The sequence below is a fragment of the Xylanibacter ruminicola Ga6B6 genome, from assembly GCF_000687715.1.
In the GTDB taxonomy this organism is placed as follows: domain Bacteria; phylum Bacteroidota; class Bacteroidia; order Bacteroidales; family Bacteroidaceae; genus Prevotella; species Prevotella ruminicola_B.
Window position 1 is genome coordinate 1 of the sequence record NZ_JHXD01000013.1, and the last position, 57671, is coordinate 57671.

Below are 57671 nucleotides of genomic sequence, written 5' to 3' on the forward strand. Positions count from 1 at the left end.
AGCATCGGTATGCAGACTCCAAATACAGCTCACGAGCAGTCTGGTGAACAAAAAAAGATGTGGAAGAATAAAATTTATCGCAAGAATGAACAGAGTTTGCAGAATAATCCCTAACTTTGCAAGCGGAATGTCGAAGGACACTCTTTGGAGGCTTTGCGCCTCCAGCCGCATGGCAAACCACCGCAGTGTTTTTCATAGTTGTCAACTCTTTCAGGAAAAAGACAACCTTTTCAGTAAAGGTGTCAACGATTCCAGTAAAGAGTCAACTTATTCAGTAAAGCGACTGTCAACTATATCAGGAAAAAAGCAATAAACTGTCAACCAAAATCAGGAAAAGACATAGTATTAATACCCGCAAATTTTCGCCCTGCTACGCGCTACAGCGTTACAGTTAGTTTTTATCCCATTCCGCACCAATCAATAATATCTATATTATATAATATAGAAACTTGTTATGGTTTGGCGCCAACTTGTTTTCTAACTGTAGCACTGTAGCGCGTAGCAGTTTGAGCCAAAATCGTCCAGGGAAATTTTTCCCTCGTCTCGTATAAAGAAGCCACATTTGCAGTGAAGCCTAAACGGAATCGGGGCAAGATTCTGTTTATCAATACATAACAAAAATGGGGGCGAAATATTAACCATATTTAATACGGGAGATGTTTGGTGGGCTAGGGGAAATTTAGTAACTTTGCAGGCAAATTATAAACGCTATGACAATAAACGAAATACAAGACGAGATTATCGAAGAGTTCAGTGGTTTCGACGACTGGATGGATAAGTATCAGCTACTCATCGACTTAGGTAATGAGCAGGAGTCGCTCGACGATAAGTACAAAACAGAGCAGAACCTGATTGATGGCTGTCAGAGCCGTGTTTGGTTGCAGGCCGATCTGGTGGATGGTAACATTCACTTCAGTGCCGAGAGCGATGCCTTGATTGTAAAGGGTATCGTGGCTCTGCTGATACGTGTGCTGAGCGACCATACACCACAGGAGATTCTGGATGCCGACCTGTATTTTATTGAGCAGATTGGACTGAAGGAGCATCTGTCGCCCACCCGCAGCAACGGACTGCTGGCCATGGTTAAGCAGATAAAGATGTACGCATTGGCGTTTAACGAGACATTGAAGAATTAACTATAAAATAATTAAGAACCTCATGATACAAACTGTAAAAAAGCGCGATGGGCGCATAGTGGGATTTAACGAACAGAAAGTAATGGCCGCTATCCGTAAGGCCATGTTACATACAGACAAAGGCGAGGACGAGCGACTGCTGTACCAGATTACCGACCGTATTGCCCAGCGTGGCGAGAGTCAGATGACGGTAGAGGAGATTCAGGACCTGGTGGAGATGGAGCTGATGAAGTCGAGTCGTAAGGATGTGGCTCAGAAATACATCGCCTACCGCAATCAGCGCTCGATAGCCCGTAAGGCCAAGACACGCGAGGTGTTCCTGGATATCGTGAATATTAAGAATAACGACGTGACGCGCGAAAACGCCAACATGAACGCCGATACACCTGCGGGCATGATGATGAAGTTTGCCAGCGAAACTACCAAGCCATTCGTAGACGACTATCTGCTGAGCGAGGAGAGTCGCAACGCAGTAGAGCATAACTATTTGCACATTCACGATAAGGATTACTATCCTACCAAGAGTCTTACCTGCGTGCAGCACCCATTGGACAACATCCTGCAGAACGGTTTTACTGCCGGACATGGTGCCTCGCGTGCTGCCAAGCGTATCGAGACGGCCAGCGTACTGGCTTGTATCTCGTTGGAGTGCGCTCAGAACGAGATGCACGGCGGACAGGCTATTCCTGCCTTCGACTTTTATCTGGCACCATTTGTGCGCCTGAGCTATATCGAGGAACTGAAAGCACTCGAAGACCTGTATGGTGAGAGCTTGCAGGACTTGTACGACGAGCCTTTGATGGACTATCTCAAGGCCCCTCTGGATGGCCTGGAGGGTAGAGATCGTGCCCGTCAGCATGCCATCAACAAAACGGTGGCCCGTGTACATCAGGCCATGGAGGCATTTATCCACAATATGAACACAATCCACTCGCGTGGTGGTAACCAGGTGGTGTTCTCGAGTATCAACTACGGTACCGACACCAGTGCCGAGGGCCGTTGCGTGATGCGCGAGATACTGCTGAGTACCTACGAGGGCGTGGGTAACGGCGAAACAGCTATCTTCCCCATTCAGATCTGGAAAAAGAAGCGCGGCGTGAACTACCTGCCCGAGGATCGCAACTTCGATCTGTATCAGTTGGCATGTAAGGTTACAGCCCGCCGATTCTTCCCTAACTTCCTGAACCTGGATGCAAGCTTTAACAAGGACAGCGAGTGGCGTGCCGACGATCCTAAGCGCTTTGTGCACGAAGTGGCTACGATGGGATGCCGCACACGTGTGTTCGAGAACCGATTCGGACCTAAGACCAGTATCGGTCGTGGTAACCTGAGCTTCTCGACCATCAACATTGTAAAGCTGGCCCTGGAGTGCCGCGAGGAGCAGGACGAGCAGAAGCGTATCGACATGTTCTTTGCCAAGCTGGATCAGATGCTGGAGATTACTGCCAAGCAGTTGGACGACCGCTTCCAGTTCCAGAAGACAGCCTTTGCCAAACAGTTCCCCCTGCTGATGCAGTGCCTGTGGATTGGCGCCGACAAGCTGAAGCCTATGGACAGCATTGAGAGCGTGATTAACCAGGGTACACTGGGTATCGGCTTTATCGGACTGGCTGAGTGCTTGGTAGCCCTGATTGGCAAGCACCATGGTGAGAGCGAAGAGGCTCAGGAACTGGGTGTGAAGATTGTGACCTATATGCGCGACCGTGCTAACGAGTTCTGCGAGCGCTACCACCACAACTACTCGGTACTGGCCACACCAGCCGAAGGCTTGAGCGGAAAGTTTACCAAGAAGGACCGTAAGGAGTTTGGTATCGTGCCCGGCGTAACCGATCGCGATTACTATACCAACTCTAACCACGTGCCCGTATATTACAAGTGTAGTGCACGCCACAAGGCCGAGGTGGAGGCACCTTATCACGATCTGACTCGTGGTGGTCACATCTTCTACGTAGAGATTGACGGAGATGCTACCCACAACCCACAGGTAATTATGAGTGTGGTGGATATGATGGACCAGCTGAATATGGGTTACGGCAGTGTGAACCACAACCGCAACCGCTGCATGGATTGCGGCTACGAGAATGCTGACGACCATCTGGAGAAGTGTCCTAAGTGCGGCAGCCAGAACATTGATAAGCTGCAGCGTATTACTGGCTATCTGGTAGGTACTACCGATCGCTGGAACAGTGGCAAGCTGGCCGAGCTGAACGATCGTGTAACCCACATCGACCACTCTGCTCAGGATCAGGAACTGTTTAAGGATTAAAGTGCAGAAGTGATAAGAGTATTAGATATCATAGAAGATACAATGGTGGACGGGCCGGGTTTCCGGACGTCCATCTATTGTGCTGGATGTAAGCATCAGTGCCCTAGCTGCCATAACCCGCAGTCGTGGGATTTTGGCGGTGGGCGCGAGATGAGCACTGAGCAGCTGATGAAGATTATCGAGGCCGATCCATATGCCAACGTAACCTTCTCGGGTGGCGATCCGATGTATCAGTGCGACGGATTTGCCGAACTGGCACGCGCCATACACAGTCGTACCAACAAGGATATATGGTGCTATACGGGATTTACCTACGAAACACTGATTACACGTGCACAGCGCGAACTGCTATACGAGATTGACGTGCTGGTTGACGGACCTTTTATCGAGCGACTGAAAGATCCTGATTTGCTGTTCCGTGGCAGCTCAAACCAACGTATCATAAACGTGCCCGCATCGCTTTACGAGGGGCACGTAGTATTGTGGAAGCCTGATGTTAGCGTTTAGACTTGGCTAACTTCAACTCATAATCGTTTATTTTCTTCATGTAGTGTTCGCGGAAATCGCGATAGTGATAGTAAGGTGCTATATCGGTTGGTATGGGCAGCGTGGCCTCGTTCTCGTTTAGTAACACCTTGAAGATAATGTCAAGATCATTCTCGTCCTTACGGTAGAATACAAACTGGATATTGGCTGCCATGGGGAATACCTCGAAGTTGATCCAACCGTCGATATCCAAACGGTCCAGATTGCGAATCTCGCGACCATAGCCGTTAAGATCCAACAAGCAGGTTAATGGCAGGATAATCGTCTCGTGTCCGAAACGCAACGTAGCACCTGGGTGAGGACGGATAATGCAGCTGTCGGCATCCTCGATGATACGCTGCAGCAGGCGGCGCTGGGTAAACGGCTGTTTACCTCCGTTGTAAGGATTACTGCCAAAGCTGAGGTACCAGAAGGCATTGGCCTGTAGCCAGTTGTTATACAGCTCGTCGGGGGTGTAGATGTCGAACAGGCTGAACAGTTCGCGCATCTCGGTACCCTGAACACTCGACGCTATCTTGAAAATGGCCTTGTTAAGCTCGTAGGCGTCCACTTCGCTGTTAAAGTAAACCGAATCGTTGAACATCTTGCCCATGGCTGGCTTGTGAATAGCGTATTTGGCGCAGAAATCCTTGTAGGCCTGCTGGGTCTTCCTTGAATAGCGCTGCTTGTAAAGTACCGAATCCTGCATGTTCATGTAGTACATGTCGTGCTGCGAGGCATCGGTGTTAAATATCAGTTTGGGATTATTCTTGGCCAGCTGCAGTAGCTCGTGCTGCATCGACAGGATACAACGGATAACCACCGTGCTCTTGGCCTCGATAACCGAGCGTCCCTCGAATACCTCTGGAAAGCGGTCGAACATGCGCTGGGCTATCTGCTGGTGCTGTACGGCACCTAAGGGCGTCAGGTCGCCATAGCGGCCACTCGCATCGTCGCGCAGGTAGCCAAGCAGTCGCAGGGCTTTCTGTCCCAACTCGGTGAGTTTCCCCAAACTATCAGCTTTAAGCAGTATCTGATAAGGGTAATCATACTCTTCGGCCTTGATGAGGTAACGCGACCCGTGGCGCGAATAGCTGCTGATGTAAAACGGTTCCTCGCCCGAGGGTGGGGGTGTTAGTTCGCGTGTTGGTCCCTGGTACGCATAATAGTTACTGCCCGCCTTTAAAAAATCGCGTTTCAACGTTTCGCGAACGTTTTGCGCACACACCGAGGCTGCCGACAGTGCCCAAAGGGCAAATAATACCACTTTTCTCATAGTTTTTTCTCCTTTTCGGTGCAAATATACAAAAAAATCACTATTTTTGCAAAAAAATAGCGCATAATATGGCAAAAAACTCAAAATGGCAGGATGAATACTGGCTACTGCTCATGCAGTTGTACCTACAAAAACCAACTGGCATAAAGCCCATGTACAGTAAGGCAATGATTGATTTGAGCCTGGAGTTGCATATCGCACCCCAGCAGCTCTTTAATAAAATGTGCCAGATAGCCAACCTGGAAACACCGCGCATCGAACATATTTGGGAGGTGTACGGACAGAACCCGCGCAAGCTGAAGCGGGCTGTAAACCTGTTGCGCGAAATGTGGGGATTTAATAACGCCCTGGAGTTTTACGAGGGGGTTGAAACGATTGAGAGTTTTGAGAAGGAATTTAAGCCCATAGCCGATGATACCACGCTTACACCTATGATGCTGGTGCTGATACTGGATGAGTACTTCCGCTTAACCCCCATCACGATGGTTGCCGAGACTCCCGAGGTGCAGGCATTGGCCAAGATGATGAAGCTGAAACCTCAGGAGGTGGTAGATGTGATGGAGGCATTCCAGCATTGCGACCCTTACCTGAATCGCAAAGATGAGGTGAAGGGAAGCTTGGCAATGGCCTGTCAGCAGGTATGGCGCCGCTTTGGCAATAGCGAGCCACAGGAGTTGGCTTCGTATGCCGAGCAACTGAAGGATTATTTTAAATAATGAGACAAGAATTTTAAGGTGAGAGGCGAGAATATACAGATACAGGAACAGCAGCAACTTCAGAAACTGGGACAGACATTCTCCCAACAGCAGTTGTTACAATCGTCGCTGATAGAGTTACCAGTGACGCAGCTAGTTGACCGTATCAACACCGAAATGAACGATAACCCCGCCTTGGAGAGCGAACAACCCTACGACGATGATGCGATGGCTACTGAGGAGACAGATTTTGGCGGTGGCGGCGATACCGATGGTGCCGAGGATTTTGAGACTGTCAGCGAGCGCGAGGAACGTCAGAGTGCGCTCGACGAGGCCCTGAGTGGTATCGGTCGTGACGATGAAGACCTGCCTGTGTACCAGAGTGGCAGCTCGTATGCCGAGGAACGCGAGGAGATGGTGTACGGTGAAACCGAATCGTTTTACGACCAGTTGAAAGAACAGGTGGGCGAACTCGACCTGACCGATAAGGAACGTGATATTCTGGAATATCTGATTGGTTCGCTCGACGACGACGGATTGCTGCGAAAAGACCTTTCAATCGTGAGCGACGAGCTGGCCATCTATCATAATATCGATGCCACCGACAAGGAAATTGAACACGTGCTGCTGATGCTGCAGGCTTTCGATCCTGCCGGTATCGGTGCCCGCTCGCTGCAGGAGTGCTTGCTGCTACAGATTGAGCGTCGCGACCCATCGCGCTTACGCGACCTGATGGAGCGTGTTATCAACCATTATTTTGAGGCGTTTACCCGCAAGCATTGGGATAAGATACAGGCCGACTTGCAGTTGAACGACGTGCAGGCCGAGGCCCTATTCCGTGAATTGCGCAAACTGAACCCACGTCCAGGTGCATCGCTTGGCGAAACCGTGGGGCGCAGTATGCAGCAGATAACCCCCGACTTTATTGTGGATACCCAGGATGATGGCACCATCACCTTTACGTTGAACAACGGCGAGGTTCCCGAACTCAAGGTGTCGCAATCGTTCGTAGATTCGATGCAGGAGTATCAGCAGAACAAGGACCACTTGAGTCGTCAGACTAAGGAGGCACTTCTGTATATCAAGAAAAAGGTGGATGCTGCACAGGGCTTTATCGAGGCTATTAAAGTGCGCCGTCATACACTCACGGTTACCATGCGCGCCATCATCCAGTTGCAGCGCCAGTTCTTTCTGGATGGTGACGAGGCCTCGCTGCGCCCCATGATTCTGAAAGACGTGGCCGAAAAGGCCGGACTCGATATATCTACCATCTCGCGTGTAAGCAATTCGAAATACGCCCAAACGCGTTGGGGTACCTTCCCTTTGCGCCACTTCTTTAGCGACGGCTACGTTACCGAGAGTGGCGAGGAGCTGAGCACCCGACAGATTAAAGCTGCCCTGCGCGACCTGGTGGATGCCGAAGACAAACGTAAGCCGCTGAGCGACGACCAGCTGAAAGATCAGCTTGCTGCCAAAGGCTTTCCTATCGCCCGCCGCACCGTGGCCAAGTATCGCGAACAGTTGGGTATTCCTATAGCAAGATTAAGAAAATGAGTAGGGAAAAGAATATCATATTAACGGCAAGGGTGATGAGCATGGTGTTTACACCGTTCTACCTGCCTATCGTGGGGTTGCTGTCGCTCTTCTTTCTGAGCTACCTCAGCTTAATGCCCTTGGGCTACAAGCTCCAGGTGCTAACGCTGGTGTATTTCTTCACCATCCTGTTGCCTACGGTGCTTATTCATCTGTATCGTAAGTACAACGGCTGGAACCTGATTGAGCTTGGACATAAGGAGCGTCGTATGGTGCCTTACGTTATCTCTATTCTCTGCTACTTCTTCTGCGTGTACATCATGGACATGCTGCACATACCGCACTTTATGGGCACCATCGTATCGGCTGCATTGGCCATCCAGATAGTGTGCGCCTTGGTAAACGTGTGGTGGAAGATTTCAACCCATACTTCGGCAATCGGTGGTGTGGCAGGCGCGCTGTTTGTGTTTGGCGAGCTGTTTGCCTTTAATCCCATCTGGTGGCTCTGTCTGGTGTTCATCCTGGCAGGCATGTTAGGCACCAGTCGAATGATATTGCGCCAGCACTCGCTTGCGCAGGTGGTAGCCGGGTTTCTGGTAGGCCTTGTATGCTCCGTACTCGGTCTGCTGTATTTATAAATAGTCAAATTGTAAAATAGTCAAATATATGAAGCCATTAGTAAGTATTATCATGGGCAGCACAAGCGATCTGCCCGTTATGGAAAAAGCGTTTAAGTTGCTCGACGAGATGCAGGTACCTTTCGAGGTTAATGCCCTGTCGGCTCACCGCACTCCCGATGCTGTCGAGGAGTTTGCACGTACCGCTAAGGATCGTGGCATTAAGGTGATTATTGCTGGTGCCGGTATGGCTGCTGCCCTGCCTGGTGTGATTGCTGCATCAACCACTCTGCCCGTTATCGGTGTGCCCATCAAGGGTATGCTCGACGGCTTGGATGCCATGCTTTCTATCATCCAGATGCCTCCTGGCATCCCTGTTGCTACAGTAGGTGTAAACGGTGCTCAGAACGCAGCTATCCTGGCTTGCGAGATGATGGCCTTGGCCGATCAGGAGTTGGCACAGCGCCTGGCTGTTTATAAAGGTAATCTGCGTATCAAGATCGAGAAAGCCAACGAGGAGCTGGCCGCGATTAAATACCAGTTCAAAACCAATTAATGTTTAATTTTTAATGTCTAATCTTTAATGTATAGCAGAAGACAATCTTCCGAAGCCCGTGTCGGCGGTATCGGCATTGGCGGTCAGAACCCCATCCGCATTCAGTCGATGGGAACGGTAGATACCAATAATACCGAGGGCTGTGTGGCCCAGGCCAAGCGTATTATCGACGCTGGTGGCGAGCTGGTTCGCTTTACCACCCAGGGTACCCGCGAGGCTGAGAACATGAAGAACATTTCGGCCCAGCTTAAGGCCGATGGTTACAATACACCACTGGTGGCCGATGTGCACTTTACCGCTCATACCGCCGATGTGGCTGCCCAGTACTGTGAGAAGGTGCGTATTAATCCTGGCAACTACGTTGATCCAGGTCGTACGTTCAAGCATCTGGAATATACCGACGAGGAGTATGCAGCCGAACTGCAGAAAATTGAGAAGCAGCTGGTGCCTTTCCTGAATATCTGTAAGGAGCATCACACGGCAGTACGTATCGGCGTGAACCACGGTTCACTGTCGGATCGTATCATGAGTCGTTACGGCGACACTCCCGAGGGTATCGTTGAGAGTTGCATGGAGTTCCTGCGTATCTTTAAGCGTGAGAACTTTAACGATGTAGTTATCAGTATCAAGGCCTCTAACACCGTAGTGATGGTAACCACTATGCGCCTGCTGGTTAAAACCATGGATAAGGAAGATATGCACTACCCCCTGCACTTGGGTGTTACCGAGGCTGGTGAGGGCGAAGACGGTCGTATCAAGAGTGCCGTTGGTATTGGTGCCCTGCTTACTGAGGGTATCGGTGATACCATCCGTGTATCATTGAGCGAGGAACCTGAGTGCGAAATCCCCGTGGCTCGCAAGCTGGTAGATATGATTCCTGAGTGTACCGCCCTGCGCGAGAAGGCTGAGGCAAGCATCAAGGACGATACCATCACGCTGGATGTGGATGCTCCAGATTGGGAAACCCTGCAGCTCAAGGCTGCTATGGCTGTTGGAGCCCTGCTGATTGATAAGAAGGCCCACAACCTGGTAATCAACAGTTCAACGTTCAAAGATCAAAGTTCAAAGTTGGTAGAGCTTTCTGACGCCATCCTGCAGGCTGCCCGTATCAAGTTTACCAAGACCGAGTATATCTCGTGCCCAGGTTGCGGTCGTACGCTCTACAATCTGCAGGAAACCATCGCCAAGATTAAAGCTGCCACCAAGGATATGGTAGGCTTGAAGATTGGTATCATGGGCTGTATCGTAAACGGTCCTGGTGAGATGGCCGATGCCGACTACGGTTACGTAGGTGCCGGACGTGGTAAAATCTCGCTCTACAAGGCCAAGGAGTGTATCGAGAAGAATATTCCCGAAGAAGAGGCTGTAGAACGTCTTATCGAATTCATCCGCAAAGACCGCGGCCAGAAATAAAGAAACGATTTTATAGGCACGGATTAACACGGCTCTTTTTTATAAAGAAACACGGCTTTAGTTGCAATACCAAAGCCGTGTTTTTAATTTATTAAAGCCGTGTAATCCGTGCCAAAACCTTATTCGCTAAGAATCTTTACGAGTTCTTTCATTCCTTCGCTAGCGCCTTTCTGTATCTGTGTTACGCGACCACCGGCGTTGATGGGATTGGGATCGATAAGGTAAACGGGCACATCGGGACGGGCATAGTGCAGCAAACCTGCGGCAGGATAAACCACCAGTGAGGTGCCGATGATAATCAGAATGTCGGCCTCCTGTACCTCTTCGGCTGCTATCGTGATGTTAGGCACCGCTTCGCCAAAGAATACGATAAACGGACGCAGTAACGAGCCGTCGCCAGCCTTGGTGCCTGGTTCTATCTCGCAGTTGTCGGGTGTAAGCTGAATCTGGTAGCGTGGGTCGTCCACATCGCGACTCGAACAAACCTTCATCAGTTCGCCATGTAGGTGAATCACCTTACTTGAGCCTGCCATCTCGTGCAGGTTGTCAACATTCTGCGTTACAACCGTTACGTCATAGTTTTTCTCAAGTTCGGCCACCAACTTATGTCCCTCGTTTGGCTGCACGTTCCAACACTTCTTACGCAGCATATTGTAGAAGTTTGTTACGAGCGTAGGATCGGCCAGCCAACCCTCGTGGGTGGCTACCTTCTGTACGGGATAATTCTCCCACAAACCATCGGCATCGCGGAAAGTCTTCAGACCACTTTCTACCGACATACCTGCACCAGTTAAGACAACAATCTTTTTCATAAGAATGATTTTTAAGTTTGATGTTGCAAAAATACAACTTTTCTGATATAAAAAAGAAATTTTAGCAATTATAATGCATCGGAATAAGAAAAAAAGTGTAACTTTGCAGCCGTTTTTTAGACGTTACACATTATTAATAAATAGAGAATGGATAAATTAAGTTATGCTTTAGGTCTGGGCATCGGTCAGCAGTTGGCTCAGATGGGTGCTGACAACATCAGTGCCGAGGACTTTGCACAGGCTATCAACGACGTGTTGAAGGGCAACGAGCTGAAGGTTTCACACCGTGAGGCTCAGACAATCGTACAGGACTATTTCCAGAAGCAGGAGCAGAAGCTCCAGGCTGAGCGTGCCGAGAAGGGAAAGGCACATAAGGAGGCTGGCGAGAAGTTCCTCGCCGAGAATGGTAAGAAGGCTGAGGTGGTAACACTTCCCAGCGGACTGCAGTATCAGGTACTGAAAGAGGGTAACGGTAAGAAGCCATCGGCTAAGGATACCGTTATGTGCCACTATGAGGGAACACTCATCGACGGTACTGTATTCGATAGCTCATACCAGCGTGGCGAGCCCGCTACATTCCCACTCCAGCAGGTTATCGCTGGTTGGACCGAGGGTCTGCAGCTCATGCAGGAGGGTGCCAAGTATCGTTTCTTCATTCCTTACCGTCTGGCTTATGGCGAGGGTGGTGCAGGTGCTTCTATTCCTCCATTCGCAGCACTCATTTTCGATGTTGAGTTAATACAAGTAGTTTAAAATAATAACAGAAAGCAATGAAAAAATTATCAATCGTAGCCGTTATGGCTATTGCTGCTGCCGGTTTCACCGCATGTGGCAACTCTACCCCTAAAGCAAGTCTGAAGACAGACGTAGACACTATGAGCTACGCCATTGGTATGGCTCAGACTCAGGGTTTGAAGGAGTATCTCGTAGGAAGTCTGGATGTTGACACCGCTTACATGGCCGAGTTCATCAAGGGTCTGCAGGAGGGTGCTAACGCTGGCGACAACAAGAAGAAGGCCGCTTACTATGCTGGTATCCAGATCGGTCAGCAGATTGCTAACCGTATGATCAAGGGTATCAACCACGAGGTATTCGGTGATGACTCTACAAAGACTATCTCTCTGAAGAACTTCATGGCTGGTTTCATCAGCGGTACTACAGGCAAGAAGGGTCTGATGACTGTTGATTCAGCTCAGATGGTTGCTCAGCGCATGATTCAGGAAATCAAGGCTAAGGAGATGTCAAAGACCTATGGTCCTAACAAGGAGGCTGGTGAGAAGTTCCTCGCTGCCAACGCTAAGAAGGCTGGTGTAAAAACTCTGCCTAGCGGTGTTCAGTACAAGGTTATCAAGGAGGGTACAGGTGCTATCCCCGCTGATACTTCACTCGTTAAGGTACACTACGAGGGTCGTTTGATTAACGATACTATCTTCGATAGCTCATACAAGCGTGGCGAGCCCACAACATTCCGTGCCAACCAGGTTATCAAGGGTTGGACAGAGGCTCTCACTCACATGCCTGCTGGTTCAGTTTGGGAGGTTTACATTCCTCAGGAGCTGGCTTACGGCGAGCGTGCACAGCGTAACATCGATCCTTTCTCAGCACTGATCTTCAAGATCGAGTTGCTCGAGGTAAATCCTAAGAAGTAACAATGAAGAAGTCATTGATATTTGCACTCGCCCTCGTGGCGGGTGCTTCTTTATCTACAGTAGATGCTGCCAAGAAAAAGAAGGTGGTAGTAAAGGAGGGGGCTCCTGTTGTTGAGGCTTTCAAACTCGCTACCAGTTCTGATTCTATCAGCTATACTGCAGGTATGAGTAGCACAATGGGTTTGGTTAACTTCCTGCTTCAGCAGAAGGTGGATACCGCTTACATGGCTGATTTTGTACGTGGATTTAACGAGACTGTTTCAAGAAATCTCGACAATCCCCAGGAGAAGGCTTATATGATGGGTATCACCATCGCTCAGCAGCTGGTTGACCGCATGATGCCTGGTGTGGCTAAAGAACTTGAGGGAACTCCCGACTCGTTGGTTTCGGGTGCTTTCTTCAAAGGTTTTACCGATGCCCTGCTGCAGGATACTACTTTCTTTAAGGTAGATGCTGCCGAGAACATCTTCAGAACCAAGATGGAGGCCAACAAGGCTGAGAAGGAAGAGCGACTCTATGGCGCAAACCGCGAGGCTGGCCGTCAGTTCCTGGCCGAGAATGCTAAGAAGGATGGTGTGATTACACTGCCCAGCGGACTCCAGTACAAGGTGCTTACCCGGGGAACAGGTGCTGTGCCTACCACCAGCGATAAGGTACAGGTACATTACGAGGGTCGTCTGATCGACGGCACCGTATTCGATGCCTCAAGAAATCATGGCGACGAGCCTGCTGAGTTCCGTCCAACTGATGTAATCAAGGGCTGGACCGAGGCACTTACCATGATGCCTGTAGGTTCAAAGTGGCAGGTTTATATCCCCTTTGAACTGGCTTACGGTAGTCGCGATGCCGGACAAATAAAACCTTACAGCGCGTTGATTTTCGATATTGAGCTTGTTGGAATCGTAGGTGACAAACCTGCACCAGCAAAGGCCGCAAAATCGTCGAAAAAAGCTAAGAAATAAGCAAGTGTGTCACAAAAGTGGCACACTTTTTTAATTTTTTCTTCAAAAAAGTTGCATTGTTCAATTAATTTGCGTAATTTTGCTGACAAAATGTAACTAAAGGGAGAAAAAATGGAAAAAATTGATTTTTTGGACAAAAAGATTCTGAGTATCCTTTCCAAGAATGCACGTATTCCTTTCAAGGATGTTGCTGCAGAATGTAATGTATCGCGAGCTGCTATCCACCAGCGTGTTCAGCACCTGATTGATGCCGAAGTGATTACAGGTAGTGGTTTCGATGTTAATCCTAAGAGTTTAGGTTATTCTACTTGTACCTACGTGGGTATCACCCTTGAAAAGGGATCGATGTATAAAGAGGTGGTAGAGCGTTTGCAGCATATCCCCGAGATAGTAGAATGTCACTTCACTACTGGTCCTTATACGATGATGGTTAAGCTCTATGCTAAGGATAACGAGCAGCTGATGGAATTGCTGAATGGCAAGCTGCAGGGTATTCCTGGCGTAGTTGCTACCGAAACATTGATCTCGTTGGAACAGAGTTTGAAACGTGAGATTCCCATCGTGCTCGACGATGAAGACAAAAAGCTATGAGCAGATTTGAACTCCAGTCGCATCTGAATGATGTGTATGCCCACTTCCCAGAAGCTGAGAAGCGTCCTGTGATTGGTATTACTGGCAATTACGAAGACCTGACATGTAAGTTGGGTCGAGGCTATTATCAGTCGGTAGTAGCAGCAGGTGGTGTGCCCGTTGTTATTCCGCCTGTGGCCGATAAGCATGTAATTGTAAATACCTTAGAGCATATCGACGCCCTTATCCTGAGTGGTGGAGGTGATATCAATCCCCTTTGGGCAGGCGAGGAGCCTTCGCCCAAGCTGCATGGTATCAATCAGGAACGCGACCTGCCCGAATTGTTGATTGCCCGTTTGGCCTACAACCGTCAGATTCCTATGCTGGGTATCTGTCGTGGTATCCAGACGCTGGCTACAGCGTTTGGCGGCAAGGTGGCACAGGACATCAGCGATGTGGCAACCATCAAGCATTCGCAGGATGCCGACCGTTCGGAACCTACACATAGCGTGATTATCGACGAAGATTCAAGTTTGTTCGATATTTATAAATCTACCAAGGTGATGGTTAACTCGTTCCATCATCAGGCTGTGGCCGAAACTGGCGATAAGTTTAGAGTAATAGCCAAGTCGCTCGATGGTATCATCGAAGCGATGGAGAGTAGCGAGTTTAAATCGATATTGGGTGTTCAGTGGCATCCCGAGTGTTTGGAAGAGGGGCTGCCTTTGTTCCAGTGGTTGGTTAACGAGGCCAAGAGTTTTCGTGAAGCTCATACCACTCACGATCGTGTGCTTACACTCGATACCCATTGCGATACACCTATGTTCTTTCCGCAGGGCATACACTTTGAGCAGCGCGACCCCAAGATTCTTGTAGATTTGCACAAGATGACCGAAGGTCGTCAGGATGCTACCATCATGGTGGCTTATCTGCCCCAGCCAACCGAGAATCCTTCGGCCTTTGCCGATAGCATTTTCGACCAGATTGAGGTGATTGTGGGTCAGAATAGCGATTATGTACGTATCGCTAACACACCTCGCGACCTCTGGATGAACAAGCATCAGGGTTTGAAGAGCATTATGCTTGGTATCGAGAACGGTATCGCTATCGACGGTAAGCTGGAGAATCTGCAGCATTTTGTGGATCGCGGTATCGTATATATGACCCTCTGTCATAATGGTGATAACGATATTTGCGATTCGGCTTCGAAAACGCAGCACACGCATCATGGTGTGAGTGCTTTCGGCGAGCAGGTTATCAAGGAGATGAACCGTTTGGGTGTGCTGGTTGATATGAGTCATGCTGGCGAGGAGAGTTTCTATCAGGCACTCGAAATCAGCAGCAAACCTATTGTTTGCAGTCACTCGTCGGCCCGTGCGCTTTGTGATCATCTTCGTAACCTTACCGACGATCAGATGCGTGCCCTTGCACAGAAAGGTGGCGTAGCACAGACTACCATCTATCACGGATTCCTGAAGAAGGATGGCGAGGCTACCATCAACGATGTGATTGCTCACTTAGAGCATGCCATCGATGTGATGGGTATCGACCATGTGGGTCTTGGTACCGACTTTGATGGCGACGGTGGTGTTCGTGGCTTGGCCGATTCGTCGGAACTGATTAGTTTTACCCGTAGATTGCTGGCCCGTCGCTTCAGCGAGCACGACATCCAGAAAATCTGGGGTGGTAACTTCCTGCGTGTGATGGAGGAAGTACAAAAAGTTAGATATTAAACATGAATAAAAATATTTTTGCGGTTATATCGTTGGTGCTTTTGGTGGCCAGTTGTGGTAATTTAAAGAAGCAGACTACCGATGAGTCGGCTTCTTTGCAGCCTGTTGGTCCTGTGTTCTGTTCCGATAGTGCTTATCAGTACTGTCAGGCTCAGTGCGAATTCGGTCCACGAACCATGAACAGCAAGGCGCACGACGATTGCGAAAAGTGGATTATCTCAAAGTTTGAGAGTTTCGGCATGCAGGTAACCCCACAGAAAGCTGTGCTGAAGGGCTATGATGGTACATCGCTCAACAGCACCAACATCATTGCCAGCTATCGTCCTGATCTGAGCGACCGCGTATTGCTTTGTGCCCACTGGGATAGTCGCCCTTGGGCTGATAACGATCCCGACGAGGCTAACTGGAAAACACCTGTGATGGCTGCTAACGATGGTGCATCGGGCGTGGCTGTGATGTTGGAGATTGCTCGTTTGCTCTCTAAGGATACCTTGCAGCTTGGTGTTGATTTTATCTGCTTTGATGCCGAAGACTGGGGTGTACCACAGTGGAACGAGGATAATTTCGATAGCGACTCGTGGGCGCTTGGTGCTCAGTATTGGTCGACTAATCTGCATAAGAAAGGCTATCGTGCCCGCTTTGGTATCCTGCTTGATATGGTAGGCGGTCAGGGTGCACAGTTCTATAAAGAGACCATGTCTGTTCAGTATGCCAATCATATCGTAGAGAAAGTTTGGCGCGCTGCTCAGGTAGTAGGTTATGGTAGCATGTTCCCCTCGCAGCAGGGTACTGGCGTTACCGACGATCATATCTCGGTAAACACCAAGGCTAAGATTCCAACTATTGATATCATACCTTATTATCCTAACTGCGAGCAGAGTTCGTTCGGACCTACTTGGCATACCGTTAACGATGATATGGAACATATCGACAAAAATACCCTACAGGCAGTAGGGCAGACATTAATTCAGGTACTCTTCTCCGAGAAGTAGTACCTGAATTTTTTTATTCTTGTAAATCTTATTATCTGGGTTGCTCGGCTTCCAACTTCTCTACAGCGCCTGTCAAGGTATTGAGAAGTAGGCGTGTGGTGTATTTTTTGTTGAACAAAGCGCCACTCAGCAGTTCTACATTGCCAAACTGTGCAGCAGGAAACTCGTTGCTGATAATCTGTGCTGTGGCATCGAAGATGGTTGAGCGCAACTTGCCTGGGATGTTTATATAGATGCCCGACTGCTGCGGCTTGGCAGCTTTCTTGGGATCTACGGGCGCAGGTTCGTCAACCGTTTTCAGGTCCTCTATATTAATATAATAAGGTGTACCCGACAAATCATCGCTGTCAACCACTCCGTAATCGGGCGAGAAACGGAACAGTACATCGCGTTTCGTTGGCTTGTCAACCACGTAGGTAAACGTATGTGTGGTGGTATCGTTCTCGGTAGTGCCGATAAACAGACTGGTGAGCGCCTCGTTCTGTGTGTTCAGTTCCTCCAGCATCAGTTTCAACTGCTCGCCATCCTTAGGCATAAAGTCGGCCTGGCCCTTGGCCAGCATGCTTTTGCTCTCACGTATCTCGTAGATCTCCTGAGCAGTAAGCTCGGCCATCTTGGCGGTGCTGCCTGCCGAGAGAATCTCTTCGTTCAGATACGATTTGGGCGATTTCTTTAAAGGGCGGATCTGCTGTGCAGGGGCAGGATTGCTCTTAGACTGCTGCTTGGCATCGGTGTTGATGGCCAGCAGGATACCCTCGTCGCTCAGGCGTACGTTGCAGGCAGATGTCTTGGCATCAAACTTCACAGCGTAACACTTCGATGTGTCGGCTACAGCAAATGGCTCCTGCTTTACCGACAGGATGCGATACTTGGTAGATGCGCTGGTAGGCACATCTTTCATACGTAGAAATTTCTCCGAATACTTGCAGAATTCACCTGGGGTATAGGTACTCTTCTCCACCTGCATGGTAACGCGGATGGCTGTTTTGGGCAGATAATATACGGCGCCCTCGCTGGTAACACCTGGTTTGTACGAACTGATAACGGTTTGTGCCAGCGAACTGGTAGTGCCTAATGTAAAGGCTATCAATAATGTGCTAAATAATCTCATTCATTAAGTCGTTTAAATGCATAAGGCAAGTTCTGGATCAAGTCGCTGGCTATCACGCTTTCCTCGCCTAGTTCGCGAGCGGCAATGTCGCCAGCCAGTCCGTGCAGATACATACCTACAATACATGCGTTTTCTTGATTATAGCCACGAGCCAGCAGACCTGTGATGATACCTGTTAGCACGTCGCCGCTACCGGCAGTAGCCATACCGGCATTTCCAGTAGAGTTAAAGATGATGTGACCATCGGGCAGGCACAGCGAGGTGTGATGGCCCTTCAGTACGATGTAAGCCTGCAAGCGCTCAGCCAGGTCGCGGGCCTTCATCAGGCGCTCAAAGCTGTCGCCCGAATGTCCTTCCAAACGGTCGAACTCCTTGGGGTGGGGGGTCATGATGATACCCTTGGGCAGTTGCTGCAACCATGCGCGATGACTGGCCAGAATATTAATGGCGTCGGCATCTACCACTGTGGGGCACTGACTGCGGCGCAGCTGTGCAATGATGGCAATTGCCGTTTGCTCGCTGGTCCCCAAGCCAGGACCAATGCCCAACGCATTGAAGTCTTCGGTGTCAACCGCCTCCGAGAAAGTGGTTTCCTCTCTGTCGAACTGTATGATGGCTTCGGGAACGCTCACCTGCAGAATGTTGCAGTTGCGTTTGGGTGTATGGGTAGTGACCTTTCCTACACCTACGCGCAAACATGCTTTGGTGGCCAGCACCGAAGCTCCTGCCATACCGTAGCTGCCGGCAATAATCAGGGCGTTACCCATCTTGCCTTTGTGGGCAAACGGGTCGCGCTTCAGCAGACGTGGGCGCACGTCGTTCTCCTCCAGCAGCGTGTAGTTGGCATCAATCTTCTCCATGCCCTGTTTGCTCAGTCGGATATCCAGCACCTTCAGTTTGCCGATGAATATCTGGTTTTCGGGAAACAGGAACGACAGCTTTGGCAACTGCAGTGTCAGCGTCATATCGGCACGGATAATGTTGGCTCTTACGTTGTAAGTGTTGTCTTCGGTCATCAGTCCCGATGGCACATCGATACTTACCACCTGAGCGGGCGATGCGTTGATGTATTTCACGAGCGACGAGAAACCACCGGCCAACGGCTTGTTGATGCCCGATCCGAACAGTCCGTCAACCACCAGCATCCCCTCCTCTAACTGTGGGGGCTCAAACTCCTGGGTTACCTCAATCAGTGCTTTCGAGCGTTTCTCAATCAAACGCTTCTTGTTTATCATGCAGTCTTCCGAGAGATGACCTGATATGTTAAAAAGGTAGGCTGTTACATCGTAGTTTTTGTCAATCAGCATGCGGGCAACGGCCAGTGCGTCGCCGCCATTATTGCCTGGACCTGCGAATATGATGACGGGCGTGGTATAACCCCAGCTGTCGGCGATAGCTTGGGTCAGGGCTTTAGCGGCACGCTCCATCAGGTCGACCGACTTAATGGGCTCGTTCTCTATGGTGTATTTGTCCAATTCGTGGACTTGTGCGCTCGTAAATATCTTCATAATGGTGCAAAAATACGAAAAAATTGCTAATGAATGATAGAGTTTGGCAGATTTTTTGTAATTTTGCACAAATTTTTAATTCTTTCAGCGTATGAGTATCGTAAAGATAAAGGACAAGTCGTTCAAGATCTCCATTACGGAGGCTGAGATTAAGGAGCGTGTAAAGGCTGTTGCACAGCAGATTAGTAAGGATATGGAGGGCAAGAATCCTCTGTTGTTAGGTGTGCTGAATGGCGCTTTTATGTTTGCTGCCGATCTGATGCGCGAGATGACTATTCCTTGCGAGATTTCGTTTGTTAAGCTGGCCTCTTATCAGGGTACCACTTCTACTGGTAAAATCAAGGAGGTGTTCGGTATCAACGAAGACTTGACCAATCGTACGGTGATTATTGTAGAGGATATCGTGGAGAGCGGACTCACCATGAAGCAGATGATTGAGTCGTTAGGCACACGTAATCCCGCATCTATTCATATCTGCACCCTTTTCTTCAAGCCCAGCAAGCTGAAGGAGAATATTAACCCCGAGTATGTTGCCTTCAGCATTCCTGACGACTTTATCCTGGGTTACGGACTTGATTACGATCAGCAGGGTCGCGGGCTGAAAGATGTATACACCATAATCGAGTAAGTAACTTAAATTAAACTAAATATCAGGATAATGAAGAATATCGTTATTTTTGGTGCTCCCGGTTCAGGTAAGGGAACACAGAGTGATAAGATGATTGAGAAGTACGGTTTGAACCACATTTCAACTGGTGATGTACTTCGTGGTGAAATTAAGAATGGTACCGAGCTGGGTAAGACTGCTGCCAGCTATATCGAGAAGGGACAGCTGATCCCCGACGATCTGATGGTAAGCATTCTCGCTTCGGTTTACGATAGCTTCGGACGTGATAGCAAGGGTGTTATCTTCGACGGTTTCCCCCGCACCATCCCACAGGCCGAGGCCCTGAAGAAGATGCTCGACGAGCGTGGCGACAAGGTTGCTGCTATGATCGAGCTCGATGTTCCCGAGGACGAGCTGATGAAGCGCCTCATTCTGCGTGGTCAGCAGAGCGGCCGTGCCGACGATAATGAGGAGACCATCAAGAAGCGTCTCGTGGTTTACCACTCTCAGACAATGCCACTTATCGAGTGGTACAAGCAGGAGGGTGTTCACTATCACATCGACGGTCTGGGTGAGCTCGACCGCATTTTTGCAGACATTTGCCAGGTTATTGACAATATCTAAATGGAGAGTAATTTCGTAGACTACGTAAAGATTTACTGCCGCTCTGGAAAGGGCGGTAAAGGCAGTATGCACTTGCGCCATGTAAAGTATAACCCTAATGGCGGTCCTGATGGTGGTGATGGTGGAAAAGGCGGAAGCATTATTCTGCGTGGAAACCATAACTACTGGACTTTGCTCCACTTAAAGTACGAGCGCCATATTTTTGCCGAGCACGGTGGAAATGGCGGTCGCGACAAGTGTCATGGTACAGACGGAAAGGATGTTTACATTGATGTGCCTTGTGGCACCGTGGTGTATAATGCCGAAACCGGTAAGTATGTCTGCGATGTTACATACGATGGTCAGGAAGTTATGCTGCTTAAGGGCGGTCGTGGCGGATTGGGTAATTTCCAGTTCCGCACAGCCACCAATCAGGCGCCCCGTTATGCGCAGCCTGGTGAGCCCATGCAGGAGATGACCATTATTCTTGAATTGAAACTTTTAGCTGATGTGGGCTTGGTAGGTTTTCCTAATGCAGGAAAATCTACCCTGGTCTCTTCGCTCTCAAATGCTAAGCCCAAGATTGCCAATTACCCATTTACTACGATGGAGCCTTCGCTGGGTATCGTAGGTTATCGCGACAACAAGTCGTTTGTGATGGCCGATATTCCTGGTATTATCGAAGGTGCCTCTGAAGGTAAGGGCTTGGGACTTAGATTCTTACGGCATATTGAGCGCAACTCGCTCCTGCTGTTCATGGTACCAGGTGATACCGATGATATCAAGCGTGAGTATGAGATTCTGCTCAACGAACTTCAGCAGTTCAATCCCGAAATGCTCGACAAGCATCGTGTGCTGGCCGTTACCAAGTGCGACATGCTTGATGAGGAGTTGGTTGAGATGCTGAAGGAAACCCTGCCTCAGGATCTGCCTGTGGTATTCATTTCGGCCGTAACGGGTTATGGTCTCGACGAACTCAAGGATGTGCTTTGGAACGAGTTGAATGCCGAAAGCAACAAGCTTAACGTCATCACCTCGGAGGATTCGCTGGTACATCGCGACAAGGATATGAGCCGTTTTGCTCAGGAGCTTGCCGACGAGGGCGAGGACGAGGATATCGAGTACATCGACGAGGATGATATCGAAGATATCGAGGACTTTGAATACGAGGACTTCGACGACGAAGCATAACGTTACGCAACAAATTTTACCAATTTTTTAAAAAATAGCCGATTTATAACTTTAAATCGGATTTTTTTTCATATCTTTGCACCGAAATTTAAACAATCCGGATTTTATCCGCTCATTTAATTAATTAAAACAGTTCTAGTTTATGCAGAAAAGATTGCTCTTTCTGGTTGCTTTAATGTTAACTTTCTCGTTAACATTGATGGCACAAATCACAACTTCAAGTATGGCTGGAAAGGTGACCCTCGACACAGCGAATGGCGAGGAAGTCATCGGTGCTACAGTTGTGGCTGTACACGAGCCTTCTGGTACTCGTTACACAGCAGTAACTAATACCACAGGTCGTTTCTCGATCAATGGTATGCGTACTGGTGGTCCTTACGCAGTGACCATCTCTTACATTGGTTTCCAGCCCAAAACCGTCAAGGGTATTACCCTCCAGCTGGCTGAAACCTACAACCTGAATGTATTCCTCACCGAGGATGCTACCGAACTTGCAGAGGTTGTTGTAAGCGGTAAGGCTTCAAAGTTTGCTGCTGAGAAGACGGGTGCTGCTACTAACATTAACAGTACGCAGATCACAAACCTGCCAACCGTTAGCCGTTCTATTACAGATGTAACACGTCTGTCTCCTTACGGAGGTAACGGCATGAGCTTCGCTGGTAGCGATGGTCGTAACGCTAACTTCACCGTTGATGGTGCTAACTTCAACAACAACTTCGGTCTTTCTGACAAGTTGCCTGGTGGTGGTAACCCAATCTCTATCGATGCTATCGAGGAGTTGCAGGTTGTTATCTCTCCATACGATGTTCGTCAGACCAACTTCATCGGTGGTGGTGTAAACGCTATTACCAAGTCGGGTACTAACACCTTCAAGGGTAGTGCTTATGTTTACCACAAGAACGAGAACATGCAGGGTGACGCTGTAAATCGTCAGCAGATCCAGGGCGCTCGCGAGAAGGCTCAGACTACTACTTACGGTTTCACACTGGGTGGTCCAATCATTAAGAACAAGCTCTTCTTCTTCGTAAACGGTGAAATGATCAAGATTCCTTCAATCGTTAACCGTTGGAAGGGTTCAGATGATGGTAAGGCCGATGCCGACAACTACATCTCTCGTACTACTAACAAGGATCTTGAGGCTGTTTCTAAGTACATGGCCAGCAAGTATGGTTATGATACCGGTTCATGGACCAGCTTCCCTGCTGATGAGAGCAACTACAAGCTGATGGCTCGTTTGGACTGGAACATCACCGATCGTCATCACCTGGCTTTGCGCTATAACTATACAAAGAATAATATCTGGAACTCGCCTAACGGTACTTCTATGGACGGTGGTACTCGTATGGCTTCTTACCGTATGTCACAGAACTCAATGTCGTTCGCTAACTCAATGTACTCAATGGAGAACCTCGTTCACTCTTGGTCATTGGATTTGAACAGCCGTCTGACCGACAACCTGTCGAACCAGTTCCTGGCTACTATCTCTAAGCTCGACGACGTTCGTGGCACTAACTCTGCTGAGTTCCCATTCATCGATATCACTCGCGATGGCGATAACTATATGGCTCTCGGTTACGAGCTGTTTACTTGGAACAACGCCGTTCATAACACTATCTGGAACATCAAGGATGATGTTACCTATTATATGGGCGACCACAAGATTATGGCTGGTATTACCTTCGAGCATCAGATGGCCGACAACCAGTACATGCGTAATGGTTCTGGTTACTATCGCTACAACATCACCGACGATATGTATGTAGGCGGTGTACTGCAGCCAGATATGCTGTTCAACAGCACACCTGAGGTATTCTGCTTGACTTACGGTTACGATGGTGAGGCTGCTCCTGCAGCTCGCGTACAGTTCAACCGTCCTGGTATCTATGCTCAGGATGAGTGGAACGTTAACAATAAGCTGAAGCTCACATACGGTCTGCGTGTTGACGGTCTGTTCTTCAACAACAGCGACCTGATGACTAACGCTGCTATTCTGAACCTCGACTACAACGGTCGTCACATCGATACCGGTAAGTGGCCTAAGAACAGCATCACCTTCTCTCCACGTCTCGGCTTCACCTACGATGTATTCGGTGACAAGAGTCTGAAGGTTCGTGGTGGTACTGGTCTCTTCTCTGGTCGTCTGCCTTTGGTATTCTTCACCAACATGCCTACCAACGGTGGTCTGGTACAGTATCAGGCACAGATCAATGCAAAGAACGCTGCCAAGAACGGCTTCGATATGGATGTATTCGCTGGTGGTCCTATGACCAAGGTTAGCGATATGATTGCTAAGCTGCAGAGCCTGGGCTATCCTACAACTGTTAAGCCTGAGGACGGAACTGTTCCTTCAGCTGTTAACGGTGTAGATCCTAAGTTCAAGATGCCACAGGTATGGAAGACTTCTGTTGCTATCGACTATCAGCTGCCTGTTGACTTCCCATTCTCTGTTTCTGTTGAGGGTATCTACAACAAGACTATCAATGCTGTATCAATCTCTGACTGGAGCATTAAGAACGTAGGTGGTTTCGCTCGCTTCAACGGTGCCGACAACCGTCCTATCTTCCCCGATGATTTCCGCAGCGGTACAAAGGCATTCGTGCTCGAGAACACCAGCAAGGGTTACGGTTGGAGTGCTAACGTTACTCTGAACGCTCAGCCTGCTGATTGGATTAGCTTGATGGCTGCTTATACTCACACTGTATCTAAGGAGGTTACCGGTATGCCTGGTTCGGCTGCTGAGTCTGCCTTCACATACGTTCCTACTTACGAGGGTCCAAACAACATCAAGTTGCACAACTCTCAGTATGTAACTCCTGATCGTCTGATCGCTTCTGCTACTATCCACGATAAGTGCGGTAACCACTATAACTTCATCTACGAGGCATATCGTGGTGGCTACAACTACTCTTACACAACTGTTAACGATATGAACGGCGACGGTTACAACTACGACGCTATCTATATCCCAACAGATGATCAGGTAGGTGTTGGTACAGGCGACTTCCGCTTCAAGACTCAGGACGACCTGACTCGCTTCATGGACTATGTTCATAAGGATAGCTACCTGAGCAAGCATCAGGGTACTTACGCCGAGGCTTACAGCGTTTACTCTCCATGGGTACACCGCATCGACTTCGGTTACAAGCACGACTTCAAGTTCAACGTAGGTCAGACTAAGCACATGCTGCAGCTCACCTTCGATATGAAGAACGTTCTTAACTTCTTCAACTCTTCTTGGGGTGTTGCTAAGCACCTGAATCCTGAGATTGGTACCGAGGCTAAGATCCTGAAGTACGAGGGCGTTGATGCACAGGGTTATGCAACCTTCTCTACACCTTCTTCTATCAGCGGTAATACTCAGACTTGGACTACCAACTACGCTATCGGTCAGTGCTGGTACGCTTCTGTAGGTATCAAGTATTATTTCAACTAATTAATTAAGGTAAGATTAATATGAAACTAAAATATTTCATTCCGTCTCTCGTAGCAGTTGTTGCAGCTGTATTCACAAGCTGTTCTGACGGTAAGGATGCTACCTATCTTGAGGGAATTCGCGTTTCTCAGTCGTATGTAGCTCTGAACACTGCTGGTGGTTCTGCCTCTATCGATGTAACCACCAATGGTAGCTGGACTGTTACTGAGGTTCCCAACTGGCTCACCGTTTCACCTGCCTCTGGTACAGGTAACGGTACTATCACTTTCTCGGCCGACGCTGCCGAGGGTCGTAGCGGTTCAGTAAAGCTTAACTGTGGCGACGAGACTCAGATCATCAACATCATTCAGGGTGTTGTAACTATCAGCCCTGCTACTTGTGCTGAGGTTCTGGCTGGTCCCGACTCTAAGACTTATCAGGTAACTGGTACTGTTACCAGCATTGTAAATACCACTTATGGTAACTGGTACTTGAACGATGGTACTGGTGAGGTTTACATCTATGGTACACTCGACTCTAAGGGTAGCACCAAGAACTTCAGCAGCTGGGGCCTCGAGGTAGGCGACCAGATTACTGTTCAGGGTCCAAAGACTACTTATAATGGTACTGTAGAACTGGTTGACGTAACTGTTGTTAAGATTGTTAAGTCACTCATCAAGGTTGATTCTCTCACAGTTGGTGGCGTTAAGGCTACTGAGCTGCCTGTAGCTGGTGGCGAGATCACTGCTCACCTCACCTGCAAGGGTACTGGCGTAGCTGTTGAGATTCCTGCCGACGCTAAGGATTGGCTGGGTGTTACCTCTTCAACAGTAGGTACTAACCCAACTGTTACCTTCTATGCTAAGGCTAACGAGGGTGGCGACCGTGAGACAACTGTTACCTTCAAGACCACCGATGGTTCTAAGGAGTACAGCTCACAGGCTACTATCTCTCAGAAGGGTGCTATCGTTGAGTGCAGCATTGCCGACTTCCTGGCTGCTGCCGTAGGTAATACTCAGTTCCGCCTCACTGGTGTTATCACCAAGATTGCTAATGCATCTTATGGTAACATCTACATTAAGGACTACTCTGGCGAGGCTTATGTATATGGCGTAGGTTCTAAGGGCGACTTCGAGAAGCTTGGCCTGAAGGAGGGTGATGTTATTACTCTCGTAGGTAAGCGTGGCGAGTACAAGGGAACTGCCCAGATGACTGGTGGTCAGTTCGAGAAGTCAATCAAGGTAACTGAGGTTTCAATCGCCGACTTCCTGGATAAGGAGGATGCTGCAAATGTTTACTATAGAGTATCTGGTACTATCGACGAGATTGCCAACGATACTTATGGTAACTTGTACATCACAGATGGTACCAACCGCCTGTATGTATATGGCACATATCCTGGATGGGGTGCTACCGGTGATAACCGTAAGGGCGCTATCAAGAATCTGGGTATCGCAGTAGGCGACAAGCTCACCGTTATCGGTGTTAAGTCAACCTACAAGGGTACTCCTCAGGTTAATGGTGGTATCTACTTCTCTCACGAGAAAGCTGAGTAAAATTTAGATAAAGCTCAAAACTAACGCGCCAAAATGTTGTGGATAGCGACATTTTGGCGCTTTTAAATTCGATAAGTATGAATAAGATGTTTTATTCTTTAGCAGTCTTTGCATTGGTTGCTTGCGGTGGTGGTAGCAGTAGTAGCGATGGTCCTAATCCTACTCCCGATCCAACGCCTACACCTACACCAACTCCTACAGTAGGCAATGCTAATAAGAACGATGCTTCTGAGAATGCCTATCTGGCTCGTTTGGAAATGCCTAAGGCTCGTACCGATTCAAAGGTGATTACCCATACTACCAAGGATTATGGCGTAACCTATTCGGTAGAGTGGGATAGCAATATCCGTGCTCAGCGCTGGACTTGTTACGATATGAACAAGCGCAACGCTGCCAAGAACGGTAATACCCGTAAGTCGCTTTGGCCTGATGGTGATCCCTGGAACTACGATCCCGATGTAGCTACGAGCGATCAGCAGGCCACCTATAGCGAGCTCAGCAAGAGCTATTATCCTGGTTCTAAGGATTATTACGAAAAGGGTCACGTTTGTCCTTCAAACGACCGCCTTTATACCAAGGATGCTAACGAGCAGACTTTCTACATGACTAACATTCTGCCAATGGTAGGTAAGTTTAATGGTAAGCTTTGGCAGAAGATGGAGCTGCAGGTAAACAGCTGGGCTCAGAAGTTGGGCGATGGCGACACCATTTTTATCTGTAAAGGTGGTACCATCGATAAGGCCGATCAGATTCTTGGCAAGACAATCAACAATCATGTCGTGCCCAAGTACTTCTTCATGGCGCTGTTGTTTAAGAACGCTTCTGGCCCCGTACGTATGTTAGGCTTTTGGGCCGAGCATCTGAACGAAGACAAATCGGGCGATGCACTCAAAAGTTATGTAGTAAGCATCGACGAATTGGAGGAAAAGACAGGTATTGATTTCTTCTGCAATCTCTCTGATACAATTGAGGAGCAGTTAGAATCAAAAACAGCAGACGACATTATTTCTGCCTGGGGACTTTAAGAAAGTCACAACGGTCACACGGTCACAGCTGTGACCATGTGACCGCTGAAGTGTGACAAACAAGTTTTTATGTTTTGAAATATTTGATTATCAAATAGTTATGGTAATTTTAGATTGCTAAGTGACTGCTAATGGTCACATGGTCACAACTGTGACCGTGTGACCGTTTTTTCGTTAGCTAAGGTTTGAATGGGTAAAACCTAAGGGCTGCAAGTACAATGCCTAAGGGTAACAGGTACAAAGAGCCTGAGAAATAATCATTTGCCTATACTCAAACGATTGTTTGCCTATACGCGAACGACTATTTGCCTATACCCGATTTGAAACGCAGTTCAGAAATGTGAATTTTCTTAATAAAAACTTGCATCCTATTGTTTTATTTTGTATCTTTGCCCCGTAAGTGGAACAATTTAACTGGTTGAAGATGAAAAGACTTTCTACATTACTATTTGTACTTTTGACAATATCGCTTTCTGTTATGGCTCAGGTTACTACATCTGGTATTACAGGTGTGGTGATGGCTGATGGCGAAGAGGCTATCGGTGCTACCGTTACGGCCAAGCATGTGCCTTCGGGCTCTATCTATCGTGGTGTTACCAATATCGATGGTCACTACACGATTACAGGCATGAAGGCGGGCGGACCTTACGAGGTTGAGATATCGTATATCGGTTTCCAGACATCGCGTTTTACCGATATCCAGTTGGCACTGGGTCAGAATGCTGTGGTCGATGCCACCCTGAGCGAGGGCTCAGAGATGATTCAGGAGATTGTGGTAACGGCTAAGGCCAACAATACCATGCGTAGCGACCGTAGTGGCGCTGTAACCAGTCTGAACGCTAACCAGATGGCTGCTGTGCCTAATATCGGTCGTTCGATGCTGGATATCATGAAGATGACGCCACAGTCGAGCTCGGCCAGCGGTATGGCTATTGGTGGTGGAAACTACCGCCAGTCGTATGTCACCATCGATGGTGCCTCGTTCAACGATTCGTTCGGTATGGAACCCAGTCCGCTGCCTGGTGGCGGCACTCCCATCTCGCTCGAGGCACTCGATCAGATGACCGTTTCGGTTACGCCTTACGATGTGCGTCAGAGTGGTTTTACTGGCGGTGGCGTGAATGCGGTTACCAAGAGTGGTACCAACACCTTTAAGGGTATGGCCTATACCTTCCTGACCAGTTCCGACCTGAAGGGTAAGAAGATTCGTAACGACCGGTTGCCCGTATCCAAGGGGCATAACAGCACCTTTGGCTTGAGCTTTGGCGGACCGATTATCAAGGATAAGCTCTTCTTCTTCCTTAACGGCGAGTACGAGGATAATGTGACGGCTGGCCCAGCCGTGATGGCTTATAACCGCAGCGACCAGCCCTATTCGGCTACGAATCGTCGCCCCAAGTTGGCCGAGCTCGAGAGTCTGTCTACCTACATGCAGAACGCTTATGGTATTACCACAGGTCCTTGGCAGAATTATAACCTGAAAACGCCCGCCTACCGTATTCTGGCCCGTATCGACTGGAACATCAACGACGATCATAAGTTTAACGTGCGCTTCACCAAGTCGAACCGTAAGGAGGCCAACCCCGCTTCGGCATCGCGTAGTATCGGTAGCAATCGCACCTCTATTATCTATGGTGGCAACCAGAACTCGTATGGCGGCAATACCGATTATGGTATGTCGTCGCTCTCAAGCCGTTATATGACCGAGTTCCGCTTCACTTCGGTGGCTGCCGAGCTCAATAGCAAGTTCGGTAAGCTGCATAACACCCTGCGTGGCACCTATTCGTATCAGGACCAGCCCCGTAGCAACGAGTATGGTGTTGATGTGCCTGTAGTTGAGATTGTGATGAGCGATGGTCAGGGCCATTATCCTTACTGGGCGCTTACCGGCGATTTGTTTACTTATGGTAATGTGGCCAAAACCAAGACTACCGTGATTACCGACGAAATCAATATCCAGTTGGGTAAGCACAACCTGTTTGGCGGTTTGCAGTACGAGCACAACTGGGCTGCCAACGGCTATGCTCAGGCTGGTGCCGGCTATTATGCCTTCCAGGCGAGTCAGGACGAGATAGATAAGGCCATCGTAAACAACGACTGGGGCCCGATTTTCGCTGTAGATCACACCCGCTTGTTTGGTATCACCTACGGCAATGGCGACAATCACGATCATTTTGTGGCTAAAATGAGCACCAACCAGTGGTCGCTCTATCTGCAGGATAACATGAGTTTGAGCGATCGTTTCCGCATGTCACTTGGTCTGCGTTTCGAGCTGCCGTCTTATCCCAGTCTGAAGGATAATTTCAACGAGGAGTATTATAAGATTAGCTTTGGTGGCGAGCATTTCCGCACCGATAACGTGCCCAAAGCCAGCATCTCGGTATCGCCGCGTGTGGGCTTCAACTGGGATATTACCGGCAATCGTAACCTGATACTGCGTGGTGGTTCGGGCCTCTTCATCGGTCGCCTGCCGTTTGTTTGGCTCATCTCGGCTGTAGGCAACTCAGGTATGGGACAAACCTCGTATATTGCCTCGCAAACCAAGGGTATTATTCCTACCTTTACCACCAGTCAGCAGAATATGCTGCAGCAGATAGGTGCTCAGAGCAAGATTTCGGTGCCCAGCAGCGCCACTATCCTGAGCGATAACCTGCGTATGCCCAAAACGTGGAAAACCTCGTTGGCACTCGATGCCAAGCTGCCTGGCGATATCGACTTTACCATCGAGGGTATCTATAACCGCGATATCAACCCCGTAGTAGTGGCCAATCGCGACATCTACTGGGATGGCACTTCTACTATCGACTTAGGTCACGGCGATGTGCGCCATAAGATGTCGTATTACGATGCCAACTCTTCCGCTTATGTGCTCGAGAATGCAGGTCATAAGGCCTACTATATGTCGCTCAGCGCCCAGTTGCGTAAGAAGTTCGACTTTGGTCTCGATCTCTCGGCCAGCTACACCATCTCAAGGGCCAAGACCTATACCGATGGTATCGGCAACCAGGTGGCATCGGCCTATAACAACTACCGCAACTCGGTTAATGCCGTTAATGATAACGAGTTGGGCTATGCCACCTACGTGGCTCCTAACCGCTTGCTGCTCTCGGCCAGCTACACACTCAACGAGGGAAAGAACAACACCTCGCACTTCTCGTTGGTTTACGATGGCTACCAGTATGGTTTCCTTACCGAGTATGCTTTCAGCCGTTACAGCTATATCTTCTCGGCCAACGTTAACAGCGACGCCTTGGCGCCTGCCAACCTGATTTATGTGCCCGCCTCGCGCCAGGAACTCGACAGCTGGGACTTTGCCGAGAGTACCTACGGCGCTAACCATCAGGTATATACCGCCCAGATGCAGCGCGACGATTTCTGGGCTTATATCCAGCAGGACGATTATCTGAAGCATCGCACCGGTAAGTATGCCGAGCGTGGTGGCGCTAAGATGCCTTGGCACCATCAGATCGACTTTAAGTTCGAGCATGATATGAGTCTCCTCTGCGGTAAAACCAAGCATACCCTGCAGTTAGGTGTCGATATCCTCAACCTGCCCAATTTCCTTAACAAGAAGTGGGGACTTTACAAGCAGGTTACCGAAACGTCGCTGCTCTCTTATAGCAAGGGTCAATACACCTACAATACAGTTAATGGCGAGCGCCACCTGCACACCTATTCCGATTTCCTCGGTCTGCAGTCAACGTATCAGATTATGTTTACTATTCGTTATCTGTTTAATTAATAGAGATTAATCCTCGCCAAAAGGCGGGGATTTTCTATGATTTTATGTTAATTATCAACTTTCAATTCTCAATTATCAATTTATTTGTGTAACTTTGCAGCCAAATTATATAATAGTAAATTGTCAAATTGTAAATAGAGATGGCACAAGAAGATGTATTTAAGAAGATCGTGAGCCACTGTAAGGAGTATGGCTTTGTATTCCCCTCAAGTGAGATTTACGATGGTTTAGGAGCCGTTTACGATTACGGTCAGAACGGTGTAGAGTTGAAGAATAACATTAAGCAGTATTGGTGGAAGGCTATGACGATGCTTCACGAGAACATCGTTGGTATCGATAGTGCCATCTTTATGCACCCCACCATTTGGAAGGCATCAGGTCACGTTGATGCTTTCAACGATCCCTTGATTGACAACCGCGACTCAAAGAAGCGTTACCGCGCCGATGTACTCATCGAGGATCAGATTGCCAAGTACGACGAGAAGATCCAGAAGGAGGTTGAGAAGGCCCGCAAGCGTTTTGGCGACAGCTTCGACGAGGCAAAGTATATGGAAACCAGCGAGCGCGTAAAGGAGACTAAGGAGAAGCGCGACAATCTGCACGCCCGTTATGCCGAGGCTATGCAGGGTCCCGATCTCGAGGCTCTGAAGCAGATTATCCTCGACGAGGAGATTGTTGATCCTATCAGCGGTACCAAGAACTGGACCGACGTTCGTCAGTTCAACCTGATGTTCGCTACCGAGATGGGTGCCAGCGCCGATGCTTCGATGAAGGTTTACCTGCGTCCTGAGACTGCTCAGGGTATCTTTGTAAACTACCTGAACGTGCAGAAGACCGGTCGTATGAAGATTCCTTTCGGTATCGCTCAGATTGGTAAGGCTTTCCGTAACGAGATTGTAGCCCGTCAGTTCATCTTCCGTATGCGTGAGTTCGAGCAGATGGAGATGCAGTTCTTTGTAGCTCCTGGTACCGAGCTCGAGTGGTTCCCCAAGTGGAAGGAAACTCGTATGAAGTGGCACCAGGCTCTGGGCTTCGGTGCTGAGAACTATCGTTTCCACGACCACGATAAGCTGGCTCACTATGCTAATGCAGCTACCGATATCGAGTTCAAGATGCCATTCGGCTTCAAGGAGGTTGAGGGTATCCACTCTCGTACCAACTTCGACCTGAGCCAGCACGAGAAGTTCTCTGGTAAGAGCATCAAGTACTTCGATCCTCAGACCAACGAGAGCTATACTCCATACGTTATCGAGACCTCTATCGGTGTCGATCGTATGTTCCTGAGCATCATGTGCCACGCTTTCGAGGAGGAGAAGCTCGAGAATGGCGAGACTCGTACCGTACTCAAGTTGCCCGCAGCCCTCGCACCAGTTAAGTGCGCTGTTATGCCTCTGGTTAAGAAGGATGGTCTGCCCGAGAAGGCACGCGAGATTATCGACCAGCTCAAGTTCCACTTCAACTGTCAGTACGACGAGAAGGATTCTATCGGTAAGCGTTATCGCCGTCAGGATGCCATTGGTACTCCTTACTGCGTAACTGTCGATCACGACACCCTCACCGATGGTAAGGTAACCCTGCGTTTCCGCGACACCATGGAGCAGGAGCGTGTAAACATCAGCGATCTTAACTCAATCATCGAGGATAAGGTAAGCATCGCCAGTCTGCTTAAGAAGCTTCAGTAAACAATGAAGAATTTTAAATACATATGGATTGCCGTGATACTGTTCCCACTTGTGGGAATGGTATCATCGTGCACCGAAGATGAGACCGAAGAGGGCGAGTTCGACAACTGGAAGCAGAAGAACGAAACCTTCTTTAATCAGGTGGTTTCTAATTCTAACTACAAGAAAATCCTGACTTACACTAAGGATACCACAAATCCCAGTATTACCGATGCCGACTACATCTACGTAGATGTGCTGGAGGAGGGAAATGGCACCGAAACAGCACTTTTCACCGACTCAGTGTTCTATACCTATCGCGGTAGATTGATTCCATCAAAGACATATGAGAAAGGTTATGTGTTCGATCAGTCGTTCTTGGGCGATTTCGATTGGTCAAAGTCTGCTATGCTCAAGGCGTGCGTAAGCTGGAATAAAGTAACCACAACATCGGGCACAACCACGAGTTTGTTCACCGAGGGTTTCTGCACAGCCCTGCAGCACATGAAGAAAGGCGACCATTGGCTGGTTTACATCCCCTATCAGCTTGCTTATGGCGAAACTACTTCATCGTCCATTCCTGGCTACAGCACGCTGGTGTTCGAGATTGCTGTTGCTGATGTGTGGCACCCAGGCGAATCGCGCCCTGCTTTTAAGTAAGTAGCACTAAGAATCACAAAACTTTTTATAAAATCCATTGCCTATGCCTAAATACGCCGATTATATTAAACGCATCGAAATCGACTCGCTTTGGAGCGGGAAGAAACATATCGTGTGGGAACTTAACCGTCAGGTTAACATCCTCAGTGGTACTAACGGTCAGGGCAAAAGTACCATCCTGAATAAGGTGGTAAAGGGTTTGATTGCAGGTGGCGAGTTCCCCTCGCACATGCTCAAGGGGGTTCACTTGGATGTGGTGCCCGAAGATGCCAAGTGGATTCGTTACGATATGATCCGTTCGCTCGATACCAACCTGCAGCAGGCATTGGCCGAGGGCGAGGGATTCCTCCGTCAGGCCTTTTCGGCATTGGCTGGTGTTGGTGGTGGTTCGCTGCTCGATATCCAGCTCTACAACCTGCAGCGCAAGTACCTTGATTATCAGGTAAACATAGGCAATCGCATTATCGAAAAACTGCAGAGCGGCGATACCGATGCCGCTCAGCAGCTTTCACAAAAAAAGTCACGTTTCCAGGACATTGTTGATGAGCTGTTCCGCGAAACGGGCAAGAAAATTATCCGTACCGAGAACGAACTTCGCTTCACCCAGATAGGCGAGGTGCTGTTACCCTACCAGCTGTCGAGTGGCGAAAAGCAGATGCTGATTATCCTGCTCACTGTACTGGTCGAGGATAACCAGCCTTATGTGCTGTTTATGGACGAACCCGAGGTATCGCTCCATCTCGAATGGCAGAAGCGTCTGGTCGATCTCTGTGTCGAGCTTAATCCTAACGTACAGATTATTCTTACCACCCATTCGCCCGCCATCGTTATGAACGGCTGGGTTGATGCTGTTACCGAAGTAAGCGATATTACGGTATGAGTTATCGCCTGAAGGATAATATTAACTCTAAGTATTTCGAGGCGGCCAATGCGCTCACCTCTAAAAAGGCGCGCCGTAGGATAGTGGCCTATGTCGAGAGCTACGATGATATCTACTTCTGGCGCACCGTTCTCAGCGAGTTCGAGAACGATATGCGCTACTTCGAGGTGATGCTACCCTCAAAAATCAATCTCACTCGCGGCAAGAAATCCGTACTTATGAACTTCCTCGAGGGAGAGCCTCTGGGACGCGATATGATTGCTTGCGTAGATGCCGATTACGACTACCTGATGCAGGGTCGCACCCATCAGTCGCAGCGCATCTTGAACAGTCCGTATGTGTTCCACACCTACGTGTATGCCATCGAGAATTTTCAGTGTTACGCCCCTTCGCTGCATAATGTATGCGTGTCGGTAACACTCAACGATCATCGTATCTTCGATTTCCGCGATTACTTCCAGCAGTTCTCCGAGGCCATTTTCCCGCTTTTTGTGTGGAGTGTGATGGTGTATCGCAATGGTCATTACCCCAAGTTCTCTATTACCGACTTCTGTCGTATTGCCGATCCGGGCGGTTTCAGTGTGCAGAATCCCGCAGCCTCTATCAACAACGTGAAGCGTAAGGTGCGCACCAAGATCAACGATCTGCAGCGCCAGTTCCCCGATGCCAAAGATGAGTATCTGCGTACCAAGGACGATATCCGTGCTTTAGGCGTAACGCCGCAAACCACCTATCTTTATATACAGGGTCATCATTTGTTCGACACCGTTGTGTCGCCCATCCTGTCAAAGGTGTGCAATCTGTTGCGCCAGGAGCGCCAGAACGAAATCTATCACGCCTCTGCCCATCGTACGCAGAAGCGAAACGAAATGTCCTGCTACGAAAACTCGCTGCAGGACATTAAAACTATGCTTAAGAAAAACACGGGCTACATGAGTTGCGAACAATTCCAACGCCTGCAGTCCGATATTCGCGATTATTTAGATAATAAGAACATAAGAACATAAATAAGGCTGCGCGTAGCTAAAATTATGTCCTTATGTTCTTTTTATCAAAAAACTATACGAACGTTTCGAGGAATTTGACCGTTCCCTCAACTTTTACTTCGGTGGTGGTGGCGGGCAGCAGGATGGTGTCACCCATGCGGAAGGTTGTCTCCTGGCCGTTGGCTTTGATGGTGCCCTCGCCCTTTACGGCAATCAGGATTACAAACGAGTCAAGCTCTGTGTAATCGAGTGTCATAGGCTCAGTCAAGTCGTAAACGGCTGTGGTAAAGTAGGGGCATGTAGCCACCTGTACGCCCTCGTTCTTGGTGCGCTCGTACTCGGCACGATAGTTGGGCAGCACGGTGTAGTCGATGCTCTCAGCCGCCAGCTCGGTGTGCAGCTCGCGGTAGTTGCCGTTCTTGTCCTTACGCTTAAAGTCGTAAATGCGGTAGGTTACGTCGCTTGTCTGCTGTATCTCAGCCACAAAGCAACCGGCACCAATGGCGTGTATGCGGCCGGCTGGAATAAAGAATACGTCGCCCTCGTTCACCTCGTAGCGTGCCAGCGCATCCGTAATCGTATCGTTCTCAACCATCTGCTTGTACTGCTCAGGCGTAATCTGCTGTTTCAGTCCGTTGTACAGCTGTGCACCTGGGGCACTCTCAAGGGCATACCACATCTCGGTTTTGCCGCGTGTCTTACCCTGTCGGTGGGCAATTTCATCGGTAGGGTGTACCTGTATGCTCAGGTCCTGACGGGCATCTATAAACTTAATCAGCAGGGGAAACTCGTCGCCAAAGCGCTCGTAGTTCTCCTGGCCCACCAGCTTACCTTTCAGCTTGCGTACCAGTTGGTTCAGGCTCTTGCCTTTGTACTCACCCTCGCTTACGATGGTCTCGTTGTCCTTTACACCCGAAATCTCCCAGCTCTCGCCTACATTCTCCAGGGTGTCGTTTAAATGCTTAAAGGGGATAATCTTGTCGCCTCCCCACAGTGTCTGCTTCAGCAGCGGTTCAAATTTAATCATAGCTATATTAGTGTTAGTTTAATTTTCTTTCCAGAAGGTACGTGTAAACAGTACCAGCACCGTCATAATCTCCAGACGTCCCATCAGCATCAACGGACACAGAATCCACTTGATGTATTCGGGCAGTATCGACCACGACATCACCGGTCCTATCTGCGTGCCCAGTGTTGGGCCTACGTTGCTCACACAGCTCAGGGCTATGGTAATGGCGTTGGTGTTATCAATGCCAGCCACAATCATAATGGTGGCCGTTACTAATGTCATCAGCATGGTGAGCGTGAAAAAGGCAAACAGCGCCACCAGTTTTGATTGTGGAATACTCATGCCGTTAATCTTTACAGGCAGCACAGCATTGGGGTGTAGTATCTGGCGGAAGTTATTACGTACCACTTTTAGCAGCATCACGCCTCTGATACACTTAAAGCCACCGCTGGTACTACCTGCACAGGCACCTAAGTACATTACCACACCCAATATCACCCAGGTGATATGTGGCCAGGTACCCGCATCCTCGTTAAACATACCCGTGGTGGTGATAAACGATACCACCTGGAACAATGCAGCACGGAAGGCATGCTCTAAGTCGTAGCCCATACGTGTCAGCAGCAGGTACATAATCCACAGTGTTGCACCTATCACCACGCTTACGTACAACTTGAATTCCGAGTTGGTCAGCAGCGCCTTCAGTCGCATTTTTACAATGCTTAAATATAATAAGGTGAAGTTAATGCCCGACAGGAATTGGAATGTAATCGAGATATAGTCGATGGTAGGCGAGTGGAAGTACTCCGTGCTCTCGTTGTGTATCGCAAAGCCGCCTGTAGCCGTGGTGGTCATGGCGTAGTTCAGTGCCTCAAACCAGTTCATGCCTGCAGCACAGTACGATAATACGCAGGCCAGCGTTAGTATTAGGTAAATACTCCAGATCCATTTGGCAGTTGTGGTTAGTCGTGGGTGCATCTTGGCCTTGATGGGGCCTGTAGCCTCGGCGGCAAACACCTTTACACTACCACCCACCAACGATGGCAGGATGGCGATGGTAAAGAATACGATTCCCAATCCGCCAATCCACTGGGTGAGTGATCGCCAGAATAATATGCCGTGTGGCAGTATCTCCACATCGTCGATAATCGAGGCGCCCGTAGTGGTAAAGCCCGATGTTGATTCAAAAAAAGCGTCGGTAATGTTGGTAATACAGCCGTGGGTCAGAAACGGAAACATACCGAATACCGAGAACACCAGCCAGGCGGCCGTTACCAGCAGGTAGGCGTCTCTACGGCTCAGACTGTTGTCTGCGTTACGTCCCATATACATAAACGTAAAACCGCTGCCAAAGGTTATCAGCAGCGATATCAGGAATGCCATCAGGTCGTCCTCGTGATACGAGAAAGCCACCAGTGCACATAGCGACATAAACAATGCCTCTATCAGCAGCAGCGAGCCTATGATTTTACTGATGATACGGAAGTTTACCATATCGCATTCTTCTTGAAGTACTTTTCTATGTTGTTCAGTTTCTGTTCATGACAGAATACCATCACCGAGTCGCCCGCCTCAATCTGCGAGTTACCGTTCACCAGCATACCGCGCCCGTCGCGTACCAGTCCGCCGATAGTTACGCCAAATGGCAGTCCTAAGTCCTTTACCGGTTTCTTGGTCACCTTCGAATCCTCGGCAGCCGTAAACTCAGCCACCTCGCTGTCCACCATCATCAGCGATCGCAGGTTGTTCACGTCGGCATCCAGCAGCATCTGGTAGATATGGCTGGCGGCGATGGTCTTCTTATTGATAATCGTACCGATATCCAGACTTTCGGCCATGCTCACGTAGTCCAGGTTCTCCACCATCGCTACTGTTTTGCGCACGCCCATCTTCTTGGCAGTCAAACAAGCTAGAATGTTGGTCTCGGCATTCTCGGTCAGCGCCACAAAGGCCTGTGTATTTCTGATGCCCTCCTCTTCCAGCAGTCCCAAGTCGCGTCCGTCGCCGTGGATTACCATCGTGTCCTGGTTCTCCAGTAGCTCGTTCAGCTTTTCGCAGCGCTTGGCATCCTTCTCAATAATCTTCACGTGCATATAGTCGGGGGTGGTCAGAGCCGCACGTACGGTGGTTTTGCCGCCGCCCATCATAATCACGTTCTTCACGTCGGTATAGTGCTCCTTACCTACTATCTTGCGTATGTAAGGTATATACTCCTTGGTAGTCATAAAGTAAGCCAGGTCGCCCACTCTCAGTTCGTCCATACCGCTTGGTATAATCGTGTCGCCTCCGCGCTTAATGGCCACAATGTGGTACGGGTCGTCGGGGCCGCACAGGTCCTTCAGCGGCTGGTTCAGTATCTCGGCCTGCTCTCTCAGCTTTATGCCCAGCATGGTCAGTGCACCATCGTGTACATCCCAACGCTGGCGCACCCACGATAGCTTTAAGCCGTTGTTGATGTCAATGGCTGCCAGTACCTCGGGGTAAATCAGCGAGTCAAGTCCTAAGTTCTTAAAAAAGGGTTGTAAGCTGGGTGCCAGGTACTCGTAGTTATCAATACGTGCTACGGTTTTCTTAGCGCCCAAGGCGTGTGCCAGGATGCAGGCGTTAATGTTTGTGCTCTCCTCGGGTGTTACACCCACAAAAAGGTCGGCGTTGGGCACACCGGCCTCTTTCAGAGCTCTGATGCTGGTTGGCGATGCGCAATACGTCATCACGTCGTACTCGCTCATTTTAGCCAGTCGCTCCTCGTCGTCATCAATCAGAATGCAGTCCTGATGTTCTCTCGACAGCAATTTCGACAGGTGAGTACCTACGGCGCCTGCACCTACTATCACAATCTTCATGCCTCCAAAATAGCTTTCTTAATGCCTTCTTCGTCAATGCCTACAATGTGCTGCAGCTCCTTTACGGTGCCGTGCTCCACAAAGTTGTCGGGCAGTCCCAGTCGTGTGACCTTTGGTGCGTAACCGTGATCGTTCATCCACTCCAGCACAGCGCTACCCAGTCCGCCTTGGCGTACACCGTTCTCAACGGTAATCACCTTCTTAAACTTCTTGCCTACCTCTTCCAGAATCTCCTCGTCAATAGGCTTCAAGAATCGCATGTCGTAATGCGCAACGCTAATTTTTCCATTTTCAATTTTCAATTGTTCAATGGCGCGTGTTACGTTATTACCAATCGGGCCAATGCTCAGCACAGCTATGTCGTCGCCGTCGTGCAGTTTACGTCCGGTACCCACCTTTATCTCCTCCAGTGGGCATCGCCAGTCCTGCAGCTCGCCGCCACCACGTGGATAGCGTATCACGAACGGACCCTTGTTAGGCAGCTGGGCGGTGTACATCAGTCGTCGTAGCTCGTGCTCATCCAGTGGCGAGCAGATGGTCATGTTTGGTATGGGGCGCAGGGCAGCCAGGTCAAAGGCACCATGGTGTGTGGCACCATCCTCGCCCACCAGTCCCGAGCGGTCAAAGCAGAACACCACGTTCAGGTTCAGCAGTGCCACGTCGTGTATGATATTGTCGAATGCACGCTGTGCAAAGGCACTGTAGATATTGCAGAAGGGCAGCAGTCCGTCCTTGGCCATACCGCCGCTGAATGTCACGGCGTGTCCCTCGGCTATACCCACGTCAAACGTGCGTTCGGGCATCTCTTTCATCATGATATTCATCGAGCAGCCACTAGGCATGGCTGGTGTCACACCCACTATCTTGGGGTTCTGCTTAGCCAGTTCTAGCAGCGTGTGGCCGAATACATCCTGGTATTTCTGTGGCTTGGTGGGGTCGTTGTCCACCAGGCGCTCACCAGTATCGGGGTTAAACTTGCCCGGTGCGTGCCATACCGTTACATCCTTCTCGGCTGGTGCATAGCCATGTCCTTTCTTGGTGTGCAGGTGCAGCAGTTTGGGACCTGTCATATTCTTTAGCTGACTCAGTATGCGCACAAGTTCCTTCACGTTGTGACCGTCAAACGGACCGAAGTACTGTATGTTCATACCGTCGAAAATATTCTGTTGGTGGCTGATGGCGCTCTTCATGGCGTTTGTCAGTCGTATCAGGCCTTTCTTGCGGTCGTCGTTCAGCAGTCCGTGGCGATTAAACCAGCGTGCCGTTTTAAACTTTATGCAGTTATACGTCTCGTTGGTGCTCAGGTTCAGCAGATACTGCTTCATACCGCCAACACTGCGGTCGATACTCATGTTGTTATCGTTCAGGATGATCAGCAGGTTGTTGGGACTGCTCGATACGTTGTTCAGTCCCTCAAAAGCCAGTCCGCCGCTCAGTGCACCGTCGCCAATCACAGCCACCACATGGCGGTCGTGCTTGCCCTCCAGCTCAGCAGCTACGGCCATACCCAAGGCTGCCGATACCGAGTTGCTGGCGTGTCCGCAGGCAAATGTATCGTACTCGCTCTCTTCGGGCGATGGGAAAGGTTTGATACCGCCCAACTTACGGTTAGTGCAGAATCGGTCCTTACGACCAGTCAGTATCTTATGACCGTAAGCCTGGTGTCCCACGTCCCAAACTATTCTGTCTTCAGGGGTATTATATACGTAATGCAGTGCAACCGTAATTTCGGCCACACCCAAACTCGAGGCTAAGTGTCCAGGGTTCACTGCCACCTCTTCAATGATGTCGCGTCGCAGTTCGTCGCACACTTGTGGCAATTCATCCACCTTCAGTTTTCTCAAATCCTCTGGCGTCTGGATCTTATTTAAAAGAGTAAACTCAGTTTTTTCCACACAAAAATTCTTTTATTTCGAGTGCAAAGATATACATTTATTATTAAACTGCAAAATATATTAGCAATTTTCTTAGTTTAAATCTGCCCACTTTCCACCATCAGCACCACGCGTTCGGTCAGTCGGTCCACGCCCTTTGCGTCGTACTCCTTTTTCAGGCTGGCACCAAAGCCCCAGGCGAACACCTGCCAGAATCCCGCTCTCAGCGGTCCCATAAAGGCTTTAATCATATCGTAGCTGCTCGAGTGGCATTCTCGGTCAATCAGTTTTATCAGCAGTTTACCTTGGCTGTAGGTCAGTTTTTTCATTTTGGGTTTGTAGGTTTTAAATATGTCGGCCTCTACGCGCTTCATGTGTTCCGCCTTTTCCTGGTCTGTTTGCAGCGTTTCCAGATATTCGGTGGTTTCAATCAGCATCATGCGTGCCTCTTTGGCTATAGGCAGCACTTTCTTCACGTTGTTCACCAGTCGCATATACTGCTGGGCCTGTTTTTTGTTTTTAAATGTCAGTTGCGGGTACACATACACATTGTTCATCTCCATGTATTGTATGCTGTCGCCTTCGTGTAGCACCTTTCCCACCTTCACGGTAGGCACAAATGTAGGCGAGTCCATCTCCGCCAGCACCTGCTCGGCAGTTATCCGTTGTTCCTCCTGCGCATGGGCGCAAGCAGCGCAACACAGCAATGCTATGATAATCCCTTTTCTCATTTTCGGGTGCAAAATTACTATTTTTTTGCTATGTAACGCATGTTTTAACACGAAAAAATAAGATTATTAGTAAATTTTTCCATACCTTTGCATCATCAAAAGATTCGCTAAATTAATGAAACTAAGATTGTTATTACTATTCTTACTACCATTCTTGGATATAAAAGCGCAGGAATCGCATGGATGGGAGACGTACTTGAATCAGGTGATGACGGCTGAAGATGCAGCATCGGAGGGCTGGCAGCAGACGTACGACCTGCTGAGTGACTTAGTGCAGCATCCCATCAATATTAATACCGCCACGCGCGACCAGCTGGAAGCTATCCCTTTTTTGTCGGCACAACAGGTAGAGGAGCTGATGGCTTACCTTTACCGCTATGCGCCGATGCGATCGACTGCCGAACTACGCATGATGACGCTGTTGACACCTGCCCAGCGCGAACTGCTGAGCTACTGCGTTTATACAGGCGAGAGCGCCCCCAAACACTATTTACATCACGAGCTGACCGCTACAGCCAAACTGCCACTGAGCGACGGACACTGGTTTCGCTACCAGCTGCAATATGGCGATCGGCTGAAGGCAGGGTTGGTGGGTGATCTGGATGCAGACGAACCCTTTATGAAGGATTGTAACCGATGGGGGTATGATTACTATGCACCATATGTACAGCTGAACCACTGGGGATGCATAGAGACAATGGTATTAGGCAGTTACAGGGTGAGTATGGGCATGGGCTTGGTGATGAACAACAGCTTTAGTTTAGGAAAGATAGCCATGCTCCAAAACTTGGGGCGCAGCACAAATACTCTCCGTGCACATTCCTCAAGGACGGAGAACGCGTTGCAAGGGGGTGGTTTAACCCTGAAGCTGGGTCGCGGTTGGCAGGCTACAGCATTTGTGGGCTATGTGCCGATGGATGCCACGCTGAACAAGGACGGTAGTGCACGTACAATACTAACCACTGGCTATCATCGTACGGAAACCGAAATAGCTAAGAAACATAATATGCACGCCCTGAAAACGGGTGGTAGCCTGCGCTATACGGGACACGGTCTGCACATAGGGTTGAACGGGCTTTACGTGCATCTGGACCGGCCGCTTCAACCTAACACCAAACTGCTGTACAACCTGTACAAACCGCAGGGCAGCAGTTTTGTGAATATGAGTACGGATTATGGCTATGCCAACCGTCGTTGGGCGCTGAACGGCGAAACGGCCGTGGATGGATATGGTCATATAGCAACCATCAATAGTGTGAGTGTGGCGGTGGAAAGTAACCTTACGTTGATGGCAGTGCAGCGTTATTATCAGTACCGCTACACTTCGCTGGATGCGCAGAGCTATAGCGACGGGGGCAGCGTGCAGAACGAGAGTGGGGTGTATGTGGGAGCAACTTGGTTGCCATCGACTAAATGGCAGGTGTCGGCTTATGCTGACTGGGCTTACTTCCCATGGGTAAGGTACAGACAGCCGGCGGGTACTTATACGATGGATTATCTGCTGCAGACGACATATACCAGCAGTCACTGGAAACTGAGCGGCAGGTACCGGCTGAAAGCAAAACAACAGGAACACCGCACCAGAATGACAACTGAATACAACTGGGATTTCGGCTTAGGCCTGCGTACCCAACTGGATGGTTACTACGGAGCGGCAGAAGGAACAGAGATGGGCGCCATGCTGAGCGAGAGCATAGCTTACGCTTATAAGTGGCTACGACTGAACGCTGGGGCGGGCTATTACCATACGGATAGTTATAACAGTAGGCTGTTTGTGTATGAGAACGGACCGCTATATACCTATGCCATGCAGCAGTTATACGGCGAGGGCATACGTTACTGGCTGATGCTGCGCATTAACGCTGGGAAGAGCGTGCTGCTAACCGCCAAGATGGGCGTAAACAACAACTTTGAACGTGCATCGAAAACGGATATGATGGTTCAGCTGCGACTTAAAATCTGATGATAGAGTTGGTAAACCTGACCTGCGACATCGTTGCCAGCGAAACGTTGTACATAACCCTGACTGCGCTGGATGCGTGTCTCGCGATGGGCTGAACCGACAAGCGAGCGTCGGATAGCATTGGACATGCCTAGCACATCGCCTGGAGCCACATAGATGTTGTCGGGGCCGCCAGCCTCTTCGAGACATGAACCGCTGCAAGCCACTACAGGCAAACCGCAACGTATGGCCTCGATGATAGGTATACCAAAACCCTCGTAAATACTAGGATAAACAAACACTTCGGCCATGGCGTAAAGGGAGGGCAGATGCTCGTCGGGCACACCATGCAGGATACGCACACGCTGTTGCAATTGGTGCTGCTGCACGTAGGCCATGACCTTTTGGGTGTATGGAGTGGGGCGGCCGATGATGACCAGCGACACATCGGATGGCAGATAGGGCAGCGCCTGAACGGCCTGCAGCACGTTTTTACGCGTCTCGATAGAACCTACATTAAGAATGTAACGCTGGGGCAATTGATAATGTTTGGCTACCTGCTGCAGCACGGCGGCATCGCTTTCGGCACCGAAACGTTGAGCACAACTCTGGTAGATGAGCGATATTTTCTCGGCTGGCACCTGACCGTACTCGATGATGTCGCGACGGGTACATTCGCTGATGGCAATGATATGGGTGGCCTCGCGCAGGGTGCGTCGGAACTTCCATGTGTAGAGCTTTACGTCGATGGGATTGTAAAACTCGGGATGACGCAGGAAAATAAGATCGTGGATGGTAACCACGCTGGGGATGCCGCTTTGACTGATGCCAAGGGGAAGTTCGCCCGACAAACCATGATAGAGTTGGATGCCATCGCGCTTAAGATCGGCAACGATACCCTTGGTGCGCCAGTAAGCGTTGCCCAATGGCCAGCGCTTGTTGGCAAACTTAAATGCTATATTGGGGCGCTCTGCGATTTGATTACGCAAAGGATCGCGACCAGCATCGGGGGCATAGAGACTGAGCTTCAGGGGATACTGTGCCAGATCGTTAACCAACGTGCGGCCATAGGCACCAAGACCTGTGCCGTTGCGAACAATGCGCTTGGCATCGAAGCCAATATGTAGGGGTGTGTTACTCATGATATCTTATTGCTTTTTAAAGTGCTTGAATACAAAACGAACCATGATGAAATTGGCGGGCACAGCGATGGCCAAAACAGCCAATGGGGCTACTGCACGACTGAGGCCCAGCCATAGGAAGAAATTAAACAGCACGATGTGCAGCACGTAGTTGACTGCATGGGCGCCGCCAAAACCAATGCCGTTGCGGGCTGAGGTTTTTTCGCGGAAGGTGAAGTGGGCCGATAGGTAGTAGTTGACCAAGAAACTAACGATATAGCCCACCGTATAGGCAATGTTAACCTCGATAAAGTGCTGCAGCAACCAATACACACCGTAGTGGATGGCGGCGGCGGTGGTGCCCACAATACCGAAGCGAACAAGCTGACCAAATGTTTCCTTTTCGAACATGAACATGAAATTTTGGTGCAAAGATACAAATAATTCGGTATAATTGTGTACCTTTGCACACAAATTATACCAATTATTATCATGATACTATTGAGTTTTGATACCGAAGAGTTTGATGGACCACGCGAGCATGGCGTGGAATTTTCATTACAACAAGGTATGGTAGTTTCGAAGGAAGGTACGCGCCGCATATTGGACTGTTTGAAGCAGAACGGTGTGAGGGCTACTTTTTTTTGCACGAGCAATTTTGCAGAGAATGCACCCGACCTGATGCAACGGATTATGGATGAAGGGCACGAGGTGGCCTGTCATGGAGTGGACCACTTTGAACCGAAAGATACTGACTTTGCCCGATCGAAGGAGATTGTGGAACGGGTAACCGGACGAACGGTGTACGGCTACCGACAGCCACGTATGTTCCCGGTGGTGGAGAGCGAAATTAAACGGGCTGGCTATCGCTATAACTCAAGCCTGAATCCCGCGTTTATACCCGGTCGTTACATGCATCTGACTGAACCCAGAACCTGGTTTATGAAGGATGGAGTGATGCAGATACCGGCATCGGTAACACCGCTGATACGATTCCCGCTCTTCTGGCTGGCGCTGCATAACCTGCCACAGAGCGTGTACCACTGGCTGGTGCGAAGGGTACTGAAACATGATGGTTACTTTGTAACCTACTTTCACCCATGGGAGTTCTACGACCTGAAGGAGCACCCCGAGTTTAAGATGCCCTTCATTATTAAGAACCACAGCGGCCGCGAGATGGTAGGGCGATTGGACAAACTGATAAAAATGCTGAAAGCCAACGGTCACGAATTCTTAACTTACACTGAATTTACAGACAAACAACTATAAGATACAACAAGTGTATGAAAACGGTAACAATTATACTGCCTGCTTATAACGAGGAGTCGTCGTTCGAACTACTGAAAGAACGGATGAGTGAGGTTGTAAAACAGAACCCGGATTACAACTGGGAATTTTTGCTGGTGAACGATGGTAGTACCGACCATACGCTGCAGCAGATGATGCGACTGCACCGCGAAGACCAGCATTACAGCTATCTGGACCTGAGCCGCAACTACGGCAAGGAGATAGCGATGATGGCTGGTTTTGACTATGCCAAAGGCGATGCCGTGATAGTGATGGACGCCGACATGCAGCATCCGATAGATGTGATACCCGAGATGCTGCAGTATTGGGAGCAGGGCTACGACGACGTGTATGCCACCCGACAGGATAGTAAGGAGAGTTGGCTGAAACGTACCACATCGCACTGGTACTACGAGGTGTTGCAATCAGTAACCAAGGTTCCCATTCAGAAGGATACCGGCGACTTCCGATTGCTTGACCGCTCGTGTGTTGAGGCCTTGAAACAGATGCGTGAAACCGAACGTAACACCAAGGGTATGTACTCGTGGATAGGATTCCGCAAAAAAGGTATCGGCTACAAACAATTGGAGCGACAGTCTGGTGAGAGCAAATGGAGCACACGAGCACTGATGCATCTGGCACTGAATGGCATCATGTCGTATACTACCGCACCGCTGCGACTGGCTTCGGTACTTGGGCTGATCGTGTCGTTTGCAGCTTTCCTGTATTTGATATATATTATTGTAATCACCAATTTGTATGGCGAACCTGTTCAGGGTTATCCTACTATGATGGTAACCATACTCTTCTTAGGTGGCATACAGCTGTTAAGCTTGGGTATCCTGGGTGAGTATGTAGCAAAGATTTTTAATGAAGTGAAGGGTCGTCCAGGCTACTTTCTTAACTCCTATAATGGCGAACGAAACAATGTGGCAAAAAATTAAGAACATAAAGAACAAAGAGCAGATTTTATTTTGGTTGGGACTGATTATTATGGTGGCTGCAACTGCCATAGAAACACTGCGTGGCAGAGCCAGCAACTACTATGTGTATAGCGATGCCACCAACATGTTCTGGCATGGATTGACACCTTACACCCAACAGTTTATTACCGACCATGGACGCTATTTTCTTTATACCCCAGTGTTTACCACCTTGTTTGCGCCTGTCCTGCTGCTGCCCAAATGGTTAGGGCCGTTTGCGTGGAACGGCGGATTGTATGCCTTGATGGTAACGGCCATCAGAACGTTGCCGGGCGAGGTAAACCAATATAGAACCAAGATTTTCGGATTCCTGCTGTTGCTGATTGTGCAGGGTACCTTCTGCTTTCAGTATAACTTAGTGGTGTGTGCGTTGTTCCTGCTGGCCTTTACGTTGTTGGAGCGTAACCAGCTGCTGTGGGCGGTGCTGCTGATTATGATTTCGGCCACTACCAAGATTTACGGCGGTATAGAGTTGGCGTTGCTGTTGTGTTACCCCAAAATGTGGCGTAACTTAGGCGCTGCTGTGCTGATGGGGGTGGCCTTGCTCTTGCTGCCAGCCTTGAACCCGATGTTTGAACACCCGTTAGACCTGTACCGACAGATGGGCGATATGCTTACCCAACATGGTGATTCTGGTACCTGGGCAGGACTGCTGTTTGCACCCGTACTGCGCGATGTGCTGCTGCCAAACATGCGTGCCATACAGTTGGGCGTTTTAGCTGTATTGGCTGTAATCTTCTTCTGGAAGAAAGCGTTGTGGAGCGATTACAGATTCAGGGTATCGGCCTTAGCTGTGATGATGGGCTACGTGATACTGTTTAGCGACAGTCCGGAAACACATACGTACCTGATTGCCTTAGCTGGTTACCAGATGGTATTCTGGCTGCAGCCCAAGCATACTACGCTCGACTGGGTGATTTTCTGGCTGCTGTTTGTAAACTTCTGCATCTTCCCCGTAGATGCGCTCTGTCCTGTAGCAGTATATAAATTCTTCCACAATAACTTCTGGTTTGATATCTATTGCATGACGTTGGCTTGGGTGCGTATGGTCTGGGCTGTAGTCAAGGCATAATCCTTGGTGAACATCTCGTAAATGAGTTTAAACCAGATAATAGCTATAGGCAGGGCTTTGAGCGAATAGGGTTTGATGAGCTGGCGCCATATCTCTTTGGGGAATAGGTCGGATGGCGACATCGATGTAATTATAAAGGCGAAGATGATGAGTGCCAGATCCCAGCGGTTGCGCTGCCAGGGACAGGTGAGATACCAGATGGCTACACCAGGCATGGCGATAATGTAGCTGTACGACTCGGAACCGGTGCTGAACAAAACAATCGTCATCAGTGCTGAGGCTACGGCTGCCAGACGGAATCCCTGATGGTTATACTGATCGAGTCGCAGATAAGGCAAACCGAAGAGAATGGCACCGGGCAGGATAAGCCAGAGGTCGTTGTAACTGGCGATGCCCGAAATCTTACGCACCATACCCAGCAGCGAGATGTTCTGACCGGCGGCAAACTGGTTGAGGTCGTTCTTATGTACCAATACATCGTACCAGGCGCCATACTGGCCGCATACGTAATCGACCCCGAAAACGAACATGGGTAGTATCGACAGTATCACCATCCAAGCTACGAACCAGCCTAAGAACTGGCGCTTATTGTGCGAGAAGGGGAAGAACGCCAATCCCGCAATGCCGTAGATTTTGGTAACTGTGCCCAGGGCGATGAGGAATGCCGCCCAGCTGTCCTTCTGCTTCTGTGTGAGGTAATAGGTAAACAGAATGCAGGCTAAGATCAGACTGTTGCTCTCGGAATCGAGAATACAGGTATAAGCCTCGACGGCTATAAACCATAGAATGAACAGTTGCTGACTGCGGTTGAAGAACGATTGCCGTATGCTCCAATAAGGTACAAGCGTGATGAGCAGCATCCAAATAAGGCGCCCTAGCTGATAGGGTAGCACTGCCATGGGTGCCATGAGCAGCGGGAATAGTGGGCCGTATAGAAAATAATTACCATCTTCGGGGTAAATGATGTACAGCGGCATTTGTTGCCAGGCATGCCAGAATGAATGGTAGAAGATGGAATAATCGAGATCGAACTTACCCTTGAGCCAAATGCGCAGCCAAGGGATGATGGCCATGACGAGCCATATAAAAAACACGACACGGAAGTCGGTTAGGTAGTGTTTAATCTTGCAGGTTAATACAGATTGTTTCATGATCAAAAGGTAAATATTTCTTTGCAAAGGTATAAAAATTTTGGTAGTTTTGGTATAAAAAGCTAAAAAAATTGTAACTTTGCACCCAAATAGAATAAATATGGAGAAGGAAATGAATTTTCTGGATAGAAATGAGTTTAATTTCGAACCCAGTGAGAAAGTGGTAGAGGCTATCCGCAATTTTGACCCAAAGACATTGTGTTTTTATACCCGCATTTACGATCAGGGCAAGAAAAGCGTTGTATCGGTAAAGCTGAGCGAGATATACGGCGTACCCGAAGAGCAGGTGCTGCTGGCTTATGGTGGTGAAGACATACTGAAGAATGCTATTCACTACTACCTGATGAAGGGCGACAACAAGAAAATACTGATACCAGAATACTCATGGTGGTACTACAACAAGGTGGCCAGCGAGTGCTACGGTACCTTTGAGATGTACCCCTTGCACGAGCAGGAGGATACCTTTGCCTACGATGTGGACGAGGTGATAGAATATACTAATCGCATTCATCCTCGTATGTTGCTGTTGGCATCACCTAACAACCCCACGGGTAACTGTCTGACACCCGAGGAGATCGGTCGTATTATGGAGAATATCCCTAGCGATACGATGGTGCTGATTGATGAGGCTTATGCCAGCTTTATTACCAGCGATACCGACTATATCGCACCACTGGTAAACAAATATCGCAACTTGATCATCTCGCGTACGCTGAGTAAGTTCTACGGACTGCCCGGACTGCGTTGTGGCTTTGGCTTTATCGGTGCCGGACACGATCATTTTGTAAGCTATATCAACAAGTACTTGGGTTACAACCGCTTCTCGGAGGCTGTGGCATTGGCTGCGCTCGATAGCGATGAGCACTACCGCCAGGTGGCCGATGATATGGAGTGGGGCCGACAGCTGTACAAGAAAGCACTGGGCGACAAGCCTGGCTTTAAGGTGTATAAGAGTGTGGCCAACTTTATCCTGATAAAATATCCTGTAGAGATTAAGGAAGCCCTGCAGAAGGCGCTGGCTGATCAGAACTACAAGATAAAGTTTATGAGCGATAAGGGCTTGGAGCAATGTGTGCGTATAACCTTGGGCCGCAAGGAGCAGACACAGGTTGTAGTTGACACTATTTTGAAGGTGTTGGGTGATAAGTGTTAGTTGATATGATAGGTGTGATATTGGCAGCGGGAATGGCCAAGAGACTTCGCCCGCTTACTGACGAGAAACCCAAATGTCTGTTGGAGGTAGGTGGTAAAACGCTGTTGCAGCGTACGGTTGACGCGATGATAAGCGCTGGCGTTAAGGAGTTTGTGGTAGTAACAGGCTATCGTGAAAACATGATTCGCGAGTTTTTAACTGTCAACTATCCACAATACACTGTTCACTTTATCGACAACCCCGATTACGAGCATAACAACAACATCTTTTCGTTGTGGTTGGCCATGCAGCAGTTGCATGGTAGCGAGGTGCTGTTGATGGATAGCGATATACTTTGCGATCCTGAGGCTGTGCGCCGTGTGGCCCAGAAAACCACCCCCGCATTGGCTATGCAGCAGCATGAGCTGGGCGAGGAGGAGATGAAGATTGTGGTTGATGAGGCTGGACGTATTACCGAAATAAGCAAGACCTGCAGTCCTGCCGACGCCATTGGCGAGAGTGTGGGTATTGAGAAGATGACACTTACCTATACCGAGGCCATCTATCAGGAATTGCGCAAGATGATATTGGACGAGGGACTGATTGACATTTTCTACGAGCGGGCCTTTGAGCGCCTGATACCTCAGGGACATACGTTTGAAGTGGTAGATACCACCGACCTGTTCAGTTATGAACTCGATACTCCCGAGGACTTGGAAAAAGCTTCGGCAGCATTACCAAAAGAATTGTATTAATATGGATAAACCTCTGTTCTCGATATTGATCCCAACCTGGAACAACCTGAAGTTCCTGAAGATTTGTGTGGATAGCATTCGCAAAAACTCAACGTATCCGCACGAGATACTGATTCATGTGAACGACGGTAGCGATGGCACGCTGGAGTGGGTAAAGGCCGAGGGACTGAAATATACGCACTCGCCCGAGAATATTGGTGTGTGCTTTGCGCTGAACGGTTTGCGTCCATTGGCCACCACCGATTACATATTGTTTATGAACGACGATATGTACGTGTTGCCCGACTGGGATAAGAATCTGTACGAGGAGATAGAATGTATCGGACATAAGATGTTCTTCTTGTCATCTACCTTGATTCAGCCACGCCCATTCTTCTGTAAGAGTGTGATTGCACCAGCCGACTTTGGACAGACCGTGGAGACCTTTGACGAACAGAGACTCCTGAACGAATATAAAAACCTGCCACACTACGATTGGAAAGGCGCTACATGGCCACCAAACGTGGTGCATAAGGATATATGGGACTTGGTTGGCGGCTACTCGATTGAGTACTCGCCAGGTATGTATAGCGATCCCGACTTCTCAGCCAAGCTCTGGAAGGCGGGCGTAAGAATCTTCAAGGGCATAGATAAGAGCAGGGTATACCATTTTGAGGCGCGTTCAACCCATCGCATTGTGAAGAATGATGGCAGTACGCAGTTCCTGAGAAAATGGGGTGTCACATCGGCATCGTTTATGCGCGATGTGCTGCAGCGCGGCGAACGCTGGGATAGCGAGAACGACACTAGTGCCGCCTTGAAGAAAGATCTGACAAGAAGTAAGCTGAAGAAAGCCCTGACGATATTCCGTGATGTAAAAATCAAGAATATCTGGGAGGATTAACCCTTCATATTGGCACGCTGATCGTCGTAGTTGCGATAGGGCAGCTGGTAGTCGAGATAATGAAAATCGTGCTGTCGCTGTTCGTCGTGCTTAGGGATGGTCATATAATCGCCGTATTTGGTAGTCAGGTAGGTATCGAAATGCTCAACACCCATAAACGTGATATCCTCGAACTTGATGGGTGTGGGCTGGCCTAACACCGCCTTGTTGATGATGCCGTTCTTGCCATCATCGTAATCGGCTATCAAATCACACTTGTCGTAATCATAATGCATCATAATGCGGCGCATCTTCTGCTGCACATAGTGGTTGGTAAACAGCTTCTGACACAGCAAAGGCACTATGGCACTGAGATCCTTACCATGTTTGAACGGATCGCGGTGGATGTAGTAGATAACACGCTTCCAGAATTCGTAGCGCGCAAAGTTCAGGCGTTGCAACAGCTTGTTGGCACAAACACCATCCAAGGGGAACACATCAATATACAAACCACCGATATAGTTGATATGCTCGCGCTCTATCAGCGTGGTGCTGGCATCCTGGATTTTACCGAAGGGACCTGGATAGTTGGGATCGGTCTCGGCACAAACGGCTTCGAATGGCTTGGGTAGCCACTCGTGGGCATGCGCCATCAGTGTATCGTAATCCTTACGTGGCATGGCGATATCCATATCATCATCCCAAGGAATAAAGCCCTTGTGGCGCACTGCACCCAGCATGGTGCCTGCCCAGAGATAATAGCGCAGGTGGTGCTCCTGACATACTTTATCGACGGCCTGAAGAATTTTCAGGATGTGGAGTTGAAGGGGACGGATATCGTAACTTGCCATAAAACTATTGTTATTTGTTTAAATTTCGTGGCAAAGGTACGCAAAAAACTGCATATTTCAATCAAAACGCTTGTGAGATTGCAAATAATTATATAATTTTGCATCCATGAAGGTACTCTACTATATTGTTTTAGCCGTTTGGTATGTGTTCTCATTACTGCCATTACGTGTACATTACTTCATCAGCGACCTGCTGTTCTGGTTGCTGTATGGCGTGTTGGGCTATCGTAAAAAGGTGATAAGAAGAAACATCAAAGAGTCGTTCCCCGAGAAAACTGATGATGAGAGATACAGGATAGAACGCGGATTCTATCACTTTTTCTGCGATTACATCGTGGAGAGTGTGAAACTGATGACGATGACACCCGAGAACCTGAAGCGCCGTATGGTGTTTAAGGGGGTAGAACAGATTGATGAGGCTATCAATTCGGGCCAGTCGTGTGCGGTGTATCTGGGGCATCTGTGCAACTGGGAGTGGATAACATCGTTGCCACTCTGGATGAAGTCAGACGCGCAATTAGGACAGATTTATCATCCTATCGAGAATAAGGACTTCGACCGCTTGTTCCTGCGGTCGCGTCAGCGTATGGGAGCTGTTTGTATCCCCATGCAGGATACGCTGCGAAGAATGGTGGAGTACCGCCGTGCTAAGCAGCCTATCGTCATCGGATTTATCTCGGATCAGAAGCCCCATTGGGTAAACATCCACCACTGGATAGATTTCCTGCATCACGATACACCTGTACTTACAGGTACGGAGCGTATTGCCAAGAAGATGAATTATGCCGTGTTCTTCATGGATGTGCGTCGTGTAAAGCGTGGCTACTATGAGGCCGAAGTGATTCCCATGACCCGCGAGCCACAGCAACTGAAGGATTACGAACTTACAGATATGTACTTCGATTTGTTGGAGAAGAGCATCAAGCGTGCGCCTGAGTTCTGGTTGTGGAGTCACGACCGCTGGAAGCGTACACGTGCTGAGTTTAACGAGCGTTTCGAGGTGATTGACGGTAAGGTAATAGCTAAGGATCATCCCGACAATAAGCCAGCCCCACCCAAGAAACCTTGGTATAAGTTTTAAAGCAACTTGTTTTTGGTCATGCGCATCATATATTGTTGTATGATGGCTTTTAGTTCGCGCTCCATCTGTGCTTGCTGAGGTACTTTTCCCTTCAGGTTGTGCTGCATCAGACGGTCGGTTAACTGGTAAACGCCCTTGGTTTGTTTGCCGTCGAACTGAAGCACATAACCGTATTTGGCGTACTGATAAATGCCGTTCAGGTAGTTAACCGCCCACGTATCGTTGGCGGGTGTGTTCAGCACGTCGATACCAAAGGCCAAATACGGCTTAGAATAACCTAACATCCCTAAAATAGTGGGTAGAATGTCAATCTGCTGGGCAATCTTTTCTTCCATACGTCCTTCGGCGTGCGAAGGATCGTAGATGATGATGGGCGAACAGAACCCACCCATATCGCTCTGATACTCTGCGTGGTCGCTCTGGTTGGTATGGTCGCTGGTAAGCACAAAGATGGTGTTGGCAAACCAAGGCTGCTTACGGGCGGTGGCAAAGAATTTGCCAAGGGCCATATCGGTATAGCGGATGCACTTCTGAATGGGCAGATGTTCCTCGGGGAACTGTGCCTTATACTGCTCGGGGATGGCGAACGGATGGTGACTGGAGGCCGAGAAGATTGCCGTCATAAACGGCTGCTGCATCTTACTCATCTCCTCAGCATAATACAGGAAGAAAGGCTCGTCCCAGATGGCCCAGGTACCATCGAAATCGTTAGTGCCACGAGCAGCCTCGTATTCAGTACGTCCGTAATAATGCTGGAAGCCAGTCTTCTTGGCGAAGGCCTCGAAGCCCATAGAGCCATTCTGGGCCCCATGGAAGAAAGCAGTCTGGTAACCCTCGTTACCCAAGATGCCAGCCAGTCCGGTGTAATCGTTCATCGAGGCTGGGGTGAGGAAGAACGGCTCAACAAACATAGGGATGCTGGAGAGGATGCTGGGCATGCCGTCGATACTCTTTCTACCGTTACAGAAACTGTAGCGGAAGGTGGTGCTGTGGGCAATGAGCGAATCAACACAAGGTGTGTATCCCTTGTACTTGCCACCCTCTAAATCGCGATTGAGGGCCCCGATATACTCTCGACCGAAACTCTCGATTATCAGAACCACTACGTTCTTTCTAGAAAATCTAGAATCTCTAGTTAGTCTAGCCTGATGGAGCGGCGAATAAACTGCCTCCATTTCTGCATCACTCTGATAATAGTTGGGCACAGTGAAAACGCTTTTGCCAATGGTACGGATGAGCGAGAAGGGGGTGTTGAGAACCAAGGCGGCATCAGCAGGATGCTGGGCGTATTGGTTGGCGTTTGATATGGTGATGGGACGAACGGCTGTGGTAAAACCGCCGCGCATGCCGGCAATGCTCAGTGGGACAATAAGCAGCAAACTGGCTAAGTTGGCCGCATGCTTGCCTCTGGGCATGGCGTACAGTTTGTAGAGGCCCATCATCACCACCGCAAACAGCAGTACCAGGTACCAGTGGTTGATGAACTCGGTACCGAAGATGCTACCTAAGTTGCCCTCATTCGAGAACTCTCCGAACACCGTAGTGGTGGTGCGGCGCATGGTGTATTGAAAATAAACGGCATCACCTAAATTGATGGCTAAAGCAAGAGCGTTGATGATGAGGTATAGCCACTTAAGGGCTTTCTGACCTTTCAGCGTAAATGCGCTCACAGCTATCAACAGCACCACATAAAGCGCGTTGGTATAAACAATGGCTGAGGTGTCGAACAGGAGTCCGCCACGGAATACATCGCTGTTATAATGTAGCAGTTGGGTGTTTTCAAGGAAATATGCCAATCGGGCTATCTGGTAAACCACGTAAACTAACAGGATATTCCAGATAACGGACACAATAGGGGCGTAGGGCTTGCTGAGAAGATGTTTCATCGTTGATTTAAATCTTTTGTAGCGGCTTGCAGAATGGCTTGGGCAATAGTAATATCGCCCTTACCAGTTGTAACACGCTGACTGTATAAGTCGAATACCGTCAATCCCGTAGTGTCTACCATCGAATAACCTTCGGTGAAGGTATGCATGGCCACGGGATGGGTATAGGTGCGACTGAGCACATCGCGACTAAACGTATAATCGCTATGAGACATACCTAACTGGGCTAACAGTGTAGCGGGCAGGTCGGTCTGGTTGCAGATGGTATCGATACGGCGAGGAGTTTTTACGGCACCGCCAACCCAAATCATCGGGATACGATTACGGAGAGGGTGCTGCTCGTCGTACTCTTTGTAGTTGATGCCGTGATCGGGTAACAGTACAATCAACGTATTCTTCCAAGCCTCAGTGCGGCGCAGTTTGGCCACGAAATCGCCAATACACTGGTCGAGATAGTAGAAGGCGTTCAGAATCTCATCGTCGAAATGCTTGATAGGCACATCCCAGGGCTCATGACTGCTCAGCGAAGAGTAGCCAATGAGATAAGGTGATGGGAGGGTGGTGGCCATATCATACAGGGTGCCGAAGGTGATGTCATCGCGTACACCCCATTCGGCTGATTTCTGTTCGGCTGTTGTATAGTCGGCCTTCCAGGTAAGCTTGTCGAATCCACCGCTAATCAGGTAGCTGCGCATGTTGGTAAAATTGATGTCGCCACCATACAGATAGTGGGTGTTATACTGCTTCTCATCACGCAGTGAACGGGCGATACAGGGCAGTGTGCGCGATTTGGCGGGCAGCTTCATCACCGATGTGTTGGGGAACGAGGGGTAGCCGCTATAGGTACACAGGGTGCCGCGATCGGTGCGCCATGAGTTGGCATAGCAGTTGGTAAAGTAAACACCTTCGGTAGCCAACTTGTTAAGGTTGGGGGTGATATCCTGGCGACCGCTGAGTTCGGTAAACTCGCCGCCGAGACTCTCCATCAGTATCACGATGATGTTAGGTGTTTGTGTGTTCAACAGGGTATCGCTATCCACACTCTCGGTGTTATAAAGCTGATCGATAATCTGCTGACAGGCCTCGTCGCTCATGTAGTTGTAGCTCTCTACCTCGCCTGTTTTCTCTAACGAAGCCAGGAAACTGAAAACGGGATTAACAGCCGCGTGGTTGAGGAACTGATTCTGTGAATAGTACACCTGACCGATATTGGTGGTTGATTCGTCTAACCCACCACGAATACCGATACCTATCAATGGTGCCATGATCAGGAAAGTAACCAAACTGATGACTGCTGTTTTGAGTGATTTGGTCAGTTGATTGCCGCCTTTCAGACTGCATAAGGCGTTAGCATAACCCTTATAGATAACTACAGCCGTAACTACTAATGCTACGAATCGCCAGATAAGATAGG

48 protein-coding genes (1 of these 48 running past the window's edge) are annotated in these 57671 nt (G+C 49.2%); 33 read left to right on the plus strand and 15 right to left on the minus strand.

The features are described 5' to 3' along the window. Positions 1-710 precede the first annotated feature (710 nt). The 3 genes from T500_RS0108880 to nrdG are packed head-to-tail and all read left to right on the plus strand — an operon-like array spanning position 711 to position 3909. Entirely contained in the window at positions 711-1136 is a 426-nt protein-coding gene (locus T500_RS0108880; RefSeq protein WP_028907823.1) for a SufE family protein, read from the plus strand. A 22-nt stretch (positions 1137-1158) separates the two neighbouring features. Further along, a complete protein-coding gene (locus T500_RS0108885; RefSeq protein WP_028907824.1) occupies positions 1159-3402 on the plus strand; it encodes an anaerobic ribonucleoside triphosphate reductase in 2244 nt (747 codons plus the stop codon). Positions 3403-3411: 9 nt separating this feature from the next. Continuing rightward, positions 3412-3909: an anaerobic ribonucleoside-triphosphate reductase activating protein gene (nrdG, locus tag T500_RS0108890; RefSeq protein WP_028907825.1), complete on the plus strand. Its 498-nt coding sequence runs from the start codon at positions 3412-3414 to the stop codon at positions 3907-3909. On the opposite strand, the gene T500_RS0108895 is transcribed toward nrdG, so the two are convergent. Next, entirely contained in the window at positions 3899-5203 is a 1305-nt protein-coding gene (locus tag T500_RS0108895; RefSeq protein WP_028907826.1) for a histidine-type phosphatase, read from the minus strand. The genes nrdG and T500_RS0108895 overlap by 11 nt on opposite strands. Positions 5204-5271: 68 nt before the next feature. Here T500_RS0108895 and T500_RS0108900 point away from each other — a divergent pair, with 68 nt between their 5' ends. Genes T500_RS0108900 through ispG form a run of 5 tightly spaced genes read left to right on the plus strand, consistent with a single transcriptional unit; the run spans position 5272 to position 10017 of the window. After that, a complete protein-coding gene (locus T500_RS0108900; RefSeq protein WP_028907827.1) occupies positions 5272-5919 on the plus strand; it encodes a hypothetical protein in 648 nt (215 codons plus the stop codon). 18 nt (positions 5920-5937) lie between these two features. Then, on the plus strand, positions 5938-7452 hold the full coding sequence (rpoN, locus tag T500_RS0108905; RefSeq protein WP_028907828.1) for an RNA polymerase factor sigma-54: 1515 nt from the start codon (positions 5938-5940) through the stop codon (positions 7450-7452). Continuing rightward, positions 7449-8069 carry a phosphatase PAP2 family protein gene (locus tag T500_RS0108910; RefSeq protein ID WP_033150472.1) on the plus strand — a complete coding sequence of 207 codons (621 nt, stop codon included), beginning with the start codon at positions 7449-7451 and terminating at the stop codon, positions 8067-8069. Before rpoN ends, T500_RS0108910 begins: the two co-directional genes overlap by 4 nt. A 28-nt stretch (positions 8070-8097) precedes the next feature. Further along, complete coding sequence (gene purE / locus T500_RS0108915) at positions 8098-8604, plus strand: 5-(carboxyamino)imidazole ribonucleotide mutase (RefSeq protein ID WP_013065668.1); 507 nt, start codon at positions 8098-8100, stop codon at positions 8602-8604. 27 nt (positions 8605-8631) lie between these two features. Beyond that, positions 8632-10017 (plus strand): (E)-4-hydroxy-3-methylbut-2-enyl-diphosphate synthase, encoded by a 1386-nt coding sequence (gene ispG / locus T500_RS0108920; protein WP_013064623.1) that lies wholly within the window; start codon positions 8632-8634, stop codon positions 10015-10017. A gap of 119 nt (positions 10018-10136) precedes the next feature. Here the strand turns inward: ispG and T500_RS0108925 are convergent, their stop codons facing one another. Continuing rightward, entirely contained in the window at positions 10137-10829 is a 693-nt protein-coding gene (locus tag T500_RS0108925) for an SIR2 family NAD-dependent protein deacylase (RefSeq protein WP_013064206.1), read from the minus strand. Positions 10830-10976: 147 nt separating this feature from the next. Here T500_RS0108925 and T500_RS0108930 point away from each other — a divergent pair, with 147 nt between their 5' ends. From T500_RS0108930 to T500_RS0108955, 6 genes are all read left to right on the plus strand, one after another. Then, positions 10977-11582: an FKBP-type peptidyl-prolyl cis-trans isomerase gene (locus tag T500_RS0108930; protein ID WP_013063037.1), complete on the plus strand. Its 606-nt coding sequence runs from the start codon at positions 10977-10979 to the stop codon at positions 11580-11582. Between the two features lie 17 nt (positions 11583-11599). Further along, positions 11600-12478 carry an FKBP-type peptidyl-prolyl cis-trans isomerase gene (locus T500_RS0108935; RefSeq protein ID WP_013065343.1) on the plus strand — a complete coding sequence of 293 codons (879 nt, stop codon included), beginning with the start codon at positions 11600-11602 and terminating at the stop codon, positions 12476-12478. Positions 12479-12480: 2 nt separating this feature from the next. Further along, positions 12481-13440 carry an FKBP-type peptidyl-prolyl cis-trans isomerase gene (locus tag T500_RS0108940; protein ID WP_028907829.1) on the plus strand — a complete coding sequence of 320 codons (960 nt, stop codon included), beginning with the start codon at positions 12481-12483 and terminating at the stop codon, positions 13438-13440. A 111-nt stretch (positions 13441-13551) separates the two neighbouring features. Further along, complete coding sequence (locus T500_RS0108945) at positions 13552-14031, plus strand: Lrp/AsnC family transcriptional regulator (RefSeq protein WP_013064402.1); 480 nt, start codon at positions 13552-13554, stop codon at positions 14029-14031. Continuing rightward, positions 14028-15743, plus strand: coding sequence for a membrane dipeptidase (locus T500_RS0108950; protein ID WP_028907830.1), 1716 nt, complete (start codon positions 14028-14030; stop codon positions 15741-15743). The genes T500_RS0108945 and T500_RS0108950 overlap by 4 nt, the downstream gene beginning before the upstream one ends. A 2-nt stretch (positions 15744-15745) precedes the next feature. After that, complete coding sequence (locus T500_RS0108955; protein ID WP_028907831.1) at positions 15746-16735, plus strand: M28 family peptidase; 990 nt, start codon at positions 15746-15748, stop codon at positions 16733-16735. 31 nt (positions 16736-16766) lie between these two features. On the opposite strand, the gene T500_RS0108960 is transcribed toward T500_RS0108955, so the two are convergent. Together T500_RS0108960 and T500_RS0108965 are read right to left on the minus strand one after the other, a co-directional pair. Next, positions 16767-17846 (minus strand): DUF4831 family protein, encoded by a 1080-nt coding sequence (locus T500_RS0108960; protein WP_028907832.1) that lies wholly within the window; start codon positions 17844-17846, stop codon positions 16767-16769. Continuing rightward, positions 17843-19354, minus strand: a complete 1512-nt coding sequence (locus T500_RS0108965) for a bifunctional ADP-dependent NAD(P)H-hydrate dehydratase/NAD(P)H-hydrate epimerase (protein ID WP_028907833.1) — start codon at positions 19352-19354, stop codon at positions 17843-17845. The genes T500_RS0108960 and T500_RS0108965 overlap by 4 nt, the downstream gene beginning before the upstream one ends. Before the next feature lie 91 nt (positions 19355-19445). Between T500_RS0108965 and hpt the strand changes: the two genes are divergently transcribed. From hpt to T500_RS0109020, 11 genes are all read left to right on the plus strand, one after another. Next, a complete protein-coding gene (gene hpt, locus T500_RS0108970) occupies positions 19446-19982 on the plus strand; it encodes a hypoxanthine phosphoribosyltransferase (RefSeq protein WP_028907834.1) in 537 nt (178 codons plus the stop codon). A 30-nt stretch (positions 19983-20012) separates the two neighbouring features. Continuing rightward, entirely contained in the window at positions 20013-20585 is a 573-nt protein-coding gene (locus tag T500_RS0108975) for an adenylate kinase (RefSeq protein WP_013063890.1), read from the plus strand. Then, positions 20586-21755, plus strand: a complete 1170-nt coding sequence (gene obgE / locus T500_RS0108980) for a GTPase ObgE (protein WP_028907835.1) — start codon at positions 20586-20588, stop codon at positions 21753-21755. A gap of 142 nt (positions 21756-21897) precedes the next feature. Further along, complete coding sequence (locus T500_RS0108985) at positions 21898-25188, plus strand: TonB-dependent receptor (protein ID WP_028907836.1); 3291 nt, start codon at positions 21898-21900, stop codon at positions 25186-25188. A 20-nt stretch (positions 25189-25208) separates the two neighbouring features. Next, complete coding sequence (locus tag T500_RS0108990) at positions 25209-26723, plus strand: BACON domain-containing protein (protein WP_028907837.1); 1515 nt, start codon at positions 25209-25211, stop codon at positions 26721-26723. A gap of 77 nt (positions 26724-26800) precedes the next feature. Beyond that, positions 26801-27748 (plus strand): DNA/RNA non-specific endonuclease, encoded by a 948-nt coding sequence (locus tag T500_RS0108995; protein ID WP_028907838.1) that lies wholly within the window; start codon positions 26801-26803, stop codon positions 27746-27748. Between the two features lie 478 nt (positions 27749-28226). Further along, a complete protein-coding gene (locus T500_RS0109000) occupies positions 28227-31490 on the plus strand; it encodes a TonB-dependent receptor domain-containing protein (RefSeq protein ID WP_051611980.1) in 3264 nt (1087 codons plus the stop codon). A 140-nt stretch (positions 31491-31630) separates the two neighbouring features. Then, positions 31631-33172, plus strand: a complete 1542-nt coding sequence (locus T500_RS0109005) for a glycine--tRNA ligase (protein ID WP_028907840.1) — start codon at positions 31631-31633, stop codon at positions 33170-33172. Positions 33173-33175: 3 nt separating this feature from the next. Beyond that, positions 33176-33811, plus strand: coding sequence for an FKBP-type peptidyl-prolyl cis-trans isomerase (locus T500_RS15635; RefSeq protein WP_051611981.1), 636 nt, complete (start codon positions 33176-33178; stop codon positions 33809-33811). Positions 33812-33854: 43 nt separating this feature from the next. After that, positions 33855-34691, plus strand: coding sequence for an AAA family ATPase (locus T500_RS0109015; RefSeq protein WP_028907841.1), 837 nt, complete (start codon positions 33855-33857; stop codon positions 34689-34691). After that, the gene (locus tag T500_RS0109020; RefSeq protein ID WP_028907842.1) at positions 34688-35698 is read left to right on the plus strand and encodes a DUF4435 domain-containing protein; all 1011 of its coding nucleotides are present in this window, start codon (positions 34688-34690) and stop codon (positions 35696-35698) included. Before T500_RS0109015 ends, T500_RS0109020 begins: the two co-directional genes overlap by 4 nt. Positions 35699-35750: 52 nt before the next feature. Here the strand turns inward: T500_RS0109020 and T500_RS0109025 are convergent, their stop codons facing one another. The 5 genes from T500_RS0109025 to T500_RS0109045 all read right to left on the minus strand — a co-directional run bounded on the left by T500_RS0109025 (position 35751) and on the right by T500_RS0109045 (position 42038). Then, positions 35751-36704, minus strand: coding sequence for a type I phosphomannose isomerase catalytic subunit (locus T500_RS0109025; protein WP_036908922.1), 954 nt, complete (start codon positions 36702-36704; stop codon positions 35751-35753). A gap of 18 nt (positions 36705-36722) precedes the next feature. Then, entirely contained in the window at positions 36723-38180 is a 1458-nt protein-coding gene (locus T500_RS0109030; RefSeq protein ID WP_013063436.1) for a TrkH family potassium uptake protein, read from the minus strand. Then, the gene (gene trkA, locus T500_RS0109035; protein ID WP_013065411.1) at positions 38174-39529 is read right to left on the minus strand and encodes a Trk system potassium transporter TrkA; all 1356 of its coding nucleotides are present in this window, start codon (positions 39527-39529) and stop codon (positions 38174-38176) included. Before trkA ends, T500_RS0109030 begins: the two co-directional genes overlap by 7 nt. Beyond that, entirely contained in the window at positions 39526-41424 is a 1899-nt protein-coding gene (gene dxs, locus T500_RS0109040) for a 1-deoxy-D-xylulose-5-phosphate synthase (RefSeq protein WP_028907844.1), read from the minus strand. Before dxs ends, trkA begins: the two co-directional genes overlap by 4 nt. A 77-nt stretch (positions 41425-41501) precedes the next feature. After that, positions 41502-42038, minus strand: a complete 537-nt coding sequence (locus T500_RS0109045) for a DUF4294 domain-containing protein (protein ID WP_013064610.1) — start codon at positions 42036-42038, stop codon at positions 41502-41504. A 211-nt stretch (positions 42039-42249) separates the two neighbouring features. Here T500_RS0109045 and T500_RS0109050 point away from each other — a divergent pair, with 211 nt between their 5' ends. After that, complete coding sequence (locus T500_RS0109050) at positions 42250-44097, plus strand: hypothetical protein (RefSeq protein WP_028907846.1); 1848 nt, start codon at positions 42250-42252, stop codon at positions 44095-44097. Here T500_RS0109050 and T500_RS0109055 read toward each other — a convergent pair. Both T500_RS0109055 and T500_RS0109060 read right to left on the minus strand, forming a co-directional pair. After that, positions 44076-45218: a glycosyltransferase family 4 protein gene (locus T500_RS0109055; protein WP_036908925.1), complete on the minus strand. Its 1143-nt coding sequence runs from the start codon at positions 45216-45218 to the stop codon at positions 44076-44078. The genes T500_RS0109050 and T500_RS0109055 overlap by 22 nt on opposite strands. Positions 45219-45224: 6 nt before the next feature. Continuing rightward, the gene (locus T500_RS0109060) at positions 45225-45608 is read right to left on the minus strand and encodes a GtrA family protein (RefSeq protein WP_028907848.1); all 384 of its coding nucleotides are present in this window, start codon (positions 45606-45608) and stop codon (positions 45225-45227) included. An 81-nt stretch (positions 45609-45689) separates the two neighbouring features. On the opposite strand from T500_RS0109060, the gene T500_RS0109065 reads away from it, so the two are divergent. From T500_RS0109065 to T500_RS15640, 3 genes are read left to right on the plus strand one after another with little or no spacing between them, the layout of a single operon-like run. Then, positions 45690-46466 carry a polysaccharide deacetylase family protein gene (locus tag T500_RS0109065; protein WP_028907849.1) on the plus strand — a complete coding sequence of 259 codons (777 nt, stop codon included), beginning with the start codon at positions 45690-45692 and terminating at the stop codon, positions 46464-46466. Between the two features lie 14 nt (positions 46467-46480). Then, the gene (locus T500_RS0109070) at positions 46481-47428 is read left to right on the plus strand and encodes a glycosyltransferase family 2 protein (protein ID WP_028907850.1); all 948 of its coding nucleotides are present in this window, start codon (positions 46481-46483) and stop codon (positions 47426-47428) included. Then, on the plus strand, positions 47412-48539 hold the full coding sequence (locus T500_RS15640; protein ID WP_051611983.1) for a glycosyltransferase family 87 protein: 1128 nt from the start codon (positions 47412-47414) through the stop codon (positions 48537-48539). Before T500_RS0109070 ends, T500_RS15640 begins: the two co-directional genes overlap by 17 nt. Here the strand turns inward: T500_RS15640 and T500_RS15645 are convergent. Further along, entirely contained in the window at positions 48485-49690 is a 1206-nt protein-coding gene (locus T500_RS15645) for a glycosyltransferase family 87 protein (RefSeq protein ID WP_080694847.1), read from the minus strand. The genes T500_RS15640 and T500_RS15645 overlap by 55 nt on opposite strands. A gap of 100 nt (positions 49691-49790) precedes the next feature. On the opposite strand from T500_RS15645, the gene T500_RS0109085 reads away from it, so the two are divergent. From T500_RS0109085 to T500_RS0109095, 3 genes are read left to right on the plus strand one after another with little or no spacing between them, the layout of a single operon-like run. Then, positions 49791-50843 (plus strand): pyridoxal phosphate-dependent aminotransferase, encoded by a 1053-nt coding sequence (locus tag T500_RS0109085; protein WP_028907851.1) that lies wholly within the window; start codon positions 49791-49793, stop codon positions 50841-50843. A gap of 5 nt (positions 50844-50848) precedes the next feature. Continuing rightward, positions 50849-51577, plus strand: coding sequence for an NTP transferase domain-containing protein (locus T500_RS0109090; protein WP_028907852.1), 729 nt, complete (start codon positions 50849-50851; stop codon positions 51575-51577). 1 nt (position 51578) lies between these two features. Then, positions 51579-52460, plus strand: coding sequence for a glycosyltransferase family 2 protein (locus tag T500_RS0109095; RefSeq protein ID WP_028907853.1), 882 nt, complete (start codon positions 51579-51581; stop codon positions 52458-52460). Here the strand turns inward: T500_RS0109095 and T500_RS0109100 are convergent. Further along, positions 52457-53290 (minus strand): phosphorylcholine transferase LicD, encoded by an 834-nt coding sequence (locus T500_RS0109100; RefSeq protein ID WP_028907854.1) that lies wholly within the window; start codon positions 53288-53290, stop codon positions 52457-52459. The two genes, T500_RS0109095 and T500_RS0109100, sit on opposite strands and share 4 nt — an antisense overlap. A gap of 106 nt (positions 53291-53396) precedes the next feature. Between T500_RS0109100 and T500_RS15650 the strand changes: the two genes are divergently transcribed. Continuing rightward, positions 53397-54371 carry a lysophospholipid acyltransferase family protein gene (locus T500_RS15650; protein WP_013065734.1) on the plus strand — a complete coding sequence of 325 codons (975 nt, stop codon included), beginning with the start codon at positions 53397-53399 and terminating at the stop codon, positions 54369-54371. Here T500_RS15650 and T500_RS0109110 read toward each other — a convergent pair. Both T500_RS0109110 and T500_RS0109115 read right to left on the minus strand, forming a co-directional pair. Then, positions 54368-56257, minus strand: a complete 1890-nt coding sequence (locus T500_RS0109110) for an LTA synthase family protein (protein ID WP_028907855.1) — start codon at positions 56255-56257, stop codon at positions 54368-54370. The genes T500_RS15650 and T500_RS0109110 overlap by 4 nt on opposite strands. Beyond that, a protein-coding gene (locus T500_RS0109115) for an LTA synthase family protein (protein WP_028907856.1) crosses the window boundary here: on the minus strand, positions 56254-57671 show its 3' portion. Its footprint extends 394 nt past the window's final position; only the last 1418 of its 1812 coding nucleotides appear in the window; its start codon lies off the right edge, out of view; it ends in the stop codon at positions 56254-56256. The genes T500_RS0109110 and T500_RS0109115 overlap by 4 nt, the downstream gene beginning before the upstream one ends.

Excerpts from the sequence above, each read along its gene's own strand:
- T500_RS0108880 (WP_028907823.1), top strand. The coding sequence starts at position 711 with ATGACAATAAACGAAATACAAGACGAGATTATCGAAGAGTTCAGTGGT.
- T500_RS0108885 (WP_028907824.1), top strand. The coding sequence starts at position 1,159 with ATGATACAAACTGTAAAAAAGCGCGATGGGCGCATAGTGGGATTTAAC.
- T500_RS0108895 (WP_028907826.1), bottom strand. The coding sequence starts at position 5,203 with ATGAGAAAAGTGGTATTATTTGCCCTTTGGGCACTGTCGGCAGCCTCG.
- T500_RS0108900 (WP_028907827.1), top strand. The coding sequence starts at position 5,272 with ATGGCAAAAAACTCAAAATGGCAGGATGAATACTGGCTACTGCTCATG.
- T500_RS0108910 (WP_033150472.1), top strand. The coding sequence starts at position 7,449 with ATGAGTAGGGAAAAGAATATCATATTAACGGCAAGGGTGATGAGCATG.
- purE (WP_013065668.1), top strand. The coding sequence starts at position 8,098 with ATGAAGCCATTAGTAAGTATTATCATGGGCAGCACAAGCGATCTGCCC.
- ispG (WP_013064623.1), top strand. The coding sequence starts at position 8,632 with ATGTATAGCAGAAGACAATCTTCCGAAGCCCGTGTCGGCGGTATCGGC.
- T500_RS0108925 (WP_013064206.1), bottom strand. The coding sequence starts at position 10,829 with ATGAAAAAGATTGTTGTCTTAACTGGTGCAGGTATGTCGGTAGAAAGT.
- T500_RS0108930 (WP_013063037.1), top strand. The coding sequence starts at position 10,977 with ATGGATAAATTAAGTTATGCTTTAGGTCTGGGCATCGGTCAGCAGTTG.
- T500_RS0108935 (WP_013065343.1), top strand. The coding sequence starts at position 11,600 with ATGAAAAAATTATCAATCGTAGCCGTTATGGCTATTGCTGCTGCCGGT.
- T500_RS0108940 (WP_028907829.1), top strand. The coding sequence starts at position 12,481 with ATGAAGAAGTCATTGATATTTGCACTCGCCCTCGTGGCGGGTGCTTCT.
- T500_RS0108945 (WP_013064402.1), top strand. The coding sequence starts at position 13,552 with ATGGAAAAAATTGATTTTTTGGACAAAAAGATTCTGAGTATCCTTTCC.
- T500_RS0108950 (WP_028907830.1), top strand. The coding sequence starts at position 14,028 with ATGAGCAGATTTGAACTCCAGTCGCATCTGAATGATGTGTATGCCCAC.
- T500_RS0108955 (WP_028907831.1), top strand. The coding sequence starts at position 15,746 with ATGAATAAAAATATTTTTGCGGTTATATCGTTGGTGCTTTTGGTGGCC.
- T500_RS0108960 (WP_028907832.1), bottom strand. The coding sequence starts at position 17,846 with ATGAGATTATTTAGCACATTATTGATAGCCTTTACATTAGGCACTACC.
- T500_RS0108965 (WP_028907833.1), bottom strand. The coding sequence starts at position 19,354 with ATGAAGATATTTACGAGCGCACAAGTCCACGAATTGGACAAATACACC.
- hpt (WP_028907834.1), top strand. The coding sequence starts at position 19,446 with ATGAGTATCGTAAAGATAAAGGACAAGTCGTTCAAGATCTCCATTACG.
- T500_RS0108975 (WP_013063890.1), top strand. The coding sequence starts at position 20,013 with ATGAAGAATATCGTTATTTTTGGTGCTCCCGGTTCAGGTAAGGGAACA.
- obgE (WP_028907835.1), top strand. The coding sequence starts at position 20,586 with ATGGAGAGTAATTTCGTAGACTACGTAAAGATTTACTGCCGCTCTGGA.
- T500_RS0108985 (WP_028907836.1), top strand. The coding sequence starts at position 21,898 with ATGCAGAAAAGATTGCTCTTTCTGGTTGCTTTAATGTTAACTTTCTCG.
- T500_RS0108990 (WP_028907837.1), top strand. The coding sequence starts at position 25,209 with ATGAAACTAAAATATTTCATTCCGTCTCTCGTAGCAGTTGTTGCAGCT.
- T500_RS0108995 (WP_028907838.1), top strand. The coding sequence starts at position 26,801 with ATGAATAAGATGTTTTATTCTTTAGCAGTCTTTGCATTGGTTGCTTGC.
- T500_RS0109000 (WP_051611980.1), top strand. The coding sequence starts at position 28,227 with ATGGCTCAGGTTACTACATCTGGTATTACAGGTGTGGTGATGGCTGAT.
- T500_RS0109005 (WP_028907840.1), top strand. The coding sequence starts at position 31,631 with ATGGCACAAGAAGATGTATTTAAGAAGATCGTGAGCCACTGTAAGGAG.
- T500_RS15635 (WP_051611981.1), top strand. The coding sequence starts at position 33,176 with ATGAAGAATTTTAAATACATATGGATTGCCGTGATACTGTTCCCACTT.
- T500_RS0109015 (WP_028907841.1), top strand. The coding sequence starts at position 33,855 with ATGCCTAAATACGCCGATTATATTAAACGCATCGAAATCGACTCGCTT.
- T500_RS0109020 (WP_028907842.1), top strand. The coding sequence starts at position 34,688 with ATGAGTTATCGCCTGAAGGATAATATTAACTCTAAGTATTTCGAGGCG.
- T500_RS0109025 (WP_036908922.1), bottom strand. The coding sequence starts at position 36,704 with ATGATTAAATTTGAACCGCTGCTGAAGCAGACACTGTGGGGAGGCGAC.
- T500_RS0109030 (WP_013063436.1), bottom strand. The coding sequence starts at position 38,180 with ATGGTAAACTTCCGTATCATCAGTAAAATCATAGGCTCGCTGCTGCTG.
- trkA (WP_013065411.1), bottom strand. The coding sequence starts at position 39,529 with ATGAAGATTGTGATAGTAGGTGCAGGCGCCGTAGGTACTCACCTGTCG.
- T500_RS0109045 (WP_013064610.1), bottom strand. The coding sequence starts at position 42,038 with ATGGACTCGCCTACATTTGTGCCTACCGTGAAGGTGGGAAAGGTGCTA.
- T500_RS0109050 (WP_028907846.1), top strand. The coding sequence starts at position 42,250 with ATGAAACTAAGATTGTTATTACTATTCTTACTACCATTCTTGGATATA.
- T500_RS0109055 (WP_036908925.1), bottom strand. The coding sequence starts at position 45,218 with ATGAGTAACACACCCCTACATATTGGCTTCGATGCCAAGCGCATTGTT.
- T500_RS0109060 (WP_028907848.1), bottom strand. The coding sequence starts at position 45,608 with ATGTTCGAAAAGGAAACATTTGGTCAGCTTGTTCGCTTCGGTATTGTG.
- T500_RS0109065 (WP_028907849.1), top strand. The coding sequence starts at position 45,690 with ATGATACTATTGAGTTTTGATACCGAAGAGTTTGATGGACCACGCGAG.
- T500_RS0109070 (WP_028907850.1), top strand. The coding sequence starts at position 46,481 with ATGAAAACGGTAACAATTATACTGCCTGCTTATAACGAGGAGTCGTCG.
- T500_RS15640 (WP_051611983.1), top strand. The coding sequence starts at position 47,412 with ATGTGGCAAAAAATTAAGAACATAAAGAACAAAGAGCAGATTTTATTT.
- T500_RS15645 (WP_080694847.1), bottom strand. The coding sequence starts at position 49,690 with ATGAAACAATCTGTATTAACCTGCAAGATTAAACACTACCTAACCGAC.
- T500_RS0109085 (WP_028907851.1), top strand. The coding sequence starts at position 49,791 with ATGGAGAAGGAAATGAATTTTCTGGATAGAAATGAGTTTAATTTCGAA.
- T500_RS0109090 (WP_028907852.1), top strand. The coding sequence starts at position 50,849 with ATGATAGGTGTGATATTGGCAGCGGGAATGGCCAAGAGACTTCGCCCG.
- T500_RS0109095 (WP_028907853.1), top strand. The coding sequence starts at position 51,579 with ATGGATAAACCTCTGTTCTCGATATTGATCCCAACCTGGAACAACCTG.
- T500_RS0109100 (WP_028907854.1), bottom strand. The coding sequence starts at position 53,290 with ATGGCAAGTTACGATATCCGTCCCCTTCAACTCCACATCCTGAAAATT.
- T500_RS15650 (WP_013065734.1), top strand. The coding sequence starts at position 53,397 with ATGAAGGTACTCTACTATATTGTTTTAGCCGTTTGGTATGTGTTCTCA.
- T500_RS0109110 (WP_028907855.1), bottom strand. The coding sequence starts at position 56,257 with ATGAAACATCTTCTCAGCAAGCCCTACGCCCCTATTGTGTCCGTTATC.